At 33.5% G+C, this 57671-nt stretch carries 60 protein-coding genes (2 of these 60 cut by a window edge); 24 read left to right on the top strand and 36 right to left on the bottom strand.

Annotated elements, in window-relative coordinates:
* Positions 1-315, top strand: the 3' portion of a protein-coding gene (locus D1867_RS08225; protein ID WP_155863715.1) for a 2-keto-4-pentenoate hydratase. The gene continues 282 nt to the left of window position 1, outside the view; only the last 315 of its 597 coding nucleotides appear in the window; its start codon lies beyond the left edge, outside the window; its stop codon occupies positions 313-315.
* On the opposite strand, the gene D1867_RS08220 is transcribed toward D1867_RS08225, so the two are convergent.
* Positions 312-785, bottom strand: a complete 474-nt coding sequence (locus D1867_RS08220; RefSeq protein WP_013774886.1) for a DUF2299 domain-containing protein — start codon at positions 783-785, stop codon at positions 312-314. The genes D1867_RS08225 and D1867_RS08220 overlap by 4 nt on opposite strands.
* Before the next feature lie 91 nt (positions 786-876).
* Positions 877-1467 (bottom strand): methyltransferase domain-containing protein, encoded by a 591-nt coding sequence (locus D1867_RS08215; RefSeq protein WP_373468796.1) that lies wholly within the window; start codon positions 1465-1467, stop codon positions 877-879.
* 89 nt (positions 1468-1556) lie between these two features.
* On the opposite strand from D1867_RS08215, the gene D1867_RS08210 reads away from it, so the two are divergent.
* Genes D1867_RS08210 through D1867_RS08200 form a run of 3 tightly spaced genes read left to right on the top strand, consistent with a single transcriptional unit; the run spans position 1557 to position 4707 of the window.
* Positions 1557-2924 carry an MFS transporter gene (locus tag D1867_RS08210; RefSeq protein ID WP_155863714.1) on the top strand — a complete coding sequence of 456 codons (1368 nt, stop codon included), beginning with the start codon at positions 1557-1559 and terminating at the stop codon, positions 2922-2924.
* A 26-nt stretch (positions 2925-2950) separates the two neighbouring features.
* Positions 2951-3259, top strand: a complete 309-nt coding sequence (locus D1867_RS08205; RefSeq protein WP_155863713.1) for a hypothetical protein — start codon at positions 2951-2953, stop codon at positions 3257-3259.
* Positions 3256-4707 (top strand): tRNA uridine(34) 5-carboxymethylaminomethyl modification radical SAM/GNAT enzyme Elp3, encoded by a 1452-nt coding sequence (locus D1867_RS08200; RefSeq protein WP_155863712.1) that lies wholly within the window; start codon positions 3256-3258, stop codon positions 4705-4707. Before D1867_RS08205 ends, D1867_RS08200 begins: the two co-directional genes overlap by 4 nt.
* Here D1867_RS08200 and thiI read toward each other — a convergent pair.
* From thiI to D1867_RS08180, 4 genes are read right to left on the bottom strand one after another with little or no spacing between them, the layout of a single operon-like run.
* A complete protein-coding gene (thiI, locus tag D1867_RS08195) occupies positions 4691-6094 on the bottom strand; it encodes a tRNA uracil 4-sulfurtransferase ThiI (RefSeq protein ID WP_205737145.1) in 1404 nt (467 codons plus the stop codon). The genes D1867_RS08200 and thiI overlap by 17 nt on opposite strands.
* Positions 6095-6139: 45 nt before the next feature.
* Positions 6140-6502, bottom strand: a complete 363-nt coding sequence (locus D1867_RS08190) for a hypothetical protein (RefSeq protein WP_155863711.1) — start codon at positions 6500-6502, stop codon at positions 6140-6142.
* A 46-nt stretch (positions 6503-6548) separates the two neighbouring features.
* Positions 6549-6776, bottom strand: a complete 228-nt coding sequence (locus tag D1867_RS08185) for a hypothetical protein (RefSeq protein WP_155864438.1) — start codon at positions 6774-6776, stop codon at positions 6549-6551.
* A gap of 19 nt (positions 6777-6795) precedes the next feature.
* Positions 6796-7137 (bottom strand): hypothetical protein, encoded by a 342-nt coding sequence (locus D1867_RS08180; protein ID WP_155863710.1) that lies wholly within the window; start codon positions 7135-7137, stop codon positions 6796-6798.
* Positions 7138-7282: 145 nt separating this feature from the next.
* Here D1867_RS08180 and D1867_RS08175 point away from each other — a divergent pair, with 145 nt between their 5' ends.
* Together D1867_RS08175 and D1867_RS08170 are read left to right on the top strand one after the other, a co-directional pair.
* The gene (locus D1867_RS08175) at positions 7283-7573 is read left to right on the top strand and encodes a hypothetical protein (RefSeq protein ID WP_155863709.1); all 291 of its coding nucleotides are present in this window, start codon (positions 7283-7285) and stop codon (positions 7571-7573) included.
* A gap of 127 nt (positions 7574-7700) precedes the next feature.
* Entirely contained in the window at positions 7701-8570 is an 870-nt protein-coding gene (locus D1867_RS08170) for a hypothetical protein (RefSeq protein ID WP_155863708.1), read from the top strand.
* On the opposite strand, the gene D1867_RS08165 is transcribed toward D1867_RS08170, so the two are convergent.
* Positions 8567-10189: an AAA family ATPase gene (locus tag D1867_RS08165; RefSeq protein WP_155864437.1), complete on the bottom strand. Its 1623-nt coding sequence runs from the start codon at positions 10187-10189 to the stop codon at positions 8567-8569. The two genes, D1867_RS08170 and D1867_RS08165, sit on opposite strands and share 4 nt — an antisense overlap.
* Before the next feature lie 195 nt (positions 10190-10384).
* Here D1867_RS08165 and D1867_RS08160 point away from each other — a divergent pair, with 195 nt between their 5' ends.
* Entirely contained in the window at positions 10385-11749 is a 1365-nt protein-coding gene (locus D1867_RS08160; protein WP_155863707.1) for a dihydrolipoyl dehydrogenase, read from the top strand.
* 28 nt (positions 11750-11777) lie between these two features.
* Here D1867_RS08160 and D1867_RS08155 read toward each other — a convergent pair whose 3' ends face one another.
* The 3 genes from D1867_RS08155 to D1867_RS08145 form a co-directional block, all read right to left on the bottom strand.
* Positions 11778-12146 (bottom strand): dehydrogenase, encoded by a 369-nt coding sequence (locus D1867_RS08155; RefSeq protein ID WP_155863706.1) that lies wholly within the window; start codon positions 12144-12146, stop codon positions 11778-11780.
* Positions 12147-12215: 69 nt separating this feature from the next.
* The gene (locus tag D1867_RS08150; RefSeq protein ID WP_338078005.1) at positions 12216-13130 is read right to left on the bottom strand and encodes a 2-oxoacid:ferredoxin oxidoreductase subunit beta; all 915 of its coding nucleotides are present in this window, start codon (positions 13128-13130) and stop codon (positions 12216-12218) included.
* On the bottom strand, positions 13117-14991 hold the full coding sequence (locus D1867_RS08145; RefSeq protein WP_240872201.1) for a 2-oxoacid:ferredoxin oxidoreductase subunit alpha: 1875 nt from the start codon (positions 14989-14991) through the stop codon (positions 13117-13119). Before D1867_RS08145 ends, D1867_RS08150 begins: the two co-directional genes overlap by 14 nt.
* 267 nt (positions 14992-15258) lie before the next feature.
* On the opposite strand from D1867_RS08145, the gene D1867_RS08140 reads away from it, so the two are divergent.
* Positions 15259-15537 (top strand): hypothetical protein, encoded by a 279-nt coding sequence (locus D1867_RS08140; protein ID WP_155863705.1) that lies wholly within the window; start codon positions 15259-15261, stop codon positions 15535-15537.
* Here D1867_RS08140 and D1867_RS08135 read toward each other — a convergent pair whose 3' ends face one another.
* Entirely contained in the window at positions 15538-15942 is a 405-nt protein-coding gene (locus tag D1867_RS08135; RefSeq protein WP_155863704.1) for a DUF3211 domain-containing protein, read from the bottom strand. It abuts the gene before it with no gap.
* A gap of 165 nt (positions 15943-16107) precedes the next feature.
* Between D1867_RS08135 and D1867_RS08130 the strand changes: the two genes are divergently transcribed.
* From D1867_RS08130 to D1867_RS08115, 4 genes are all read left to right on the top strand, one after another.
* Positions 16108-16983, top strand: a complete 876-nt coding sequence (locus D1867_RS08130) for a TFIIB-type zinc ribbon-containing protein (RefSeq protein ID WP_155864435.1) — start codon at positions 16108-16110, stop codon at positions 16981-16983.
* Between the two features lie 60 nt (positions 16984-17043).
* Positions 17044-18708, top strand: coding sequence for a hypothetical protein (locus D1867_RS08125; RefSeq protein WP_155863703.1), 1665 nt, complete (start codon positions 17044-17046; stop codon positions 18706-18708).
* 279 nt (positions 18709-18987) lie between these two features.
* Positions 18988-19230 (top strand): hypothetical protein, encoded by a 243-nt coding sequence (locus D1867_RS08120; RefSeq protein WP_155863701.1) that lies wholly within the window; start codon positions 18988-18990, stop codon positions 19228-19230.
* 77 nt (positions 19231-19307) lie between these two features.
* Complete coding sequence (locus D1867_RS08115; protein WP_155863699.1) at positions 19308-20081, top strand: AAA family ATPase; 774 nt, start codon at positions 19308-19310, stop codon at positions 20079-20081.
* Between the two features lie 57 nt (positions 20082-20138).
* Here D1867_RS08115 and D1867_RS08110 read toward each other — a convergent pair whose 3' ends face one another.
* On the bottom strand, positions 20139-20951 hold the full coding sequence (locus D1867_RS08110; protein ID WP_155863697.1) for an ABC transporter permease: 813 nt from the start codon (positions 20949-20951) through the stop codon (positions 20139-20141).
* On the bottom strand, positions 20933-21859 hold the full coding sequence (locus D1867_RS08105; protein ID WP_155863695.1) for an ABC transporter ATP-binding protein: 927 nt from the start codon (positions 21857-21859) through the stop codon (positions 20933-20935). The genes D1867_RS08110 and D1867_RS08105 overlap by 19 nt, the downstream gene beginning before the upstream one ends.
* A gap of 55 nt (positions 21860-21914) precedes the next feature.
* Between D1867_RS08105 and D1867_RS08100 the strand changes: the two genes are divergently transcribed.
* Complete coding sequence (locus tag D1867_RS08100) at positions 21915-22304, top strand: transferase (RefSeq protein ID WP_155863691.1); 390 nt, start codon at positions 21915-21917, stop codon at positions 22302-22304.
* A 197-nt stretch (positions 22305-22501) separates the two neighbouring features.
* Positions 22502-24091: an APC family permease gene (locus D1867_RS08095; protein ID WP_155863689.1), complete on the top strand. Its 1590-nt coding sequence runs from the start codon at positions 22502-22504 to the stop codon at positions 24089-24091.
* On the opposite strand, the gene D1867_RS08090 is transcribed toward D1867_RS08095, so the two are convergent.
* The 7 genes from D1867_RS08090 to D1867_RS08060 form a co-directional block, all read right to left on the bottom strand.
* Positions 24070-25236 carry a glycosyltransferase family 39 protein gene (locus D1867_RS08090; RefSeq protein ID WP_155863688.1) on the bottom strand — a complete coding sequence of 389 codons (1167 nt, stop codon included), beginning with the start codon at positions 25234-25236 and terminating at the stop codon, positions 24070-24072. The genes D1867_RS08095 and D1867_RS08090 overlap by 22 nt on opposite strands.
* Before the next feature lie 224 nt (positions 25237-25460).
* The gene (locus D1867_RS08085) at positions 25461-26225 is read right to left on the bottom strand and encodes a nucleotide-binding protein (protein WP_155863686.1); all 765 of its coding nucleotides are present in this window, start codon (positions 26223-26225) and stop codon (positions 25461-25463) included.
* Between the two features lie 67 nt (positions 26226-26292).
* Positions 26293-29703 (bottom strand): MMPL family transporter, encoded by a 3411-nt coding sequence (locus tag D1867_RS08080; RefSeq protein WP_155863683.1) that lies wholly within the window; start codon positions 29701-29703, stop codon positions 26293-26295.
* Between the two features lie 43 nt (positions 29704-29746).
* Positions 29747-30583: an ABC transporter permease gene (locus D1867_RS08075; protein WP_338078114.1), complete on the bottom strand. Its 837-nt coding sequence runs from the start codon at positions 30581-30583 to the stop codon at positions 29747-29749.
* Positions 30579-31484, bottom strand: a complete 906-nt coding sequence (locus tag D1867_RS08070; protein ID WP_155863679.1) for an ABC transporter ATP-binding protein — start codon at positions 31482-31484, stop codon at positions 30579-30581. The genes D1867_RS08075 and D1867_RS08070 overlap by 5 nt, the downstream gene beginning before the upstream one ends.
* Before the next feature lie 38 nt (positions 31485-31522).
* Complete coding sequence (locus D1867_RS08065) at positions 31523-32245, bottom strand: ABC transporter permease (RefSeq protein ID WP_155863677.1); 723 nt, start codon at positions 32243-32245, stop codon at positions 31523-31525.
* A complete protein-coding gene (locus tag D1867_RS08060; RefSeq protein ID WP_155863675.1) occupies positions 32232-33062 on the bottom strand; it encodes an ABC transporter ATP-binding protein in 831 nt (276 codons plus the stop codon). The genes D1867_RS08065 and D1867_RS08060 overlap by 14 nt, the downstream gene beginning before the upstream one ends.
* 114 nt (positions 33063-33176) lie before the next feature.
* On the opposite strand from D1867_RS08060, the gene D1867_RS08055 reads away from it, so the two are divergent.
* Positions 33177-33779, top strand: coding sequence for a sulfite oxidase-like oxidoreductase (locus D1867_RS08055; protein WP_155863673.1), 603 nt, complete (start codon positions 33177-33179; stop codon positions 33777-33779).
* Here D1867_RS08055 and D1867_RS08050 read toward each other — a convergent pair.
* Positions 33771-34022, bottom strand: a complete 252-nt coding sequence (locus D1867_RS08050) for a hypothetical protein (protein ID WP_155863670.1) — start codon at positions 34020-34022, stop codon at positions 33771-33773. The genes D1867_RS08055 and D1867_RS08050 overlap by 9 nt on opposite strands.
* 78 nt (positions 34023-34100) lie before the next feature.
* On the opposite strand from D1867_RS08050, the gene D1867_RS08045 reads away from it, so the two are divergent.
* The gene (locus D1867_RS08045) at positions 34101-34730 is read left to right on the top strand and encodes a hypothetical protein (RefSeq protein WP_155863668.1); all 630 of its coding nucleotides are present in this window, start codon (positions 34101-34103) and stop codon (positions 34728-34730) included.
* On the opposite strand, the gene D1867_RS08040 is transcribed toward D1867_RS08045, so the two are convergent.
* From D1867_RS08040 to D1867_RS08025, 4 genes are all read right to left on the bottom strand, one after another.
* The gene (locus D1867_RS08040; RefSeq protein WP_155863666.1) at positions 34725-35048 is read right to left on the bottom strand and encodes a hypothetical protein; all 324 of its coding nucleotides are present in this window, start codon (positions 35046-35048) and stop codon (positions 34725-34727) included. The genes D1867_RS08045 and D1867_RS08040 overlap by 6 nt on opposite strands.
* A gap of 94 nt (positions 35049-35142) precedes the next feature.
* Positions 35143-35649 carry a thiosulfate:quinone oxidoreductase small subunit gene (gene doxA, locus D1867_RS08035; RefSeq protein WP_155863663.1) on the bottom strand — a complete coding sequence of 169 codons (507 nt, stop codon included), beginning with the start codon at positions 35647-35649 and terminating at the stop codon, positions 35143-35145.
* A 5-nt stretch (positions 35650-35654) separates the two neighbouring features.
* On the bottom strand, positions 35655-36209 hold the full coding sequence (doxD, locus tag D1867_RS08030) for a thiosulfate:quinone oxidoreductase large subunit (RefSeq protein WP_155863661.1): 555 nt from the start codon (positions 36207-36209) through the stop codon (positions 35655-35657).
* A gap of 149 nt (positions 36210-36358) precedes the next feature.
* Positions 36359-37558, bottom strand: a complete 1200-nt coding sequence (locus tag D1867_RS08025; protein WP_155863659.1) for an MFS transporter — start codon at positions 37556-37558, stop codon at positions 36359-36361.
* Positions 37559-37775: 217 nt separating this feature from the next.
* Between D1867_RS08025 and D1867_RS08020 the strand changes: the two genes are divergently transcribed.
* Both D1867_RS08020 and D1867_RS08015 read left to right on the top strand, forming a co-directional pair.
* On the top strand, positions 37776-38825 hold the full coding sequence (locus D1867_RS08020) for an MFS transporter (RefSeq protein ID WP_155863657.1): 1050 nt from the start codon (positions 37776-37778) through the stop codon (positions 38823-38825).
* 92 nt (positions 38826-38917) lie between these two features.
* Positions 38918-40396: a M61 family metallopeptidase gene (locus D1867_RS08015; RefSeq protein ID WP_155863655.1), complete on the top strand. Its 1479-nt coding sequence runs from the start codon at positions 38918-38920 to the stop codon at positions 40394-40396.
* Here the strand turns inward: D1867_RS08015 and D1867_RS08010 are convergent.
* Genes D1867_RS08010 through D1867_RS07990 form a run of 5 tightly spaced genes read right to left on the bottom strand, consistent with a single transcriptional unit; the run spans position 40393 to position 46501 of the window.
* Positions 40393-40998 carry a stage II sporulation protein M gene (locus tag D1867_RS08010; RefSeq protein WP_155863652.1) on the bottom strand — a complete coding sequence of 202 codons (606 nt, stop codon included), beginning with the start codon at positions 40996-40998 and terminating at the stop codon, positions 40393-40395. The genes D1867_RS08015 and D1867_RS08010 overlap by 4 nt on opposite strands.
* Before the next feature lie 41 nt (positions 40999-41039).
* On the bottom strand, positions 41040-42002 hold the full coding sequence (locus tag D1867_RS08005; protein ID WP_155863650.1) for an NAD-dependent epimerase/dehydratase family protein: 963 nt from the start codon (positions 42000-42002) through the stop codon (positions 41040-41042).
* A 5-nt stretch (positions 42003-42007) separates the two neighbouring features.
* Positions 42008-43024: a potassium channel family protein gene (locus D1867_RS08000; RefSeq protein WP_338078004.1), complete on the bottom strand. Its 1017-nt coding sequence runs from the start codon at positions 43022-43024 to the stop codon at positions 42008-42010.
* Positions 43025-43045: 21 nt separating this feature from the next.
* Complete coding sequence (locus D1867_RS07995) at positions 43046-44569, bottom strand: hydantoinase B/oxoprolinase family protein (RefSeq protein WP_155863647.1); 1524 nt, start codon at positions 44567-44569, stop codon at positions 43046-43048.
* 3 nt (positions 44570-44572) lie between these two features.
* Positions 44573-46501 carry a hydantoinase/oxoprolinase family protein gene (locus tag D1867_RS07990; RefSeq protein WP_155863645.1) on the bottom strand — a complete coding sequence of 643 codons (1929 nt, stop codon included), beginning with the start codon at positions 46499-46501 and terminating at the stop codon, positions 44573-44575.
* A gap of 58 nt (positions 46502-46559) precedes the next feature.
* Here D1867_RS07990 and D1867_RS07985 point away from each other — a divergent pair, with 58 nt between their 5' ends.
* On the top strand, positions 46560-47264 hold the full coding sequence (locus D1867_RS07985; protein ID WP_155863642.1) for a 5-formyltetrahydrofolate cyclo-ligase: 705 nt from the start codon (positions 46560-46562) through the stop codon (positions 47262-47264).
* Positions 47265-47572: 308 nt separating this feature from the next.
* Here D1867_RS07985 and D1867_RS07980 read toward each other — a convergent pair whose 3' ends face one another.
* The 3 genes from D1867_RS07980 to D1867_RS07970 form a co-directional block, all read right to left on the bottom strand.
* Positions 47573-47872, bottom strand: coding sequence for a hypothetical protein (locus D1867_RS07980; protein WP_155863640.1), 300 nt, complete (start codon positions 47870-47872; stop codon positions 47573-47575).
* Positions 47844-48026 (bottom strand): glycosyltransferase family 2 protein, encoded by a 183-nt coding sequence (locus tag D1867_RS07975; RefSeq protein WP_155863638.1) that lies wholly within the window; start codon positions 48024-48026, stop codon positions 47844-47846. Before D1867_RS07975 ends, D1867_RS07980 begins: the two co-directional genes overlap by 29 nt.
* Positions 48027-48177: 151 nt before the next feature.
* A complete protein-coding gene (locus tag D1867_RS07970) occupies positions 48178-49272 on the bottom strand; it encodes a hypothetical protein (RefSeq protein WP_155863636.1) in 1095 nt (364 codons plus the stop codon).
* Positions 49273-50016: 744 nt separating this feature from the next.
* Here D1867_RS07970 and D1867_RS07965 point away from each other — a divergent pair.
* Positions 50017-51825, top strand: a complete 1809-nt coding sequence (locus D1867_RS07965; protein ID WP_155863633.1) for a DEAD/DEAH box helicase — start codon at positions 50017-50019, stop codon at positions 51823-51825.
* A 25-nt stretch (positions 51826-51850) separates the two neighbouring features.
* Positions 51851-53614 (top strand): alpha/beta hydrolase family protein, encoded by a 1764-nt coding sequence (locus tag D1867_RS07960; protein WP_155863631.1) that lies wholly within the window; start codon positions 51851-51853, stop codon positions 53612-53614.
* A gap of 4 nt (positions 53615-53618) precedes the next feature.
* Here D1867_RS07960 and D1867_RS07955 read toward each other — a convergent pair whose 3' ends face one another.
* Positions 53619-54116: a hypothetical protein gene (locus tag D1867_RS07955; protein WP_155863629.1), complete on the bottom strand. Its 498-nt coding sequence runs from the start codon at positions 54114-54116 to the stop codon at positions 53619-53621.
* 46 nt (positions 54117-54162) lie between these two features.
* Here D1867_RS07955 and D1867_RS07950 point away from each other — a divergent pair, with 46 nt between their 5' ends.
* A complete protein-coding gene (locus D1867_RS07950) occupies positions 54163-54807 on the top strand; it encodes a uracil-DNA glycosylase (RefSeq protein WP_155863627.1) in 645 nt (214 codons plus the stop codon).
* 17 nt (positions 54808-54824) lie between these two features.
* On the opposite strand, the gene D1867_RS07945 is transcribed toward D1867_RS07950, so the two are convergent.
* Both D1867_RS07945 and D1867_RS07940 read right to left on the bottom strand, forming a co-directional pair.
* The gene (locus tag D1867_RS07945; RefSeq protein WP_155863625.1) at positions 54825-55523 is read right to left on the bottom strand and encodes a sugar nucleotide-binding protein; all 699 of its coding nucleotides are present in this window, start codon (positions 55521-55523) and stop codon (positions 54825-54827) included.
* Between the two features lie 17 nt (positions 55524-55540).
* On the bottom strand, positions 55541-56227 hold the full coding sequence (locus D1867_RS07940; protein WP_155863623.1) for a hypothetical protein: 687 nt from the start codon (positions 56225-56227) through the stop codon (positions 55541-55543).
* 181 nt (positions 56228-56408) lie between these two features.
* On the opposite strand from D1867_RS07940, the gene sor reads away from it, so the two are divergent.
* Both sor and D1867_RS12695 read left to right on the top strand, forming a co-directional pair.
* Positions 56409-57338 (top strand): sulfur oxygenase/reductase, encoded by a 930-nt coding sequence (gene sor / locus D1867_RS07935; protein ID WP_155863621.1) that lies wholly within the window; start codon positions 56409-56411, stop codon positions 57336-57338.
* Between the two features lie 253 nt (positions 57339-57591).
* Positions 57592-57671 carry the beginning of a DMT family transporter gene (locus D1867_RS12695; protein WP_338078003.1) on the top strand. Its footprint extends 772 nt past the window's final position, so the window shows 80 of its 852 coding nt (coding positions 1-80); it begins with the start codon at positions 57592-57594; the stop codon falls past the right edge of the window.

The following is a 57671-nucleotide window of genomic DNA, read 5'->3' as shown; positions in this document are numbered from 1 at the left end:
TATTTAGGTTTAGAAATTCCTGCTACAAGATTCAAAACATGGGATTTGCCTGCACAATATATTATAGCAGACGATGCTTTTGCCGGAAGGCTCTTTGTTGGTAAAGAAATCGAGCCTCCTTATGGTTCTTTCAAGTTATTCATAAACGATAAATATATAGCTACTGGATCTCCTACATATTCTCCGCAAAGTTTAATTAAGGATTTTATGGAAGGATACGTAGCGTTAGGGGCTTTTCTCGGGCCTTATAAAATATCTAAAGGAGACAAAATAAGAGTAGAAGGAAAGAAAACTATAAGTGTAAAAATGGTTTAGATATATCTAATATTTCCTCCTTTACCCTGAGGTGTACCGAAAGTATCAGAGAATTTGAATATAATATAGAGGCCCGCATTCCTTACTATGTATACAGCATTTACGAACTCGTTTGCAGTAAGGTTATCTGGCAATAGAACTCTCGATACTTGAATTGCGCTTGGTATCTCTTGTCCAACTGGCATGAAAATTATATCTACGCCCATTTTTAATAAATCGTATTTTAGTTCGTTAAGGAACTTTCTTCTTTCATCTTCTTTCATCTCCTTTAAGGCATTTTGATGTATTTCATGTATTCCTACTCCCATAATCACTATGTATAGGTTTTGATTAGGTGGTCTTACTACTTCTAATGTAGGTCCTCCACCTTGAGGAGGATACATTACAACGTGGAATGGTTCCTTTGCTTGTGGTGGGACATTTATCATTAAGCCTAACTCTTGGATCCATTTTTTTATTTCATTATCCATAGGTGAATAAAGGATATCAGTCTATTATTTTTAATGAAAAGAAATAGAGCTATATAAATGTACAAAAGATTGAAAGCCTTAACCTTGGGAGTCAAGTATTTTTATACCCTATATAAATTGCATTATTAGGCAATATAGCTCTATTTCTGTAAACCTTGTAGTCTAAAGTTACGAATCCCCTTTTCTCGCATATCTTTTTTAGCTCCCAAGGCCAGTATAGTCTATAATACCTCATTACGACTACACCGTTTATATTAGATTTTACAATTACTTCCTTTCTGAATAAAAATCTAATTTGTCTTAGCCAAACTGTAATAATTATCTTTCCACCTTTTTTAAGCACTCTCATTGCTTCAGCTAATGCGTTATTTGGAGATGGTAATTGATGTATTGAAGCAATGTACATTAAAAGTTTAAATGAAGAATCTCTAAAAGGAAGGAACTCCATATCAGCTTGAATTAAATTTTCACAGCCTCTTTTCTTAGCTTCCTTAAGCTGTTTCTCCGCTATATCAAGGCATATGACAAATCCTTTTAATAGTTTACAATTTTGTCCAGATCCACAACCAATATCTCCTGCTGGGCTTTCATTCATTTTAATCTCTATCGGTTTTCTCCTATGTACTATGTACTCGTAAGCATTCATGTTCATTAGCTTTATTTCATCCTCTTTCATTCCCATCTGAATTTCTTTACAATTAAAATATATTTGACTTATGTCATGAATTGTTAAACACTCAGATTTATAAATATTGAGTATATACTTATTTTATGAGACTTGAATGGAGGAATGTTCTAGTCTCAGGGATGGGAGTTTTTACTGATGGTTATAATCTTTATTCAATCTCTCTTGCATATTACTTTATTTCCTCTTCTTTTCATTTTGTTAATCTTACTTTAGGTCTCATAATTGCTTCATCTTATTATGGTGCAGCATTATCGGCATTACTCTTTGGAATAATAGCAGATAAACAAGGCAGGAAAATAATGTATGGCATAGATACAGCGTTAATGACCATAGGTGCTTTATTACAAGCATTCTCGGAAAATATTCCAGAATTATTCGTATCAAGATTAATACTTGGAATGGGAATAGGCGCAGATTACGTTCTTTCACCGATAATAGTTGCAGAAAATGCTAGAGCAGAAAATAGAGGCAAACTTATGGTTATAACGTTTGCCTTCATGTGGGGATTAGGTGCAGTAGCTGCAGCGTTTGTAGAACAAATGTTAATTCTTTTACATTTGCCATCTTACATAATTTGGAGGGTTGTACTAGGATTCGGTGCTGTTCCTGCTTTTTCCGTAATTTTCCTAAGGAGAAGAATATACGAGACTATATTATTCGTAAGTAGAGTAAAGCCGTTGGAAAAAGATATTAAAGGAATAGAAAAAGAGATTGGTAAGAAACTTACAATAGTCAAAGATACAACTCCCTTCATAAAAAGGCTAAAATCTTCTACTTTGCTTATAATTGCTTCTTCTATTCTATGGATGCTCTACGACATGTATTCCTCGACTTTTTCGGTTTATGGGCCTATAGTTATAGCAGGTAATCTAGGTATTTCTGCTATAGAATTTACTTACATTGCACAATTTGCAGCAGGAATTCCTGGTCAATTAATATGTATGAGCACTATAGATAAGGTAGGAAGGAAACCTTTAATAGTAATTGGATATGCTGGAGTATCTTTCTGGTTAATGATGTATTTTCTCTTACTTTATGATCCTTCCCTTTTTGGTTTACATATAGCAGTTCCGCCTAATCCCTTATGTGCAGCAAAGTCGTTAGTAGGAGAGGCGGCCTTACTAGGTTTTACTTTCTATCTTTTAAACTATTTATTCTCAGCCATAGGTCCAGCCTCAATAATAGGCTCTGCTATGGTAACCCCAGAGATAGTTCCTACAAAAATTAGAGGTACCAGTCAGGCCATTAGCGTTAGTGCAGATAGATTATCAGCAGCATTAGTTTCTACGGCATTTCCTTTATTATTAGCTAAATATGGATTAGCTACAATGATTGGAATATATTCGTTAATAGCTTTAATTTCAAGCTTAATCACTCTGTTCTTTATTCCAGAAACTAAGAAGAAGGAATTGGAAGTATTTGAAAACGTAACAATTAACCAAGAGACTTAAAAATTTTTTAGAAAAACCAGTTATACATGGAACCTTTCTACTTTAAATCATATGATAAGGTAATAGGCATAGCCCATAACGTAGAAGAACTAGAAAAGGAAATGGAAAGGCTGACTAAAGATGACCCCGCAGCTTTAGAGTACCATCTAAAGGAGGGGCATATAGTGGCCTGGTTGAATTATATAGGTGAAAAAGGGCTAGCAGAAATACTGAAAGGCGTTTCTAAACCAGAAGAAGCATTAGCTAGGATAAAGGAATATAAGTTTTTAAAGAACTCAACGAGAATGCTTCCTAAAACAACGAGTAGAAAAGAAAAGAAATTGCACGTAAGATGATAAGGTATTTTTATTATTTTTTAAACACACATTTTTTTGTGCTTAAAAAACCAGTTAGGACAATTTCTGGAGTAGCCCCAGTTTCTATAATGACTCATCCTCATAGATGTCCTCATGGTAAGTGCATTTTCTGTCCAGGAGGGGTTGAGTATAATACTCCACAAAGTTATTATGGCAGAGAACCCACTTTGATGAGAGCTATAGAGAATAATTTTGATCCCTACTGTCAAGTAAGATCTAGGCTAGCACAGTACTTTGAGAATGGTCACTTTCCTAATAAGGTGGAATTAATTATAATGGGTGGGACGTTTCTTTCTTTGCCTTTAGATTATCAAGACTGGTTTGTTACTAACGCATTAGAGGCAATGAATAATTTTCCTAAAAAGAAAGAGAAAGGCAAATTTGTGTATCTGGAAGATGCGCAATTAAGAAATGAGACCGCTCAAATTAGATGTGTTGGAATGACTATAGAAACTAAACCCGATTGGGGCAAGGAGTGGCATGCTAACCAAATGCTTAGGCTTGGAGCAACTAAAGTTGAATTGGGGGTTCAAACAATCTATGACGATATCCTAAAGAGGGTTAATAGGGGACACACAGTTAAGGATAGTATCGAATCCACTAGGATACTAAAGGACTCTGGGTTTAAGATAGTGTATCATATAATGTTAGGCTTACCTGGGGCTGATCCAGATAAGGATTTAGAGACAATAAAAGAAATTTTTGCTAATCCAGATTTTATGCCTGATATGCTAAAAATTTACCCTACTCTCGTAGTTGAAACTGCTCCCTTAGCAGAGTTATGGAAAAGAGGATTGTATACTCCTTATGATACTGATACTTTAGTTGAAATAATTTCTGAGGCGTACCGTTACATACCAAAGTGGGTAAGGATTATGAGAATACAGAGAGATATTCCAGCAAATATTATATTAGCAGGAAATAAGAAGGGAAATTTAAGAGAACTAGTTGAGAAAAGAGCTGAAGAAAAGGGAATAGAAATTAAAGAAATAAGGTATAGGGAAGTTGGAGTTGCTTGGCTACATAGGAAGATAAAACCCGATAGAATATCCCTACATAAAGAAATTTACGAGGCAAGTGGAGGTACAGAAGTTTTCTTATCGTTCGAGAGCGATAACGGACTTATAATAGGTTATCTGAGGTTAAGGAAACCAGGGAATTCGCATAGGAAAGAAATTGATGAGAAGACAACAATTGTTAGAGAATTACATGTATATGGAGAAGAAGTACCTATAGGCGAAAAGAAAGATGAAGCTTACCAACATAAGGGTTACGGTTCTGCTTTACTCAAAGAAGCTGAAAGAATTTCACTAGAGGAATTTGACGCTAAAAAGATTCTCGTTCTTTCTGGCATTGGAGTAAGAGAATACTATAGGCAAAAGGGGTACATAAGGTATGGGCCATACATGGCTAAGCAGCTAGCGTAGGATTCTTTAATGCGAATGCATTATATCCCATTTTCTTAAGTCTATATGCAAGGTCTCCGCTAACTACTCCTTTCTCGCAATATAAGATGTATGTCTTATCTTTACCCGTCTTTAGAACGAAATCCATAACTTCCCAAGGATCAAGTCTTATAGCATTGGGTAGATGACTTTTCTTATATTCCTCTTCTTTTCTAAGGTCAATGATAACTGTATTTTGCAACGATGTAGGTAATTTGTCAAGATATATCTGAACGTTATAATTCTCAGTCTGCATTTGTTCGCTTTCTTTAAGAGTCTCCTCAATGGCTTCTTTTAGTGCTTCATCTATTTTTTCTATTTCTTCAATTGTTACTTTAGTTCTAGGCTTATGAGAGAATAAAGCACAATATTCTGGAACCTTTGTTGAAAGCTCGAATGTCCCTATTTCTCTGGCTAATTTTATTATCTCATCCTTATCAAAGCCTATTAGAGGTCTAAGAAAGAGTAGATCTATTTTGTGCTGAAGCCCACTGAGAACAGAAAGTGTTTGAGAAGAGACTTGACCTAAAGATTCCCCTGTAACTATTGCTTTAGCTCCTATCTTGCTTGCATAATTAATTGCTATTAAATATAGTGCTCTCTTAAATGCCACCGACCAGAGTCTAATGTCTACTTTCTTCATTATAGCTTCCATTATTTTTCCACAATCTACTATGAAAACTCTAGGAGTGTAACCTTGTGACCATTCTTTTATCTTATCTATTACTTTCATGATCGAGGATAGATTATTAGGTCCTGAGATATTACAATGCAAAATATCTAATGCTACACCTCTTTTCATTATCATCCATGAAGCTACTGGAGAATCTATTCCTCCGGACACTAAAGCTAAGGCTTTTCCTTCAGATCCTAGGGGTAATCCTCCTGGTCCTTTAATAATCTCGTCGTAAAAATAAGCCTCATTTTGTCTTATCTCTACGAATACCTCTGCTTCTGGATTTTCTAAGTCTACTTTGCCATGGAATCTATCAGCAATTCTTGCTGCAGCCTCTATTGAAGTAAAATCATGTTTTCCTACTCTTCTAACCCTTATTGCAAATCTTTTTCCTTCAATTTTATTCTTCCATAATTTTTCAGCAAAATCTACAATCTCATTTAAGTTTTGGAAAGTTATTTTCTCGGCAGGGCTTACAGATTTTACCCCGAATACTTTAGATGACGAAATTTTTAGACAATCTATATTACCGTAAAGGTAAATTCTGCCCTGACCTTTTTCAGCTTTTACCTCGCCACAACTGAAATAACTTGCAGAAGCTTTTAAATTATCAATTAGTAATTTCTCTAATTTTTTCCTTACTACGTCACTCTTTACCCCTATTTCATCATATCTTACTATTAGAAGTTTCACTTGTTAAACTTCGTATTGAACTTAAAACGATTTTCTCAAATATTTTTATGTTACTAAGTCCGCTACCTTAATCATATTAAAATACTCATCCCATAATTTTTCGTCTTTTCCGTTCTTTAATTTCTTAACTACTACTACATTACATGAATTGGACAAAAAGCATATACCAGTAATATAACCCTTGTTTAATATTTCTTGGTTTCTTTTCTTTATTTTTTCTCTTATTAGATGGAGATTTTTACAATCTACTTTCCTTACATAATATAAAATCCACTCATTATTTTCTTCCATTATATCAATATAAAAATTCTCTTTTATAAAAATTCTTATCCCTCTCTCTATATTTTCTATTCTCCCTATATGAAAGCCTAAATCCTCTATGATTCTAGTTAAATCATTAATTTTCATCTGATATGATTTATGAATAGAGAAATTTAAATGTTATTATCCAAAATCATCTTTTTATAGAATTCTCGTTTCTTTTTACATGAGCCATATAAAATAAATATAACTTTACTGCATGAGGGCAAAGAGTACTTCCACAACTGCATTCGCTCTCAACCATTTTGCTATTTATGACTTTTATCCTCACTTTATGGAATCCTACAATACATTTAGCTGGTACTAGGCCCTCTATTATCCTACCTCCTGGTGTATCTTTTATGTTGAGTATTCTAGTCATAACACTATATGTTATAATACTATACATTCATATGCTTTTTCTCTTCCTCTAATATTTTCTTTAACTCTCCTTCAATTACAAAATTTTTCTCATAAAATCTAATTGCATTAGTTTCCACGAATCGTACTACCCTTTTAACGGCATTATATCCAAGTAATGAAATTAAAATCCCAAATATGAAAAGTGCATAATAAGTTGGCTTTTCTAGGATAGATCTTCTATATTTTCTAAAATAACTCCAATGGGATTGCTCGTCTTCAAACGCTTCTTTAAAATACGTTGTCTTATATCTAACATAAAACGCTTTAGCTAATCCAGAAGCTCCTGCTTCGCCAAGTAACGCTAATAGATACTTATCCATAGGTAAATCATTTTTCTAGATAAAAAATACTTTTAGTAAATATCATTTTTCACTCGTGAATATCTAAGATGCTTGGGATGTACTTTTGTTAAAATATATTTAGAAAAGAGTTATAACATCCGATGCAAAAATATATGTGGTATAAATGGAGATTACAGTTTTTAATAAAGACTTGCAAAAGAGGATTAATGACGCTATTTACAATATTAGTGCTTTAGCAGTTTCAAATAGAAGTGCTAGAAAGGACTTATTAAGATTAAGAAAAGAACTTAAAATTCTTAGGAAAATTATTCAAAAAGATTATATTTCTTATGAGGATATTATCACTATAAAAGGCGAATTTGGAGTAATATTAATTTCTCTCTATATCCTTTCTCAAAAATACAAGAGAATTAAAAATCAACTTGAACATATTCAAGATTTACTCCTATCTTAGCTTTACATTTTTAATTTTATTTTCGTTAAATTATTAAATATTTAAAAACGTATGACCTCATATTTTTATATTTTTAGTCTATGATTTATGAAAAGCTTATAGGATAATGTTTATAAATATATTATTTGTGTTTGTGTATTACCTTATAGAAGCAATATTATCTATTCTAGGCTTTTACATAGGGAGCGAGCTAATTGTAAAAGGAGGTAAAGAAATAATACAACAAGGTTTCATGCTTGGCGCTCTTTCAGTGCTACCAGAATTGATAATTTTAAGTAACTTACTATTTCATAAGAATTTTTATTTGGCCTTATCCTCATTTTTTATAACTGCTCTTACAATTTATACTCTAGGTATTGCTATAGTAAATGTCTCAGTTTTCCTAAAATGGAGGAAGAGAAGGATTAGTATAGTTAATTTTAAAGAAAGAAGAATTATTCTAATAATAATGAGTATTTTATTATCAATTTTTATTCTACAAAAAATAAACCTAGAAATAGGTATTGTATCACTTTTTATACTGAGTTATTATTTAATGCTTAGACTTAATGAGGTCAAGTTCTCAGTAAGATCTTTGCTTTTCATGCTTTCTGGAATCACGATTCTTTGGATCGCTTCGAATAATTTAGTTTTCATGTCCTCAAAATTCTTGCCTTCTTGGGCATTCACGATCTTCTTATTTCCTATTGTACTTAATATACAAGATATAATAGTTGCAATAAAGGGAAGCTTATCAAGTCCAGAATTAGGATCTCAAATGACTTTGAGTTTTATAGTAGAAACAATAATTCTGAGCGCATTCACATTAAGTTTAGCTGGACTTCTAGGAGGACCCGAAGGAGTATTTATAGGTATTAATTACTCTCTTCTAGCTTTAATACTAGTTAGTACGCTGATGTTCGTACTATTCAATAATAATAATCTTTCCATAAAAGAAAGTATAATACTACTATCCATGTATTCCCTAGTGCCAATGTCTATTTTATTACACGCTTAAAATCTAGCTTTAAAACTTTCATACATTCTTAGTTCTTCTTTTGTTATGCTGGGTTTAACCTTGTCTAGAACATTTTTAAAATCATCAATATTAACTTTAATTCTAAGCGTATTTGTAATTGAAGCTTCCTTAAGTAGATTTCTTCTTATCTCATCTACAACCAGTTTCAAGTCTGCTGGTGTATAGTTTTCTGTAATTTTAGCAACTTCATCTATTGTCTTTTCATCAACTTCTAAGCCTTTAGTTAATACTTTAAGAACTTTAATTCTTCCTTCGTAATCTGGAGGTGGTACGTAAATTAATTTGTCAATTCTCCCTGGTCTTAAAATTGCTGGATCTAAATCCCACGGTCTATTAGTTGCTCCAACTAGTATAATGTCGTCAGTTTCCCTTATTCCATCTATTTGAGTTAAAAGTTCAGTCAACGCATTTCTCCATTCATTAAACATTCTATTCTTTGCTATCATATCTATTTCGTCAATGAATATTACTGCAGGAGAATTGTCTCTAGCAATGTTAAACTTTTCTGCTATTACTTCTGGTGCTCTCATTTGTGCTGATGCGATTTCTTCTCCGGATAAAATTATGAAAGATGCTTTTAATTCATTAGCCATAGCTTTTGCAATGCTTGTTTTTCCTGTTCCGGGAGGTCCATAAAGTAAGATTCCTTTTACTGGTTTTATTCCCAATTTTTCAGCAAATTCTCTATTTTTTATTGGTAATTCAACAGATTCTCTTATTATTTCCTTGACTTTTTCTAAGTCTCCTAAATCGTCCCAAGTAATATCTGGTACTCCAAATGGTTTATCGATCATTTTCTCCCTAGAGTATTTCTTGGCTAAATTCTCGAATTTTATTAATGTAGAAATTTTTACCGATGGTTTAAAATTCTCAATGAATTTTAGGTAATCTTCAGTTGTAGGATTTTGAATTTTTGATTTAACTTCATCTACTATTAATTTAATATCTGCTGGAGAAAATCTTTCCGATCTCTTAGCTAAGAGTTTGTAATTTATATTAGGATCTTTGATGTATCCTTTCCATATTTCTTCTCTTCCTTCTTCATCGGGTAAAGGAACATAAATTATTTCATCAAATCTTCCCGGTCTAAGGAATGCCTCGTCTATCTCTTGAGGCAAGTTAGTAGTACCTATTATGAGTATTTTATCTCCTTTATCATGGAATTCTTGGATTCTATTTAATAGAATATTTATCAGCCTATGAGTTACCTCATGTACATCGTCCTCTCTGCTCATTGTAAAACTATCTATTTCGTCAATGAAAAGTACTGCAGGCTGATTTGATTCAACTTTATCAAGGAAGGAAGTTAGTAAAATTTCACTTTCTCCGTACCATTTACTCAATATATCTGATGCGTTCAACTGAAAGAAATTCCAGCCTAGTTTATTTGCGATGGCCTTCGATAGGCTTGTTTTACCCGTTCCTGGAGGCCCAAAAAGTATTACACCGTAGGTTTTACCTTTTTTAACCTCTTCAGCAATTTCTTCAAGCCTCTTCTTTACGTCTTTTAAATCGTATAGGTCTTCTAACCTTGTACTTGGTATGTAGCTAACAACTTTCTTATGCCTATTAGCTATTCTATTAGCCCTCATCATCATTAGGAAGAATAGAAAAGGCACTATGAAGAATAATATCTGAAGGATTTCTATTGCTAATTGAAGGGTCTCAGAGACACTCACAAATTCTATATGCTTTTCAAAGGCGATAAACCTTGCGTATTATTTTTAAATATAGAGTCATCTAAATTCTTAATGCATAAAAATTCTTTTTAATCTTAACTTTATAATTGACATATGATAGTAGATGTTTTGATAGCAGGAGCGGGTGGTGCAGGCTATCCAGCAGCATTTAGATTAGATAAAGCCGGATTAAAGGTAGTAATGGCTGATCCCAAAGGAGAACTAGGAGGTAACTGTTTATATCAAGGTTGTGTGCCTTCTAAGACGCTGAGAGAATTAGCACATCTGTACGTAAGAGCCAAGAAATTACTAGGATTTAATGAGACAATATCCTTTGAGAAAGCCCAAGATCATAAAGACTTTGTTCAAGAAACTAGGTTTAAGCAACATAAACAAGAATTGGCAGAATCTTCTATAGAATTTTATAAAGGAGAAGTAGAGATTATAGATAATCATCACGCAATAATCAAAGATGAGAAAGGAGATGTGCAGGTAGAGTACAAATACCTCATTTTAGCTACTGGAAGTGAGCCTTTTAAACCAAAATTCCCAGGTTCAGAATATTGTATAACCAGTGACGATCTTTATAAATATAAGACTTCGATAAGAAAATTACCTAAAGAAATGATAATAATTGGAGGAGGTTATATTGCTCTAGAAACTGCCTCTATTATGAATGCCTTAGGTACTAAAGTTCATGTATTAGTTAGGTCAGATAGAGTACTTAGAGGACTGGATAGTAGACTTGTGTCCTCGTTACTTTCAATGTTGGATAAGAACATTGATATAAGGTTTAACTCCCCAGTTATAGAAGTTCAGAAGATTGGAGATAAAGACGAGTATAAAGTAATATATTCCGAAAAATCAGAGAAAAAGGAAATTTCCGCAAATTTAGTTATGTTAGCTACAGGTAGAAGGCCAGCATATCCTAAGGGGACTGAAAAATTGGGTTTGGCAATAGGTAAAACAGGGATAATGGTTGATGAGACAATAGCAACTAATGTTAAAAACGTTTATGCACCGGGCGACGTGAATGGCAGATCAATGTTCTTCCATTCAGCAGTTAGGCAATCTTTAGTTTCTGCTCATAATATACTTGCAGGTACACCAATAGATTACATGGACTTTCAAAGCGTTCCAATTTCCGTTTTTACAATTCCTTCTATAGCTTATGTGGGAATATTACCAGAGGAGGCAAAAAGGAGAGGAATTGACATAATAGAAGCATCATATCCCTTGAGTAAAGATTCAAGAGCGCAAATGTATGATGAAGCCGAAGGAGAAGTTAGACTATTCTTTGAGAGAGGATCTTTAAGAATAATTGGAGGTTGGATAATAGGGATAGATGCGCCAACGATGATAAATGAAATAGGCATTGCAGTAGCTAATGGATTAACAGCTAGACAAATGGCTAATTATGCAGATCAACATCCTATGTCAAATGAAAGCATAAGTTATGCAGCAAGGAGCATATTTTGAAATAAAAAGAAGAAAAATTTTCATTTATTTATTTTGGCATATTTCTAATTATTTTTTCTCTTATTTGTGTATCTATTTCTCCTAAGGCTTTAGTTAACAATTTCATGTCTCTATCGTGTAAGTCTTTGGGTAATTGGGAAGAAGCTTGCATTCTTAACTGTATAAAAGCTTTTAGAAGGTCATCAGGTAATGTTGAAGCTAACTTAAGGTTGGTTTTGCATAAATTTAAATATTCTTCATCAGTAGCTTTTTCTGCCATTTCTCTTATTAGATCTTTTAGAGTCTTTATCTTATCCTCATCTTTCATCCCAAGGAGTTGTTGGAATAGTTTACTCATTGTTTCTTCTCTTTCTTTTTCCTGCATTTTAGCTATTTGGAGAATAGAAAGCTGGGACATAATATTACCTTGTTTTAAAAAGTTATAAAAGTTTAAACGGAAAAAATATGCTAAACTCGAAAAACTCCGTTAAACTCTTTTTGCTTTTATAAGCTCATCGATTCTAGTGGTAGATTCACCGTTTTTCTCTATTTCTTGTTTTGCAGGATAATAATCTAAGTAGTTAGGTATATTTTGCATTATTCTTTCTTCAAATGTTGGAACTAGCTCGTTCTCATAAAATACTCCAATAGGTATTTTGTCTCCCCATTCTAGCGCTTTTAACATAGCCCTCTCAAACTTTGTTTGCTGGTCAGCTTCACTCTTTACTTTAGGATCCCAAGTGGGGTCGTTGTCTAATTTGTAAATTCTCTTATCATACCATTCCTTAGTATTTATATCATTATATGTTGGACAAGGTTGTAAAACATCTATAAATGCTAACCCTTTATGCTTAATTGCTTTAACTATTAGATCTTTAAGGTGCATTACATCGTAGGCATATCCTCTTGCAACGAAGGTATATCCTGCAGATAATGCTACTGAAATTGGATTTACAGCGTCGTTTATATTTGGTCTAGGTAACGACTTAGTTTTTAAACCTCTATGAAGAGTAGGTGACGCTTGACCTTTCGTTAATCCGTAAACTCCATTGTCGTGAACTATTACTGTCATATCAATATTTCTTCTACCTGCATGAATAAAATGTCCCATTCCTATACCTAGTCCGTCACCGTCTCCTATATTTACAATTACTTCCAATGATGGATTAGATAATTTTATTCCGGTAGCATAAGCTATAGACCTTCCGTGTAAAGTATGTACTCCTCCTATAGGTAATTGTATAAAGTGAGGTATCTTACCCGAGCAACCTATTCCTGATACTACTATAACTTTTTTAGGATCTATCCCTAGTTCCTTTATTGCCATTTCTTCTGCTCTTAATATTCCAAAGTTTCCACAGCCTGGGCACCAATCTACGAATACCGGTTTATGCTCCTGCACTTAACACCACCCTCTTTTCTCCTTTTTCAACAATTTGTTTTACGCCTTCAATTATTTCTTCCCTAGTTATAGCTCTTCCTGTCCATTTTAATATGTAATTGGTTGGGAAGATTCCAGTATTTTCTGTAAGTATTTGAGCTCCTTGTGCCTCATAATTGTTCTCAACAGCTATTATCTTACTCTTTCCTTGAAGTAACTTTCTCATCAAGTTCTTTGGGTAGGGATTAAACATTTTCACTTGAATCATCATTACATCTTTTAATTCGTCCATAGCATCTATTATTGCTCCCTTAGGAGAACCCCAAGTTAATAGCACGATGTTGCCGTCGCCTACAATGTTGACTCTTAGTTCCTCTGGGATTTCTTTATCCGCAGTTTCTAGTTTCTTCATTCTCTTTTCATACATTTTTATTCTATTTTCTGTTCCTTCAGTTATATGCCCTTCCTCATTGTGTTCGTCTCCTGCATAAAACATGCTTGCCTCTCCTAAGAAAGCTCTAGGAGAAATTCCATCTTCTGTTATTTCAAACCTTCTGAAAAAGTCTTCGCTAGGTTTCACTATTTTTCCTCTTTCTATAGGAATTTTCTTACCTAATATGCGATCTTCATCAAATACTGAATATGCATTAGCTAATGTTTTCTCAATAATATGAATTACCGGCGTTTGATACTTCTCAGCTAAATTGAAAGCCCAAATTGCGTCCCAGAAAATTTCCTCATGGTCTCCAGAAGCTATAACTATCCTAGGAAATTCTCCATGGCCAACGTTAAGTGCAAATTTTAAATCTCCTTGGCCAGATCTTGTTGGTAAGCCTGTTGATGGAGCACCTCTCATATAATATGTTATAACTACTGGTGCCTCGTTCATTCCAGCCCAGCTTATTCCTTCAGCCATTAAAGCAAAGCCCGGACCAGAAGTTGCGGTAGCCGCTCTAGCTCCAGTTAATGTTGCACCTATAGCCATATTTATTGCTGCTAATTCATCTTCGGCTTGAACAACAACTGCGCCTCCTTTTCTTAATTCGCCCGCCTCAACTATCATATCGAGATTTTGATTAGCCTCGATATATGTACTTTCGTCGCTTGCTGGAGTAATAGGATAATAAGATTGGAATCTAAGACCCGCAGCTAGTTTTCCTATTGCAGATATTGTATTTCCATCAACTTGTATTCTGGGTTTTGAAACAGGAATTTCTTGCAATTTATAATGGTTCTCCGTTAAGCTATATCCCAATTCGGCTGCCATTGTATTGAATTTAATAAAAAGATCGTTCTTAAATAGAGAAGATATTGCTTGTTTTAAGTAATCTAATTTAAAACCAAAGAGAGACATAGAGGCAGCTACAGCTATGATATTCTTTGCTCTCTCAACTACAGACAAAGGTAATTTATATGCGTCGGCTACTTTCTTTAATAACTCTAGATAATTGATTGGTATGGCTTTTACTCCCTTTTTTTCAAGGTAAGATATGACGTCTTTTACTGTATCTCCTAATCCGTTTTTAGATAATAATTCCCTTATTCGTTCAGCTATTTCTGGTTCCATAGATCTGACCATGTCTACATTTGTTCCTTCCACTCCTTTATCATAAATAATAAAATCAGTAACTTCTGTGAAATGTTGGAAGATAGTCTCTGCATCGAATGTCGCTAACACGTTTACAGTAGAGGAAATACTATGTATAGGCTTTTCACTAAATACTACTTGAAAATACGAATGTCTACCTTTAATGTTGGAATAGTACTCTCTATTACCATAAAGATAGTAACCAGCTCTTGCTACTGCATTTCCAAAAATTGTTGCTGAAGTATCTACTCCTAAACCTTGTGCCCCTCCTATCATCCAAGAATATCGTGACATATTATAAATTCTCGAAGGTAGAATATAAAATGCTCTCACGTAATTTTATAAATGAGTATTTTAACAAAGTTAATTGGCGCCTTTAATACAAGGTTAAAATAATATTAAGTGCGTAATATTTAATTCGTATCATAAACATTGTAAAAACTTAAGACGGTATTATATGGAAATTTCTGAAAAATTTCTATCATAAATCTTAGGAAACTTTATCACTTTCAAGCCCCACTCTGGGAAAAATAAATATACCCGTGAAAGTAGTTAGCACTCATGAAGTACCACGAATTAATTTCAATAAAAAATGATATGTTTATTTCAAAGAATGCAGCAGATATAATAATGTATATGAAACCAGGAGAGAAAATAGTCTTTAAGAAAAACCAAGAGTTATCTTTAATAGTACACAAGGGCGAAGGAGAGCTAAGTATAGGGAAGAGGCGTGTAAAACTGAAGGAGAAAAGCACTATAATTAGCAAAGAAGCCACAGAGAAAATTATAGTAGCTATAACATCAATGCTGCTCTTTATTCATATAGAGGCTATCGTTTGATTAAATTTTACTTTCAATTCTTTTTAACCTAACTTTTTCCTCAAAATTCTTCTTAAACTCATTGATCCACCTAGATATAAATAATCTAGAGATTTTTTCAAACCATCCATCATAGTCGAATATCAATGTAACCTTGCCTTGCTCAATCAAAAACTCCAAATTTCCATTTCCGCCTTTATTTATTGTAAAGACATATTTTATTCTTCCCTCAGTTGAGAAATAATAATTGCCGACTATTTCGAAAGGCGTTCCTAGGAATTTTCCTTTACAAGTGTATTTTCCTTCACTTATTTTAACTTCCTTAATTGGAGGGAATAAATTGGGTAATACAAATGAAGGATCAGACAGAACTACTAACAACGCATTACTTTCATGCTTGGTTTCTATTTCAACGCTAATTCTCATGTTTCATCATTATAGAATTTAAGCCTAAAGATTATAAATGTATGCCATTTATCATTAAATAAAATATATCAAATATTATCTTTTTCCAACATTAAATTCATGATTACATTTTATAAAGAAAACTTTATTAACTAGAAAGACAATATATGTAAATCTGTGACCAGTATGAGTAGTGAAGTAATATGTCCAAAGGACAAAATAGTCTTTGACGCTAGTAGAGGAGAGTACATCTGTACAGAGACCGGAGAAGTACTAGAGGATAAAGTTGTAGACGAAGGACCTGAGTGGAGAGCATATACTGAAGAAGAGAATAGAGAAAGAAGCAGAGCCGGTACAATTAACATAGCAGTCCACGATATGGGTCTTTCAACCTATATGGATACAAGGGCAAAGGATAGAATAAAAGCTATGAGATTGAGGAAATTACAAATAAGATCTAGGGTAGGCACTTCAGAACAGAGGAACTTAGTTAAGGCTATGACAATACTCGAGAGGATAATAGACAATCTAGGATTACCAAAGTCGGTGAAAGAAGAAGCTGCAATAATTTATAGAAAAGCGCTAGAGAAAAAGCTAATAAAAGGTAGAAGCATAGAAGAAGTAGTTGCGGCATCAGTCTATGCTGCATGTAGAAAGATGAATATTCCGACAACTTTAGAGGAAATAAGTAAAGCTACCTCTGCTAATAAGAAAGAGATAGGAAAGGCTTATAGATTATTACTAAGGGAAGACGTTACAGAAGTTCCTGCTAGTGACCCTAAGTACTATGTAATGAAGATAGCATCATTATTAGGACTTAGTGGTAAAGTAATGACTGCAGCTATGGAGATTGTAGAGAGAGCTAAGAAAGCTGGAATAACTTCTGGTAAAGATCCTGCAAGTATTGCAGCAGCGGCAGTATATATAGCTGCAAATATTAACGGAGAAAGGAGATCTCAAAGAGAGATCTCAGAAGTGTCTGGAGTAACACAAGTAACTATAAGGAATAGATATAGGGAAATTGCTAGAGAACTAGGAATAGATATAGAAGGTATAAATTGAACATTTTTATGTAACCAAGTATTTCCTTAAGATTTATAACATGACGCTCTATTTTCTCATATGCGAAGGTTTTATTTATTCTTTATAGTTACGTTAGTGTTTTATGTAATAGTATTTAGGACTGTATTTGAGGTTAATGCTTTTTCCTTGATAGATACTGAACCGAGTTATCTATTCTATAGGCAATATCTGTTTTCCATCACCACACCTTTCTCGTATTTTTATAACTTTCTTAATTCAATTTGGTGGAATTCGCCAGAGAAAATATTTACAGTATTGCCTTTTATTTTAGGCACGACTTTATTTTATGTAATGTCATCATATTTTAATTTGATAGAATGGAAAAAGTGGATTTTATCATTTCTTTTTATGCTCAACCCAGGCACAGCACTTATTCTTTATATAGGCGATGCACCGGGTATATTAATGTCTTATGCCTTCGCCCCTTTAGTATTCCTATTGGGTTATAGACTAGCAAAAAATATTAATTTGAAAAATTTTCTGATTTTATCTTTAGTATTAATAGTTGCAAATTGGATATATTTTGAGTCTTTCATTCTAGATTTTATATTTCTATTGCCTATATTATTTTTTGCTAGTAATAAGATAAAATTTCTTTTAGCCTCCCTGGCATCTTCGGCGTTATCCTTTTTATCTCTGGTAAATTATGAAGTTTTAGTTTACGAAATAGTTGTCCCTTCGTTAAATGTAACGAACGCTCATTATATACCATTATATGTTAAAGAAATATATTATATTTCTTTTTATTTAGGAATATTTTCAATCTATCTTTTCATTAAAAAATATAAGATACCCTCAGCTGTAGTTTCAGTAGCTCTAATACTTTTGTTGACTTGGCTTGCGGTCTTTGTAAAAATTCCTAATATACCTCTTATAAATGCAATATATTTAATATTTGAATCGTTTCAACAGAAATTTATTCTTTTTATTTCAGGATTAGTTGTGATTTCCTTTGTATTTTTAAAATCATGGAAATATATTTTCTTTATTCTATTTTTAATGAGCTTGGCAAATATGCCTTGCATTAACTTGTATACGCAAGAGCATGTAACCGCTTACGCTATACTAACATTTAATGCAAATAATTATGCAGTGTGTGAGGAGTTTTTTAAATTGCAAAAATTTATTTACGAACATCCAGGATTTTATTATATAGGAATAAATAAAACGTTTTTATTAGAATGTAATTTATACTCTATTTATAAATATGAGAGTCTTATTCCGAATTTGTTGCCAGTATCTTTTTCAATATTTGGCGTTAATGCAAAGCAGCTAGCTTATGAAGGTATAAAATATTATCTAGTAGTTAGTAATGAAACTCCAAATTACTCTAATTTTAAGCTAGTATTCTCATGCGGTAAGTTTCACTTATATGAAAATGAGTGTTTTAAATCTATAGCCTTTTCAGCTAGTGGAGAACCACTTAATGTTACAGTTACTCCTTGTAAGGTGATAGTTATAGGTAACTCCACGTTTGCTAAAGTATTAGTACCTTATTATGGTTTATGGAAAGGTGCTAGAGATTGTAACGGATATCTAGGAATACCTATGAATAAAGGGTATGGAGAGGCTATAAATGAAGCTTATTATATCAACCAATATTTAATCATAGTAGATTTTATAGTATTACTAATAATATCTGGGTTATTAGTCAAACTGTGCTGGAGTAAATTAAGGTCAGTAATATGGCTAAAAAGAACGTAAAAAATTATATATATTCATTTATTTTGTCTATATTTCCATCTTTTTCAGTTTATCTTAGTTCTTATGATCAAATAATGTTCTTTTTAATTACTCTAATTTTATTTATAATTTTAAGATTTGATTTTAGGTTTCTTATAATATTAGGCATAATAAATTTAATATTTTCAGCCTTATTTTTCTCTATACCTTTAGGTAACATTGCATATTTTTATCTTCTTTTTGGAATCATTGGCATAATAATACAAGATTTTTTAGGTAGTAAGTTATTTAATAAAGCGAATGAAAAAGCAAGAAAAAAGAAGACAAACAAGGCGAAACAAAAAAGCAACAAAAAGAGATAAAAGTATTAAATCAATGATTAATAAAATATCAGTAGTGCTTATGATAATATCTTTCCCATTTTTATTGGATATATGGCTTTCCGCATTTATTAAAGGTTATTATTCTGTAAATTATGTAGCTATTGCATTAGGTTTATTCACTTTATCGTTTATTTTGAGAACAATAACTATGAGGAGTTAGAAATATTGTAATTAAAACAATGATTTAGTTAAATTTTATGATGAAAATTTAAATTCCTTCTTGAAGTATGCTAATCTGTGATAATAACTTTTGCACCATTACCCAGTTACGGTAAGTCGCATGTTATATCATTCCTAGCCATTGGTCTGTCTAAAAGAGGAAAGAAAGTATTAATAATAGACCTTGATCCAAAACTTTTTATAACTAGCTTCTTCGTCAAGCAAAGAAATATTTATTCTGGTATTAATTCTTTTCAAGATATAGATATAGTATCTTTGCCGTTCTTTGAATACTCATTCTCTACATTAAATTATAACATTCTAAGTAAGATGATGCAGGATACTAAAATAAATACTTCTAATTACGACTTCGTATTTATTGATTTTAAGCCTGGCGTTTCAATAGTCTCTATGAATGCCGCTAGTTTTTCAAATTTTATTCTTTCAACAATATCTACTGCTAAAATAAAGGAATTTAGAGAAGGAGTTCAGTCTATATTCCAATGGATGTCGTATTTTAACTTGGACTTAAAGTACTTAGGAAATATCATAATAGCTGAAACTAAACCAGAAGAGCTTGCTCAACAAGCATATCTTGGTATAATTGATGCTTTGAAGCTCTTACCCGACGAAAAGATTAATGAAGTTAAAAAGAGGATATATCCATTTGACGGAACGTTAGATTTCGTTAATTTTAATACAATAATTCCAGTTAGAAGAGATCTAAATGATCTAAAATTTACTGATAAAAGGAAATATCCTCCAGTATATAGATTACTTAACTATGAAAGAACTAGAAGCATAATCAATAATCTTGTTGATGAGTTTCTAAATAGAATTAATATGGCCTAATCTCTTCATTTTAATTTACATATTTGTCATTATTTCTACAAAAACAAAATTATGCTATTAGTACTCACCTAGAGTTCCTTTTTCTCTCGCCTTTTTGAATGAAAAAGAATACATCAATAATCCTAAGGGAATTAGAATAATGTTAAACAGTAAAAGAATCTCTATACATTTTAAAACTTGAAATATACCATATCCATAAAGCATAGTATTTCTTAATCCGTTTAAAGCCCACGTTAGCGGTAGTGCGTAGCTTATATATGTTACTTCTGATGGCATTATCGTCACTGGAAACACTACCCCGCCTAAAAGAGTTGTAAAAGTGGAGAAGAAGAAGGATATGGGATTTCCTTGCTTTATTATCATTGTAAATGCTGCAGACATAAAAGCTATACCTAAAGTAGAGGAGATTAAAAGTAAAGTTAATAATAATGTGCTTAATATGTTAATTTCGTATCTTACTCCTAGCAGATCGCCTATTGTTAGAATAATTACTGCATTGATAGTATTTATCGTAAATCCCCATATTGCGGAATAAATTAAAAATGATAGGACCCCAGATTTTGAAAGAACATAATATTCTATTGTGCCATAAAGCTGTTCATTCCTTATTCTTTGGCTTATTGTAGTTATGACAGAAGATACGTATCCTTGAAACGCTAAGCCTATTACAAAGAAGCTCGTATAATTTGTTACGTGAATATCTTGTACTAATTTATTCCCAAGCGAGGTCCCAATGAAATAGTAAGTAAATACTGGTAAAGTCCATGAAAGAATAGTGAGTATAACTTGAGTTCTATATGAAGACCATACTTTAAATCCTCTAATATAGAGGAAAGCGTAGAGTTTGCTTATTATTCCCTTAATCTCCATGGTCTACTTCTCCCTCTGCCTATATCCTCTTCTACTTCTCCTACGAAATGAATATAAATATCATCTAGTGTTGGATCTTTTTCTTCCACTTCTTTATAATGTACTGTAACTTTATCAATTTCTGTCTCTGGTATTCGTAAAATGTAGTCTTTATCAGTGGAATAAATAACAAATTTCCTAATCTCGTCATTTATTTCATGAGTTATAATTTCCAAGACTTTTCCGGTCATTCTTTTTAACTCGTCTAAAGTGCCACTAGCAACTATTTTACCTCTTTTTATTAGGAATATGATATCAGCCAACTCTTCTATCTCTCTTAAATAATGGGAAGATAATAGGATTGTCTTGTTTTTTTCCTTTAATTTCCTTATAGTGGCTCTAAATTCCCTTGCTGAAACTAGATCTAACCCTAACGTAGGCTCATCCATTAAAAGTACTGGAGGGTCAGTCATTAATGCTCTAGCTAAAGCCAATTTTTTCTGCATTCCTGTACTAAATTTCATGTAAGGTACATTTTTCCATTCAGACAAGCCTACAAAATCTAGTAGTTGGTTTGCTCTCTTTCTAGCGTCACCTAAAGATAATCCTTGCAAACTTGCAAAGAAGATTAAATTATCTAATGCTGTTAGTCTATAATAGAAAGCTCTCTCGCTTACTGTTACTAACCCTATGTTTTCTCTAACTTTCTTTTCTTCTCTAGTTACACTATAACCATTGATAAACGCGTCGCCAGAAGTGGGTAATACTAATGTTGATAAAATCTTAAGTAAAGTAGTTTTTCCTGCACCATTATGACCTACAAGTGCTCCAATTTTGCCCTTTTCAACATTTATACTAATAGAATCAAGGGCTTTTATTTCTTTTCTCTTTATTTTAAAAATCTTTGTTAAGTCTACAGTCTCAATCAAAAAAATCTACCCGATATCGAATCTACTTTTTTACTTTTTAAGCTTTAATTAGATTATGCCAGACGGCAAGATACCTTTACAGGCCGAAGTTTATCTAGATGGAGAGAAAGTCGAAGCTAGGGTTTTCCTCCACGTTAAAGGATATAAGAGAGCTAGAGTTACTCATATAGACGTTGAAGGAGATAAAATCAAGGGTTTATTAAGACCTAGGCATTCAGTGTATCCTCTTGTTGAATGGAAAGGAAATGAAGTGACATTCCCGATAAATGAACACAAAATAAGGATGATAATACCAGAGATTACATTAAATTTTAATGGGAATCTTTACGTCGGTGGAAAGGGTAAGGGAATTTTTCTCGGCTTTCATAGAAATGAAATTAGACAGCTAGAAGAAATAGCTAAACAAAAAGGTGTAGAGCCAAGTGGTAGAGGCTCTAAAGCTTAAAAACATTTTAGTATTATGTACTTAAAATTCTCATAGTTTAAAGTAGAATCCTTATTAGTTTTCAAGCTTATATTACCAACCTTCTACAATTCGAATATTTTTGAAGGCGAGTATTTATTCATTTTCTTGAATTAGCCTTGTTTATTACCCATTTGAGTAGGTTAAATTTAAATTGTAGGGGCTAAGTTTTACCCGAAATGGCCCAAAGAAAAGATTTATTCATTAGGGAATCCTCTGGATTAGTGAGAGAAGTAAGTCCTTGGGCTTCATTATCGGCAACCTTTGGATTAGTTACCGGAGGAGTTCCGATTTTAATATTAAGTTGGCTTTTTACAGCTCCTGGAGCAAATTGGGTTTTATCATTCCTCTTAATGTTACCACCAACACTAGGAACGGCTTTCTTATTTTACGTAGCAGGCATATCAATGCCTAGAGCCGGAGGAGATTATGTATTTAATAGTAGAGCTGTTCATCCTGCTATTGGTTTTATCAATTATTTTGGACTTTTTGTAGCTTTTGCGCTGTCCTTAGGATATTATAGCTACTTGGCGGCACAGTGGTTTGGTTATTTATTTTCCTCTATAGGTTTAGCTTACTCTAATCAATTTTTCCTTAGCTTAGGTTGTTGGTTTTCTAGCACTACTGGAAGTGTGATCGTAGGAATATTAGTAGTTTTTCTCTCAATTATATTATCTATAATTCCTAGAGTTCAATGGCGTTTTGTATTTTGGGGAGGAATAATAACCCTTGTCTCATCAATAATAATGTTTATATTCCTCCTTCAAATAACGCCGACATCTTTCTCTATAGCATTATCTTCTTCAACTGGCATTCCTAACGCATATAATGAAGTAATAAATGACGCAATGAGTAATGGACTAAAATTCTATCCTCCATTATATGCTACCTTTCTTGCGGGTCCAGTAATATGGTACTACTATACATGGTATAATTTACCTGCGTCTTGGTCCGGAGAAATGAAACAAGTAAGGAAAAACGTTTTATACTCAATTATAGTTGCCATTTTAATAATATCTGCTTACTATATAGTATTTACTTACATAAATTTAAGGGCATTTGGCTGTAGATTCTTAACGTCGTGGAGCTACATTAGTAATTGTGAAATCAATGATCCTGTCTATAAATCACTATCATCCATAGGAGACTTCACTCCATATTTCGCATTAATAGTAGATCACAATTTACTCATCTTTATGATAATGTTCATAGCTTTATGGCTTCCTAACTTCTATAGTAATCCCCCTTTAGTGACCTCCTTAGTAAGATACTTATTCTCATGGTCATTTGATAGATTAATGCCATCTTGGTTAGCTGACGTTAATGACAATCTAAAGGCTCCAGTTAAAGCTACATTACTTGTAGGTGCTATGGGAATAATTGGAGTTCTACTTTATGCATTTAATACAGTTGTGGCATTAGTAGACGTTACTGTAATTTTTGAAATAGGTTACGCAATATTCGCTTTATCAGTAGCACTAATGCCTTATGTAAGGAAACAAGTTTATGAAAGATCAGTTCCAATAAAGAGAAAAATCTTAGGAATTCCTTTAGTTAGTTTAATTGGCTTTTCGGTATTCGCTTTCTTAATGTTTATCTTAGCTATAACTTGGGGAAATCCAATTCTTTTGCCAATCAACATTGAAACATTAGCTAGCTTAGGAATAATATATGTTACTGGTAGCATAATATACTTCATAGCAACACAGTTAAATAAAAGGAAGGGAATAGAAATGTCTTTACTGTTTCAGGAAATACCCCCAGAGTAGTTTTGTTTATTTTCTTCAATATTTTTCTCTTCTCCTTTTTTAACATAGAACCTTCTTGCTATCATGAATAACACTATTACAATATATGAGTCTACAAATGGAGCAAAGTCTGTAACATAAAAGCTAAATTGAGTGTGATTGCCTAATACGTAAACTAAGACAAAACCAAGCCATTCCGACCATGCGAACATTGTAGTCATTATCATCTTTAGGTTCTTCATTACAAAAGCCAAAGGAGTTGTTACAACCCATAGAATCATTATAATTGGGTTCACATTAGCATAAAGTCCATGACCCATGTTGAAAGGGTGTATGTTTAAAAACCAATCCCATGGCTCTGAGATTTGAGTAACTGCATCTAAAGATATGTGTCCGTTGCTTATATCCCAGACTACCGTATTTGCAATCTTCGCGTGAAGCCAAGCTAAAGGCCCACCTTCATAGATTATGATTGGCAAGGAAATAACTAAGTAGACAAGTGCCGGAATTCCTAGACCTAAGTAAGCCCTCTTAATTGGTTTTCTCTCTATTTCGCCAATGTAATATAACGCAGGAAAAATTAACATTACTGCTGGTTCTTTTGAAGCTATAGCTAAGCCTAAAAATATGGCTGAGAATAATAACTTGTTCTTTAACAGAAAATAAAGACTAAGAAAACTGAAGAATGCTACATATATATCAAGCATTGCTATTCCGTGAAGTACCCATAAATTAGGGCAGGAAGCTAATATTATTGAAGTAAAAATTCCTCCAAGATTTCCTATTAGATCTTTACCTAAGATTTCCCTAGTAAAGAAGAATCCAGTTATTAAAATGAGATCGCCTATTATCCAACTTGGTAGTCTCCAAGATAATGGAGAATAGCCCATGAATATGATAAACATGCCCATAATATATTTTGCTAGAGGCGGATGACAAATATTAATAAAAGTCTCAATGTCAGGTTTATCCGGATAAGGAAAATACATTGGTGGACTTATGTGAAAAATAAGTTTAAGAATATTATATGCTGCAGTAGGATACCAAACTTCGTCACCTATATAAGCGTTAATAGGAAGAAATGTTTTTATCGTAAAATATGTGTATGTAGCAACTATTACGGCAAGTAACGAGTAGAAGACAATGTCAACATATTTTCTGCTCATAAAATGATTTTTACTTAGTTATAATTAAGTCTATTCAAAACTGCTATTAGATGATTTTAATGAAGAATAACTGTAACAAATCTCAAAATTATATCCTATTTTCTTGCATGCAACCTCGTTTTTATTCTCTATAATACTAAGCATGATATATAGGTTATATATTAGCTTTATAATCTTTATTGCATATAAAGTTGTTAAACACAATAATACTTTTCGTGGTTCGATTAAACTTTATTATTTAACTTTAAAATTTCCTTTCCAAGGTATTTTACTTGTTCAGGGATTTCTACATTAATGTCATTGAGCATGAAAAGGCTTTCAATGAACGGAATAATTACTTTTATTCCTTCAAACTTATTGGCCAATCTCATTGCTTTATCTAAATCCTCTGGAAAAGGAGGAACAAGATTTATTACAATTCCTAAATATTGGCCAATTTTATGAGGGTTTTGCTCTATTTCTTTTATGTATTTAAGGGTAGACTCTATAGAAATTTCGCTTGAATCTGATATATATAGCCTGAATATTTTTTCATCTGGAAAATTTTCCCTAAATATTCTTAATTCGTATTGTACTTCATCTTCATTCCATTGTACCATTGAAGGATTATCTACTATAAACGCTTGAAATCTGTTTCTAAGTATTTCTTGATATTTTTCCCTTAATTTTTTGTACAATTTTTCGTCTCTTTTAATAATATCTAAATCTACGTATAACCTAGCTCCATCTCCATATAGCTTAAGAATGTAAAAATCTCCTCCATCTTTTGTTTTAACTTCTTTAAAATAGGTTTGCTTATCTTCTTCTTTGTCTACTATTGAGGCCAGTAATCCTTTTCCTTTTATTTTAGCTAAATTAGATGCCCAACCTAATGGATCTCTATCAATTAGTAAAGTCTTTACTCCATTCTGTGAAAAATATTTTGATAAAAGTAGTGCTATAGTTGATTTACCGACTCCGCCTTTAGTACTTAGCACTGAAATTCTCATTGTCTAATCAAATTATTTAAAAGATTTAAAGTTTTGTATAGTTCACTCTAACATTTTTAAGTAAAAATCAGATTAGCATTTTAGGTCTTATTTTGAACTTTCTATATAATAATACGAGTAATGATGGCCCTAGATAATACCATAAAAGCGAGGTCTCCAGAATTGCTGCTACAGATAAAGCAAATCCAATTTCCTGTAATATTGCGGCTTTTACTAGCATTAAAGATCCCATAGTTCCAGCAAATATTAAACCCAAGAATATGATAGTTTTTCCAATAGCTTTAACGCTCTTTCCCACAGCAGTTTCCATATCTTCTCCCTTCTCTATTTCTTCATGAATCCTCGCTACTAGGAATATGTTATAATCCATCCCAATTCCAATTATTATTGCTACTAGGAAAAGCGGTACTACTGCAAAAATTCCATAGCCTAAGATATTCACGAATATTAACCTCTCTAAGCCTAGTGTTATTCCTACTGCAGACATTATAGTAAATATTACAACTCCTGAAACTGAGAATGACCTAGTCATAATTACTAACAACACGTACATAGTAATAGTAATTAACAAGAATATTTCCAGAAAGTCTGTCTCTATAAAGTGCAATATATTATAAAGGTCTACGGGTCCTCCTCCTACGTAACCTACATGCAGGCTCTCTATATTTTCTACAACCCCGAACGCTTGAGTAGAGAAAGGTGGGTATTTTTGGTTTACTACAAATAACATATATCCATGTGATATGTACTCGCTATAGTTATACTCAGATAATTTACAATAAGGAATTAGTCCACCGTAAGGCGATACTGGAGACTCTACAGCAGTAACTCCGGGTATAGATGAAAGTTCTTTGTATATGTGAACTGCATAGTCGTAGGTAGTTTGATTGAAGGTTGAAATAGGTACTACTACATATATTGGAAATACGTTAGATGTAGTAAACTCTTGGCTTAATAGGTTAACCCCTTCACTTGCTTGAGAAGGCGGCATTAAACCTAGGATATCAGTACTTAATGGCATAGATAATGCTATTATCGAGAAAATTACTACTAGAGCAACAAATATTCCTACCTTAGTAACAGGTCTAGAGACCGAATAACTTTTGTTATTATTATTTCTGTTAAACTTTGCTGGAAAGAATAACTTATCTCCTGCTGCCTTTAATATTGACGTGAAAAGGGTAGTTGCAGAAAGCCATACTACAAATACTGCTAACATTTCAGAAATTGAAGTATCCGAAACTAATGGTACATTATAGACGTAAAGGAACAAGAAAGACAACATTACTACAAGTGCAGTTAAAGTTACTGCCCTTCCTCCCCATCTTACTGCTTCTTTTACGGCATCATCTTTTGTTAAGCCTTTTCTCCTTTCTTCTATATATCTACTTGAGATGAAAACTACGTAATCTGTGCCAAGTCCTAAAGCTAATAATAGCACTTGACTAGGAGTTAGGAAATCAACTGTTATGCCTAGGAGTTTTATTACTATAAGCCATATTAATACAGAAGATACTAAGAATGCTGATAAGTATATTCCTAGAGGTACAAAAGCCGCTACAAATGACCTGAAATATATTCCAGTAATTACTATAGCTAGAGCTATTCCAACTGGTATTGCTATTGCAAACGCGCTATTAGCTAATCCTCTAAGCTGTTGATCTATAGGTTTAGGTCCAGTTAAGTAAGAGGTTAAAGGAATTATACTTTTAACATAATTTTGAAAGTCCTTTGCCTCGTTTATTGTGAAATTTCCTTTCATTATAATCAAATAGTAATTCTTATAGTACAAAGCGTCCGTAATATTTGGAATTGGCGTCACTGGGAATTCATTGTCTCTAATCAGTTCTGAAACTAATGAAGATACACTTTCGTTCCTAGAAAGAACTTCTTGTAATAGACTTCTATTTACACATATTATTGGAGTAAAATTAACATAATTGCTTATTAATTTTGCAGTTAAATTATATATGCTATCGTTAGTGGCAGTTTGTAAATATATTAAGAATTCTTTAGGAGTTATGTTTGAAGCATTTAGTATTGGTTGAAGTTTACTTAACTTAGGTAAGATAAGATATGCTGTTAAGTTACTTATATTATGATAATAGAGTAACTGTTGGAAGAACCATTGTGGCAATTTACTTTCATTAGAAGCTTGGAGGGAAACGAAGTTAACATATTGTGAATATTCAGTAAAATTACTTATTTCGTTAACTAAAGTAGGGGAAACGTTATACTGAGAGCTTACGTAATCTACTGCAAATTCATAAGGGGATTTACTTAAATTATAATAAACTGCAGAAATGAATTGTCTCTCAGTTACATTAGCCTTAGAAAGTATAAGATCATAAGCAAGTTCCTTGAAGTTTGTTTGGTTTAAAACCTTTTGTAAGAATGTTTCGTTAAGTCCGGTCTTTTCTGAATAGATGGTTAATAGTACATCTTTAGGCTGATTATAGTACAACTCCTCAGCAAGTTCTAGAGGTACGTGTATTGTCTCATTAATATAATTTACTGTGAACTCATAGTAAGGAAGATTCTCTTCAAAATTGCTTATATTTATATAGTTTTCTAAAGATAGAATAAATGAATTATTGGGAATAAGCAACGATGCATTTTTTATGCTTATCTGTGCTCTTTCTACGAAATTGGTGTAATTATTTTCTAGCCAGAATTTATAAAATGCATAGAAGAATTTACTCTCATTCTCATTATTTATTAATTTGCTTACTTCTTCGAAGGCTTTTTCACTAGAATATGTAAAGTTATGCGTTTCATTGTATATTTCTAGAAATTCCTTTAAAAATAGGGAAGTATAGCCGTAAAGGAAAAGTGAGACATTATATGCTGTAGAGTTTATTTCTATTTCTCCTTCTTTTATTTTACAGAATGTTGATAGGTTATTTAGCATTCCTTGATGAAGCTGATAAAGCCTAATTGCAGTTTCATTAATTTCATTACTGACGTTAATAAATGCTACCTCGATCTTTTTTGTTCCACAATTTAGTTCCTCTAATTTTACGATGGTGTTATTTAGCTCTATATATTTGCAGCTAAGATTATTTTCAGCTTCGATTTCTCCACTCTTTATCTCCAAGATTTTTATGTAAAGAGAGTTTGTTGAATTTTGTAATTTTGATAATGTAGTATTTAGCAAACTCTTTTCCAGAGAGTAATAACTTATAATTGTTATATTTCCATATGAAGTTAAATTTGCTAAAAATAGTGAATACGGAGTTACATTTCCTTCTATTATAAGAATAGCGTTAGCTCCAGACGCTCCTTGTAGATGAAAATATTTTGAAACTATGTTCTCAGCCTGAGCAGAAGTACTACCTGGCGTCGATATGTTTATCTGATAACTAACGCTCTTGAAGAAAAGGCTTGAAAAAGGTGCAGATATTGCGAGCACAACGATCCATATAATGAGCACAATGTACCATTTTTTTGAAATAAACTCTGAAAACCTTGAATTCATACGTGAAATAGATATATCTAAAATATAAGCTTTTCTAGGTAGTTTAGCTAACCTTCTTTGGAATGTCTCTATGTAAAAAGCTAATGAATGCAATTATTATTGCAAAGCTCGAATATCCTAGTATGTACGCAATAGCCGCAATTGTAGTCCCAGGTACTACAGGAAAGATTTCTAGGGCTTCCACTATTATTGTAGCATGTGGAATTCCTTGAGCTATTATATAAGGCAACTCAGTAGACCCCCATGCAGGTAAGGAAATAGCTATGCTTATTAAGAAATACAAGCTAGTTAACTTAGCTACGAAAAGTAGTACTGCACCAATTATTATTGAGCCTATTAGAATAGTACTAGAGACAAGAAATGCTAAACTACTTCTCCTAAAAATTTCACCGAACATAAACCCTATTGAGAAGAAAGTTAAAGTTGAAAATAAAATTGATAGTACTACTACTGGCAAGTATTGGAGTTCCACTTGATTTCCAAAGAAAGAGAATGAGAAAATTAATGCTAATGCTACCATAAGTAAATAAATTAGTGTCACCAGTAAATATCCTCCTAAGAATTTGCCTATTAAAAATGATAATCTAGTAATAGGTTTAGTCATAAAGAAATCTACTGTTCCTTGCTCGTATTCCTCAGACATTGCCCCAGAGGAAATGGAGATGGAAATAAAGTGAATTAGCAAACTTTGCGGTAAAAGTACTCCTGCTAGCCATAGTAAATCTTCTATAGGCGATAATAATTTTTCTATCCTAGGCGTTCTAAACTCAGCTAGGGAAAGGTAGACTCCTATTTCAAATAGAAAAGTGATTGCAATTAAAGTTATTACCTTCTTTCTTGCAATTGCTCTCTTAATTTCGTAAACTATGATCTTCTCAATCATTGGACATTGCCTCTTTAACTATGTTCAAGTATGCCTCCTCTAGTTCATTATCTAGGTAAAAAGACCTAATTCTTACTCCGGCTAAAATTAACCTTTTAATTAGTTCCTCCCTCCTATCTTCAGTAAGAGTCAAGATAACCTTATTTTTCTCTCCATCTTCTACTCCCTTGATAAAATCTATCTTGGTAGCTTCAGCCTTTAGGTTTTCTATATCGTCAGTTTCTACTATCACCCTTATACCTAAAAATCTCTTTATTAAATCCTCTACAGTACCTTCAAAATACACAGAACCTTTAAAGATAAAATAAACTTTGTCCGCAATTTTCTTTACGTCTTCCATTTCATGTGAAGTCATTAGAACTGTCCTACCGTCTTTTGCAATATTCTTTATCATATTTCTAAAGTTTGTTATTAATACTGGGTCAGTACCCATATTAGGTTCATCCATTATTAAAACCTCTGGGTCTCCAAGCATTGCTTCTGCTATAGCTATTCTTTGTATCATTCCTTTGCTATATTTTGCAATTTTCTTGTCAGCGTTTTCTGTCATCCCTACCATTTCAAGAAGTTTAGGAATTTCTGATTTATCAACTCCCTTTATTTTTGCAGAGAATTCAAGTACTTCCCTTCCAGTGAGGAAAGGGGGAAGGTTAGGCAATTCCTGGATATAACCTATCTTTTTGAATATCGACTTATCCTTAAAAGGATCTTTATCTAAAATTCTAACTTCTCCATCATCTGGGAAAATCAAGCCTAAAATAATTCTAATTAACGTAGTCTTACCGGCTCCGTTAGGACCCAGTATGGCAGTTATTTTACCTTTTTCTGCTTTTAAGCTAACACCGTTTAATGCTGATTTATTTCCGTATTTCTTTCTTATGCCTTCCGCAATTATCATGTAAAATAACATTGCATTTAGGAATTTTTATTCTTGTGTTATTCCCTCCATTTCATAGCATATCTAGGTAATGATATAAAGACTATGCTCTCTAAGATAAATACTGCTACTGCCAGCAAGTTCATCTTCTGTAGGTTTAACAACCCTTGAATTATCATAGACGCTGGTGTTGAAGGAGATAACATCAAGGCATATAGTATATCTCTTGGAAGTATTGAATACGGATAATAAAGAGGAGGAAGTATTGTAAAGATTAACGAGAGGAAAGTTGATAATCCCCAAGAATGTCTAGTATGTTTTATTAAGCTAGCCAGAGTTATTGAGAGCGACGTAGTTGATATAAGCAGTATGCCAGATATTCCTAGAATAGCAAGTAATTGAAGAGCAGAGAAGACATGAAAGATTAAACCCATGATGATGTAAACCAGTAATCCGGGTAAAGTGAATATGAAATTTCCTAAAGTCAGCCCTAGTATATAATCCATTGGGCCTATTTCAGTTGCTACTAATAGGTCTTGTAACCTCAACTGCAACCTTAGGAAGGCAAAATCTCCTATTAATGAGATTGAGTTAGATACTATTACAGAAATTAACCCACCCAGTATACCGTAAGCAAGGAGCTCGCCTTTAGATATCATGTAAATGAAGAAAAGCAAGGATAAAGGCAGAGAAAGGTAGGCTAAAATGTAAATTGGCGCTCTTCTTATGTTAGAGTAACCGTAAAACCAGGCAAACGCTAGAATAAAGTCACTCTTCCTCATAATATAACCCCTTTATTATCATAATATCTTCTAGGCTTATCGGTTTTATTATTACTCCTTTTCCCACAAGTTTCTTCGCTTCTTCTTCATCGACGTAAGAAATACTTAGATTGCCAACTCTTATGTCTCCTTTTCCTTCTACCCTTACCTTACCCCTTAATGGAGATAATAAATCCTCAACAGTTCCATATTCTACCAGCTTTCCTTTGTTTATAATTGCTATTTTCTCGCAAAGCTCTTCCGCTTCTTCCATATAGTGAGTTGTTAAAATTATCTTTGACTTCATTTGCTTAATAGCTGACCAGACTTCTAATCTAGAAATTGGATCTAAACCCGTAGTAGGCTCATCTAAAAATACGACATCCGCATTGGAGGCTATTGCCATAGCCACGAAAACTTTTCTTTTCATACCTCCCGACAACTCATCAGTAGGTTTATCCATTACATCTCCTAATCCAACTTCTTTAAGTACGTATTTAGCAGTTCTTAACGCTTCAGAGATTGAAAATCCTCTCGCTGTCAAATACATGGTTACATGCTCTAAAGGTGAAGCTATTCCCATGGGTGAAGCTTCTTGCGGAATGCTCGCTATTATTTTCCTTACTTTCTTTACATCTTTAACTACGTCAAACCCTTCTATTAATGCCTTGCCGGAAGTAGGCAAAAGCTGAGTAGAAAGAATTCTGATCAAAGTAGTTTTTCCAGCTCCATTTCTACCTAATATGCACGAAATTTTTCCATCCAGAGTAATGCTAAGTTCGTCTAAAGCTCTCGTTCCGTCCTTATAAATCTTGGTTAGTCTGTCAGTAAAAATCATAAGGAAATAATTCTATTTGAGGTAAAAAGATTGACACGGCTATGCTAAAATAAACGGCAATGTATAATAATTATTCTAACATATTCTTAAATGCCGTTAAAGGATATAGTATTTATGCAAACTCAAATACCGCCTGGACAAAGATACATCAAGAAGTTTATATATTATGCGGCATTAGGAGTTCCAGAAGTTAACATCCAGCAATATAGACTAAAAATTTCTGGTCTAGTTGAAAACCCTATAGAATATACTTACGATCAACTCTTAACAATGATAGATACTAGATATACAAGAGATTTCCATTGCGTAACTGGATGGAGCGTAAAGGACGTTTACTGGGAAGGAGTTAAAATAAAAACTTTAGTCGAGAAGGCAAAAGTAAAAGAGGAAGCAAAATGGGTAATATTTTACTCTCTAGATGGATATACTTCAGTAGTTCCTAAGGAAGATGCGCTAGCCGAGGATTCAATAATAGCTTTGAAAATTAATGGCAAACCATTAAGTATAGAACAAGGATTCCCTGCAAGGCCTTTTATGCCTCACCTTTACGGTTGGAAGAGCGCAAAATGGTTAACTGAAATAGAGTTTACTTCCAGATACGTGGATGGTTATTGGGAAGAAAGAGGCTATAATGAGAGAGGAAATGTGTGGGAAGAAGAGAGGTTTAAAGGACAAGGAGGTAAACATCATTTGCCTAGAAGACCAATTTTAACCTAAGCATTCCTTTACTTTTTGAACAACTGCCTCAATTTCTTCTAATGAAGGAGAAGGTACGAAAACTCTCCAGCTTTCGTCATTTATTGATGGAGTAGCTAAAATTGCTGAGATTAAGTCTTTACAAATTTTATCCATTTTATTAATATCTTTTCCTTCATCAATCTTTTCCTGAACGTAAGATTTTATTAAAAGCATTGCAGTTAAAGGTTTACCAATTTTTGCAAGGCCTATTGCTTCCTCCATAATATATGATATTTAAAAGAGAGTTATATTCGTTCATGTTTTGAAGAGTTTTATAATTTATGATTCTAGATCAGTATTATGAAATACAGAACTGTAAAGCTTAGAATGATAATAAGCCTTATACTAGTTGTTATAGCATTTACTTTAGCATTCATGTTACTACCTTACCTTAATATGACAAATAACACCTCTATAAATAGTGTTATAGTAGTTAATTCTCAAATAGTAGATAAATATTTTGGAGGAAAGTGGAATGAGAATAATAGTCTTTCAGGCTATGTAGAACCAGAAAAGTCATATTATATAATTCATTTTTATAACGGCACTACGGATAATGTTAGTTCTGGAAACTTCACGCTCATTAATCCCACAATAAGTAAATACCTTGGAATAATAGAGGTTGAGCTTAGAAATATTAATTTTACAACATTTTATAATGGAAATCAGACACTCTCAATTATCATATTAAATTACACGTCGACCATGGAACCTAAAAATATTTATAATACAATATATACTGCATTTAAGGACAATAGTAAGGTAATAGCACTAAGCTTTCATAATATAAGCAGCAATGCGTTTATAGCTTCTATAAACTGTTATCAATTTTCTATAGGATATTCTGGTAACGAGATCGTTATAGTATTCTACAAGGGATACGAAGACGAGTCATTAGCAATAACAGATCTAACTAATTATATACTATAATGCTGTTGAAGTAGGAATAAACCTATAAAATTTGTCATAAAGAGCTTTATGTTTCTCTTTTATCTCTTCCAGTACTGCTCTTATTCCCTTAAAAATATTTTCTGGAGCAGAAATCTCGTTTAACCCAAAGGGCGATTGCAAGTATGCTTTACCGTCCTTAATTACAATTTGGATTTTAGATAAAACTTCTCCAGTACTAACTTCATAAGTTACTTCCTCAGCTATGTGAAGTTCATTTCCTACAAGAAACATTTTTATTGTAGATCCTTCAAAGCACATCTCTAATGAGTCCTTTTCTGGATAAATCGAAACTTTCATAAAAAGAAATTTGTCGTAAATAATTTAACATTTTCTACAGTTTAAAACTTTAATCTATAGAAAAACGAATAAAAAGAAAAGAAGAAAAAATAGCTTAACTTATTGTGAATGTAGCAGTCTGTTTTGCTAAAACCTTTGATGACACTGCAGGGGTGAATAGCTTTATGTGGTATGTTCCAGGAGACAAATGGAATGGCAATTGTAACTGGAACTGTGCTTCGCTACCTAATATTACTACGAAGCCACTGTACCAATTTGTGTAATCTTTCTTATTCTCATTCCAAGGTGCTTGTATTACCTTGACCGTATCGTTAGATATATTGTAGGAGTATAAGAATACGTGCCACGTTGAGTTGCAAATTTCCATTATTGGTGCTGATGCAGGATATGCATCTGGTCCGCAGCAGTCAGTGATATTCAATATCAAATATGTTCCTTTTGAATTCTCATAAGCCGAAACATAAGTAATTTTCAATAGAGGTATCTTTGAGTGGTTAACTAAAGGTCCTACAACATTACCGTAAGCCCACTGACCCGTAGCTAATATCCAGCCAACTACTAAAATTGAGAATATTATACCAATTATTGTTACTCTCTCCATTTTAATCACCACAATTTAATCCACTTGAGTATAGGCACGTTAGCAATAGGCCTATCCCCTAGTTTCTTATATAGGAAGTAATCCAATCCCCAAACTCTTCCCGCAGCAGTTAACATTAGTGTTATTGAACCTGCAGTTAATAGTGCTCCTATCTGCCATTCGTCTTCGCAAGTTGAACCTAACCAGTAAGCTGGTGCAAAACCTACAGACATTGCTAGTGCTCCAAGTGCTGCTAACCTAGTTAAAAGACCTATGATAATAAATAATCCGGCTATTATTTCGATATAGCTAAAGACCGTTAGGAAAGTTACGTCAAGTGATCTGTTTTCTAAGGTCATTAATAAGAATCCTTTAAAAGGTCCTGCATGTGGCAAGAAGTTTACTAATTTCCCTCCTACGAAAGATGCAGAATTTGGATCCAACTTTGCAGGCTTTAATACGGCCTTTCTTAATCCTCCATCTAAGAACATCCAGCCTACTGCAAATCTTACTGGGAATAAGTACTCCATCCTTGTCATTTTCTCAGTTCTTTTGAACTCCTCTGATTGTTTTCCAGACATCTTACCACCAAAATGTATATTTGTTTACTAATATTAAAAAGGTTATCTTTTTATAACTTTAAAACGTTTAAAGTCATGGAACTTTATTTATATATTCTAAAAAAATCAAGAAAATCTAGTGCAAAAATGTATACATTTATACATTAATGTTAATACATTGTTAATTCGTTATTCTTTAACGTTTCTGGCCCTAAGGCTAATCCCAAAATTGCAATAATTGAACCAAGAGTTAAAATACTGAAAGCTGAAGCATTTAATGGAAGTCTAGCAGAAACTAAAGATATAAACAATTGACTAAAACCTGCAGCTATGAAAGCTCCATTATAGGAAAATCCTACTCCAGTAGCTCTACTAAAAGTCTTGAACCTTTCTGCTAAATACGCTGGAGTTAACGCTGAAGGGAAATTTATTAAGAATCCGAAGAGTATGACTGTAAATAGCGAGAAACCACTAAAATAGAAAATTCCTGCACCTATTGTTGCTAACAAGACATATCCGATTCCCGTAAATTTTCTCCCTAAAAAGTCGGAAATTCCTCCCGCTATTATCATTGCGGGTATTCCTGCTAAATTCATATAAAATGCATACTTGCCAATTTCTGCTTGGGTTAAGTGAATGTATTCTCCAAAGAATACTGGAGCGAATTGTGGTCCTGCATAAATCATTATCCAGAATCCTATCATAACAAGTATAGTCTGCCGTAATGGTTTCAAACCCTTAATTGGGTCATCTTTCTTGCTCTCAACGTATATTTTAGGTTCTGTCATCCTAGATCTTATGAATACTGCAAGTGCCGCAGGCAAAACACCGATAGCGAAAATATATCTCCAACTATCAGCTGCAAGGTTAGGTATACTAGCAAAATAAGCGAAAAGGAGGTCTACTACGACAAATCCAACTAAAGTTCCAGATTGCATTATTCCACCAAATAATCCCCTCATTTTCCTAACGCTTTCCATTGCAGTAGTGAAGCTTGAGGATACGTCTCCTCCTATAAATATTCCTTGTAAGATTCTAAGTAATGATAGGAGAATTGAAGCTAAAATTCCTATTTGATAATAAGTAGGTAAAATTGAAGTTATTCCTATAGACAACGAATATCCTAAAACTGTAAATATTAATGTTCTTTTCCTTCCATATTTATCAGCTATATAGCCAAAAATAAAACCGCCTAAAGGTCTAAATAATACTGTGAAAACTATTGGTAATACTGCACCTAATGTTCCCAAAGTCGGGTAGAACAACTTTTCTAGTAGAGTTGAAGTTATAACTACTGCCCCTAGGTCATAAGAATCCATAATCCACGATATATAAGAACCAACATAGTTGGAGACCGGTCTTTCACTCATATTAAAAGGCTTCGGCATATATTTAAAAAATTATCTTTCAATCTGTTGAAAATAGATTAACAGTTTTTAATCTAATTGTAGAAAAATAACTTAAAATACGACATAGTGGGATAAGATGATAATAATGATAATTATTAATCTAAGTTATCTATTTTTGTTTATACATTACGTAGGTAATGCTTATATTTAATTACTAGAATACTATATATCGACCCGTATGAGTATAAGCAAGACGTTTAACGGTGTTACTTCATTTATAGCTTATACTTTAGCCACTTACGTAATGATAGCTCCAGCATTTACTGTGAAACAATTTGAATTACCAGCATGGTTAGGATTTTTAATAGTGTCTATACCTTTTGGAGGAAGAGTTATCGGATCTTTGCTTTACCAAAGAATTGTTGCAATCCTAGGATCTAGGTTAACTTTCCTATCTTCAATGATAGCTTTAGGAATATTATCAATAGGAAGTAGTACTTTAAGCGTTCCCGTATTGATACTTTTAAGGTTATTAGTTGGCGTTGCGTTTGGGATTGCTACTTCTTTAGCAGTTGAACAAGCAGTAAGATCTGGAAATAGGTTAATAATTGCTTTGACAATGAGTGGTTGGGCTTTCGGATGGATAGGCGGGGCTTTCTCTTACTTAGCTTTAGGAGAATGGCAATTGATTGCATTAAGCGGAGCAATAACTTTACCTTTCTCTATGTTATACAAGAGGGTAAGTATATTCTCAGTTGAAGTAGGAAGGCTCGGAATACCTTCAATATCTTCAATTTTAATATTCTTCTTCTCCTTTGAGCCAGCGTTTGCATTGCAGTTAGCCCCTGCGATTGTTGAAAATCAAGGAGGAATAATTTGGCTAATAATAGGTTATATAGCAGCAATACCAATGTACATTTTCGTCCCAGTAATATCTTCACTATTAGGTGAAACTAGAACCGCGTTACTTTATACAATGACTTCAGCAATAAGCGGAGTCACATTTTTCCTCACCGGTTCCCCTTACGTTCTAGTAGTTTTCACTGCCTTTGGTTTAGGAATTAATTCCATAGCGCCAAGATTAGCAGCCTCTTATGGAGCATCTGCAAGAAATATGGGAATAGCTTTGAATACTGCAGCATTAGGAGGAGTTGCAGTTCCTGTAATAAGTTCCTTCGATATTAAGTTCTTGGCGTCACTATTTACTGCCTTATCAATGGTTATCCTTTTAGTAATGAGCGTTAAGAGACCAAATGCACTACTGGTTAGGCGTTTATCCGTGGCGTAACAGGCTTAAGGAATCATATACCCTTCAAGGGAAACACTACTACCCTCTCTAGTCTGCATAAAGTTATTTTCTTCTATTCTTCTTCATTTCTAATGATATTTGAAGTAAAACCTAGGAATCGTTATTTTGAAATTTTAGCCAAAGGAAGAGAAGGAGTCGTAGTTTTTCCTACTTATGTTCCTGGGTCTTATGTAATAAGAGAGCTAGAAAGAAATATTGTAGAAATTGAAGGAATTAGAATATCAAAGAATAGATTTTATGTAAAGGACAATTTTAGGTATTTGATTTATGCAGTAAGCAAAGATCAAAGGGAAGCTATTTCTACACTCGACTATATTTTTATTAATCCGCCAGCAGTTTTCCCTTTTCAGGAAATTAATGAAGAGTATTGTGTAAAGCTAGATTTGCCTCCTAACTGGAAAATATCCACTTCTCTCGAGAAGAAAGATGGAATGTACTGTGCTGATAATTATGATGAGTTTGCTGATTCTCCAATAGAGGCTTCCCCTTATTTAAAGGTACTAAAAATAGACGATAAGCACGTTGTTTCTACAATAGACGACTTAGACGTTGAGATGATAAGGAGGATCGTTAGTGAGGCGGATAAAATTCTAGGAGATGAAGATAATTATATTTTTCACTTTAGGAGGTCCGATAAGGAATTGGGAGGGATAGAGCACTCAAACTCCTCAGCAATAGTAGTTAGCTGGGATAGAGAAAAGCTCGCAACTTTATTTGCTCACGAATATTTCCATCGTTGGAATGTTAAGAGACTCATTCCAGCAGATCTTAAGCATAATTACGAGAAAGAGGTTTATACATCGCTTTTGTGGTTTGCTGAAGGTTTTACTGACTACATGGCGGTAATAATTTCATTAAGGGCAGGAGTTATCGATAGGAAAGATGCATTAAAGTATGTGGCAAACTCTTTATCTAAGTTAACTTTCCCTGGAGCTAAAAGGACAAGCTTAGCAGAATCTTCATTTACTACATGGATAAAATATTATAGGCAAGACGAGAATTTCTTAAACTCCTCAATTTCATATTATGATGGAGGTTTAGCCTTAGCCTTATACGTTGATTTAGAAATGTCAAAGAAGGGGAAAAGAATAGATGACTTGTTTAAGGAAATTTATCAGGAAAAAAGAATTTATTCCTTCGACGATTTAAACAGAGTTTTAAAGGGAAAATATGAGATCGATATAGAAGACCTTGTATACGGCCCTGCAGTGAAAATTCTTGAGCAATTAAAAGACGATGCGTACATAGAATTTATAGATAGAGGGAAGCCTTATTATGGCATAATGCTAAAGGACAAGACTATAACATATGTGGAGGATAATTCTCCTGCGGATTTAGCTGGATTGATTCCTGGAGATCAGATAATAGGATTTAACGGCAAGTCCAAATTAGAAGTTAAAGATTCTACTAAGCTTACTATAGTGAGAGAAGGTAGGATAAAAGAGGTTATTGTAGGTACTTCTCCAAACCCTGGACATAAAATAAAGGTAAAAATAGGAAGACTAGAATTCGAAAAAGAAGAAGGAATTTCGGATATAGAGATCATTTAATATTGAACCTTGGGTTTTTCAGTTATATCCATTATATATTCATAGACCTCGTAAAGGACATATAATAACAAGGCTGCAGGAATCCAAAATAGATAAGAGTATATAGCATTCACGTTCTCTAATACTATTTCTCCAGCTTCTACTGATGCTGCAAAGAATAATTCTAGTCCAACAAAACCTATCATGTATAAGAATCTCTTCCAATTTCTATCAATTAAAAGGAATAATCCAGCAGTAGCTGCAAAGGCATATGAAGGCAACTCTAACCAAGAGTGAGGTAAAGTAAGTAGGAAAATTGCTGGAATCCAGCCAGGTACTCCTTGCGCATTTGAAACTGCAGATAGAACGTAACCTGTAGAGCCTATTGAAAATCCCATAATTCCTACTCCTAAAGCTGGAATAAATTCTGCCAATGCTATCTCATAATTATGAGTAAATATTGATAAGGCCTCTAATGGATAAGGCAAAGATACGATAGATGATCTCTCAGACTGGAATTGACTAGCTAGTTGTGGTTGATTAACTGGTAGCGCTGATGTTCCTATAAATATTATTAGTTCTATTATAAAAAGTATAAAGAATACTAAGGTCTGTCTCCTCATTAATAAGAACTTTGGCTTTATGAGTTAAAAATCTTCTCCAATTATGTTGGAATAAGCGATTTTTCCTTTTCTAATCTTCTTAAGAATATTGCATTTTTTATAACTTCATTTTCATCAAAAGTTAAGTTATTAACAAGATTTTTAGACTCTGTGCAATCATACGTTGATTTAGTGTACTTTAGCAGACTTTTAATGTAACTTGGCAACACGAGTTTAGCAAGGAATTCTGGAACATAAAGATGAATTTGTCTATTTATTCCTAGCCCTTTTGCCATTAATTCAAAGAATCTAGTTACGTTTACTGGACTACACTCGGTGGCGTAAAAATATTTTCTTCCCTTAAAATCAGATAAATTCTTTATCATTTCTGCAATGTAATATGCGCTTATCGTATTAAATTGGAAACTTAATCTAGGTATTATTCCTTTTTTTGCAAAATTATACATTGTTATAAATTGAATGTGAGCGGAATATCTACCATAAACTAGTGTAGGCCTAAGAATTACTAGGGGAAAGTCGTATTTTTGAGAAATTTGATAAACTTCCTTTTCTCCCTCATATTTAGTTTTTTCGAAAGGAGTTGAAGGATTTATTCCTTGTAAATGAGGCTCCTCAGGTTTTACGTTATTTCCAGTTTTACCTAGAAGTCCGCTAAAATGAATTAGAATTTTCTTTTTTCCTTCATTGCTTTGTGTTTCACCTACTGTCTGCGCTATTAACTTTGGTATCTCCATGTTAGCTACTCTTAGGCTTTCTTCACTACCTTGAATTTCTCCAATAAAATTTACTATAACGTCAGAGGAGGAGATTTCTTCCTTTAATTTTTCCTTATCTTGTAAAGGATCTAACTTTACTACTTCTGCTTTACCTTTTAGTACATCCTCAGCGTATATTCTCTTTACAGGATTTAAGCTCTTGTAAGTTACCTTAACTTCTCCAAATTTAGATAAATATTCGGCAACATGTGTAGAAACAAATCCTAAGCCTAAAAGTAAATATTTCATAAATATTACTCTCCTAAGACTTCTTTAACTTTCTTAAATAAGTTTGGATCGCCAAGGACAACTAATTTTTCTCCTTTCTTTAGCAATGTATCCTTTTCAAAATAAGGATTAAGCTTTCCATCTTCTTCTATTATTGCCAAAGGAAGAATACCAGAAGGTAGGTCTTTTATTTTAATCTCTTTTTTAATTTCAAATAATCCTATTATTAAATTTTCACTTCTGTCATGGAATATAACTCCAGCAACATTATTAGATATTGCTGCAGCAGCGGTTATCCTACCTACTATATCATCGTTAGGAATTACTATATCTGCACCTGCAGTTTTAAAAACGTCGACCATATTAGAGTCTTTTACTACACTAATAACTTGTAACGGAGGATTTATCTTCTGTATCTTTAATGTTATAAGCAAAGTATCCATATCATTTTGCATTGAGACTATTGCGTTTTTTGCCTCTAGGATTCCTGCAGTCAATAAGTTCTTATCATCCTTTGGATCTCCTATTATTACTCTATCATTTCTTATTTTACTTGCTATATCCTTAGAAGGAGTTAAAACTATGTAATCGACGCCAAGCCTTTCAAGCCTTCTAACAGCACTGGCTACTATTTCACCTTCTCCTACAATTACAGTATGTCCTTTCATATGACTTCCCCTCCATCTAGCTTTAGCGTCCTGCCATGTACTCCTATTTATTACAGTACTAACTATTGATTGAATTATGCTAGTATAAAGTCCTACTGCAAAAATTATTGTAATTATAAGAACTATTTTTTCAGTGTCAGTCATTTGCGAAATGTTTGGAGCGTATAAACCTACAGTAGTAACTACATTAACACCAGCATAAATTGCGGATATAAAATCCAGATGCTGGTAAACCATAAAAACCCAAGCATTTATATAAACTGCTAAACCTAACAGTAATATTTGAGGTAGAATTTTCCTTAAGACGGAGTATGGAGCAACGAAGTTCTCAATTAAAGGTATTAAATATCTATTCCAAATCCTTATCCTATCCACGTTAAGCCCTTAATCTTACTATTAATAAGCTTTACCATATCCTCCACCACCTGGAGTTTCCACTATTATTACGTCTCCTTCATTAACTTCTTCAGTGAATTTACTAGGATATTCCTTACCGTTTATTGTAACTCTACCAGGTTTTCCTCTTTCTCCTCCTTCTAACCCCCAAGGTCCTATCTTAAACCTATCAGCCAGTATCGATATCTTGGCTTTAGAGAGTAGTTTAAATCCTCTAATTATTCCATCTCCTCCTTTGTGAAGCCCATTACCTCCACTACCTTCCCTTATTCTATATTCTATAAAGAGAATAGGATATTGCCTTTCGGCTATTTCTATTGGCGTATTTAAAGTGTTTGTCATATTATTTTGCACCGCAGATACACCTTCCTTACACGGTCTTCCACCGCTACCACCGCCTACAGTTTCATAATAAGACCAATATTTTCCTTTGTAGATACCGCCCATCATTATATTCATCATGGTTCCAGAGGCTGCTGCAGGAACTTTAAGGAACTTACTCATAGCCAGGAAAGTTACGTCTGCTATTCTTTGTGAAGTCTCTACGTTACCTCCACCAACAGCGGCGGGTTTTAAAGGATTAACGAGACTGCCTTCCTCAGCTTTAACTGTAATTAAAGAATAGAATCCATCGTTTGTAGGAACTTCTCCTACCATAGACCTAATCGCAAAGGATACTGCAGAATAAGTTACTCCAAGAACCGCATTAAGTGGTCCTTCAATTTGCTTGTGAGTTCCTTCAAAGTCTGCGGTTATTCCTTTTTCTTCTACCCTAAGTTTAATTTTTATAGGTAGTAGTGAAGATCCCCATTCTAAATAGTCTTCCGCTTCATATTCTCCTTTTTTCCATGTATTTATTACATTTAGTGCAAGTCTTCTAGAGTAATCAATAGATTCCTCCCATGATTGTCTTATGTCTCCATATTTTACGAACAATTGTCTCACTCTTTCTTCTCCTAGCTTATTTGCAGATATCTGAGCCTTTATATCTCCTAGTGAGAAATCTGGAACTTTGAAATTTTCCTTTATTATTTTAATTATTTCGTCATTTAAGCTACCTTTTCTAGTTAACTTTACTGGTGGAATTACTACGCCTTCTTCATAAATAGTTTTGGCCATAGGATTTATTGAACCCGGTAATGGACCTCCAACGTCTACGTGATGAGCCTTATTTACTGCATAGCCTACCAATTTTCCATTATAAAATATAGGAGATAATACTCCAACGTCGTTTAAGTGCGTTCCAGAAATATATGGATCATTAAATATAATGGAATCTCCTTCCTCAAGATCTATTCCTTCTTTCTCCAAGTAATTTAATACGTTAAGAACGCCTATCTTAAATGACCCTAGGTGTACTGGTATATGTTCAGCTTGTGCAACTATTTTTCCTTCTTCGTTAACTATTGCACAACTGTGATCCATTCTCTCCCTAATGTTTGGCGAAAGCGCAGATTTCTTTAATGAAACTCCCATTTCTTCAGCTATGAAGGACGTAGCCTTGTGAACGATCTCCCACTTCATGGCTTACACCTTTGAAATCTTTATAAATCCGTTATCATCTACTATCGCTTTCCAATTCGGCTTTATTACGATTGTTGAGCTATATTCTTCAATAATTGCTGGACCTTCTATTTCGTAATTGCTAGGAAGCTCTTCTCTATTATATATAGGAGTTTCAATCCATTCTTCAAAGTAAACCTTCCTAAATTTTACGCTAGGTTTGCCTTCTGTTTTAGGTTTAGGTAATGTTACCTTATAAGAAGGAATTATTCCAAATACTCTAATCGTCGTAATTTCTATATCTCTATCTAAAGTGAAGCCATAAATTTTCTTATGTATACTTTCAAAATCTTCCTTAATCTTTTTTACATCACTTACTGGGATCGTAATTTCCCATCCTTGTCCTTCATACCTTACGTCAGCATATCTTAAGTAATATTTTCCTTTCACCTTAGCTTCCAACTCTTCGAAATCTTTCTCGAGATCCTTAGGATACGACTTTCTCGCTTCATATTTTTTATCAGCAAATAACATTCCTAAAGCAGAAAAAAGTCCAGGATATGGAGGAATCACTACTGTAGAAATTCCCATCTCTTCTGCGAGGTCAATAGCGTATTGAGGTCCTGCTCCCCCATATGCAAATAGAGTAAAATCTTCGGGATCAAGACCTCTCTCAACTGTAACAAGTCTTATAGCCCTTCCCATTTCCATATTTGCTAGCTTTATTGCTTCGTTAGCTATTTCAACATAATCTCCTAATCTATTTAATCCCTTTATCGCTCCCTCTTTATCTAGTTTCATTTCACCTGAGAGTAAAGATTCTACTCTTCCTAGGGCTACATTAGCGTCAGTCAATGTAGGATCTTTTCCACCCCTTGCATAACTTATTGGTCCAGGATCTGCGCCAGCACTTAAAGGCCCAACTCTTAAACCTCCTGCACTATCTTTCCAGATTATAGTTCCTCCACCTGCGGAAACTTCACTTAAGTCTACAAATGGAAATCTAACAGGATATCCAGAACCCTTAATCACTCTACCATGATGAGCTTTTCCTCCTACCTCGTATTCTGTAGTTATCTCTATTTTATGGTCAACAACTGTTCCTGCCTTTGCAGTAGTTCCGCCCATGTCAAAGCTTATTGCATTTTTAATGTTAAGTAATTCAGAAAAGTAAGCAACACCTACTACTCCTGCTGCAGGTCCAGATTCTATTATTTGCACTGGTCTTCTTGATGCCTCTTCTTTATCTATTAAGCCTCCAGAACTTGCCATAATAAAAATAGGTGGCGAACTAAAATCCATAAGTAAAGATTCTAAAGCCTCCAAGTATCTGCTTACTATTGGCATTAATTTTGCGTTTAATACAGTTGTCGATGTTCTTTCGTATTCCCTAGGTTCAGGAGCTATCTCATGAGATACTGAAACGTATTTGAAGTATTTCCTAGCTATCTGTGCAACTATCTTTTCGTTATCTGGATTTATATAAGAATGTAAAAAAGAGATAGCGATTGCGTCTGCCTTGATAGATTTTATTAGGTTATCTACTTCTTCTTCATTAACTCTTTGAATTATTTTTCCTTCAGCGTTAACTCTCTCATTTATTTCGTATCTTTTATCCCTTGGCACTAAGGGAGCAGGTTTATCAAAAAATGGATTATAGAGCTCTGGCCTATTTTGCCTTCCAATCTCTATAACGTCCTTAAATCCCTTAGTAGTAAGTAAAGCAACTTCTGGAAGCTCCAAGTTAATTTGTCCTAAAATTGCATTTGTTGCTATAGTTGTTGCATGTATTATCTCTTTCACGTCGTGAAAATTTCCCTTTTTTAATCCTTCGTATACGCCTATCTCTGGGGATTTAGGAGTAGTTAATCCTTTATAAATAGTAATTTTACCATTTTCATCTATTCCAACTATATCAGTAAATGTACCTCCCACATCTACAGCTACTATCATAAAATGGGGAAAACTTACAAGAATAAAAGGATTTTATTCCTAAGATTAATCAGTTTTTATGGATAAGGAAGAAATTAGACAAAAGATTTGGAAACTAATGGAAGAAACTAACATAGCATCTTTTCCTAGGCCAGTTTTCGGTAGGATTCCTAACTTTAAAGGTTCAGAAAAAGCGGCTGAGCTTCTTTCTACGCTTCCAGAATTTAAAAAAGCTGAAGTAATTAAAGTGAATCCAGACTCTCCGCAAAGAAAAGTAAGGGAGTTAGTTCTATCAGCCGGTAAAAAGTTATTAGTTCCGACGCCTAGGCTTAAAGGAGAATTTTTCTTACTTTATAATGTTAATCCTAAGCTAGCGTCCACTATTTCAGGATTTACCAAATTGGGCAAAAGAATTAGTTATAAGGAAATTCCTACAGTAGATTTTATAGTAGTAGGTTCGGTTGCCGTAACTAGATCAGGAGATAGGGTAGGAAAAGGAGAAGGTTATAGCGAATTGGAATACGCGATATTAAGGGAACTTGGTAAGGTTAATGAAAAAACACCAGTAGCTACAACAGTTCACTCTATACAAATAGTTGATGAAATACCTTCACAACCTTTTGATGTTCCCGTTGATATAATTGTGACTGAAAAGGAAATTATAAGGACTAAGCCTAATAGAGAGAAACCAAAGGGAATTTACATGGAGTATTTAACCAAGGAGAAAATAGAAGAAACTCCATACTTAAAATATTATTTAATGGAGACAGGTAGATTAAAATGACTCAATTCCTGTTAAGAGCTACCACATAATTTTCTCTCCTTGACATTATTTTAGTCAATATAGTTCCACCAATTAAAAACGGTATTTGGTAAGCTGCCCAAAATGTATTTATTATAGCTGAATAATATAAGGGTAAACTAGAGCTCGCTTTAGTTAACCAAAGAAATCCTTTTATAATTAATAAAATAAGTAAAATGATAATTATTATATGAGGAATTCGTTTTTTGCATCAAACTTTAGGAGTAACATCGAAAGGTCTCTTTTTGCCTATTATTCAAGAAAAGAAAGCTAAAGTTATTGATAAAAACTCAAGATATTCTACCGATTGATGGTAATAAAACCCTTTTTATCCCATATTCTCCCTTTCCTTTTATCGCGTAAATAAACAGTGCTATTGAAAAAAGAAGATAAGGGGTGTAAGCAAGGATATAGGTTAAAGGATTTAAAATTATTATTGGCAACTTGAACAAGAGGAAAAATACTGGAGCTAAAAATTCGGCTATTGCGAGCGGACCTTCCTTAACCCAATATAAACCCCCTGAAAAATAGCCAACAAATTGAGAGAAATTTAAGTTACTCTTAGTATCTTTCAAGTTGAAAATATCCAAAAGCCCACTTTGATTGTCGTGTTAAATAAGCGTTTATATCCTCAGGAGGTTCTCCGTACCAAATTAGCTGTGAAACAACGTAAACTGAAGTGTAACCTTCTTCGTGTAGTCTTATTGAAGTCGCAACGTCCTCTGTTATGGTTAATTCATCCAACCTCTTTCAGTGCACTTATTCTAAATACAGAACCTAAAGAAAAGGCGGAAGATAAAGCAGGTCCAGAATGAAGAGGAAATAAGAAAAGGAGGATATTATGGCGTACCAGTCTCTACAAATATTGTGAGGGAAAAGGTCTTGTCCAATAGAGTTAACTATTCACTTTATAATACAATAACCTATTTTCAAGGACATTGTTGATGATATTCAACGATTCGCCGGGTGGAAGGTCAAATATTTTATCATATTGGTAAGCAATATACTCTCTTTTTTCCTGAGGCAAATTTCTCCATGTAGAGTACCATTTAATAATCTCCCCTATGAAGCTTTTCTTACCCGGATTATTAGAGAGAAGCGTTAGGACTACCCCTATAATTACTGCTCCTACAATTAAAAGAAGTAGAAACATGAAACCGTTCAGGTAGTTAAGAATTACACTCCCTAGACCTATACCTATTAAGAGTAAAAATCTGGGGATAAATTTACCTAAGAACTTAATTATGCTCTTAATTACGTTTTTAGTCATTTGTTCAAAAATTATTTTACGTGATGAAGTTACAATTGATGCAGAAAAACCTAATTCCGCTAATTCCTTTTCAAATTTCTCTATTCTGTTGGTCGTACTATCTCCTATTTCGTCCATCTTCCTAACCCCTTCTATAATGAGGCTTGGGAAATAGTAACCTCGATATGGACCATGGTTAATCCTAGCATATCTTAATATCCTGTTCTTGAGGTCATCCGATAAGGAAGCCCCACCTAGGGTATTGAGTATGATATTTGCTTCTTCCTTATCACATACGACCTTTATTTCTTTAGGAGCTTTTAATTTCTGTTTTTTCCTAGACCCAAAGACATAATCATAAACATAGTCCCTAGCTACGATTATGACTTTACTATCCTTTTTTATTTCCTCGATTACTTCGCGTAGTTCCTTAGACTGTTCTTGTCCTAAGATTTTTGGGAAAAGGATAATGACTGTTTTTCCTTTAATCTTATCCTTAATTTTATCAAAGTTTTGTTTGTCAAAAGCCTCAAGCTCATAAGAGTCTACACCTTTTTGTATATTTTTTAAATCCTTCCACTGGTTTTCATTTGAAATAGAAAGTCTATGATACACTATGCAAAAAGACATGTTACGTAATTTTTCAATTGACCTATACAGTTTGTATTTCTTCCCAGAAAAGGGATATCCTGTTATAGCAACGTAACCATTTTTACTGATAATTTCCTCTAGATTTGGCATATCTTGAAAAAATTAGCTCAATCCGTTATTTATTTTTTTATATTGCTTTCAGTGATCTTTTAGGAAATCATGAAGTTTAATGTCAAACATACGACAAAAAAGTGTTTACTTTAATAAGAATATATCATTTTTTTTAAAAAATCTCTTTTTAGTTAAAAGAATGGACGAAGAATTTCACCTTTTACACCTTCCAAAATCCTGCCGTCAGTCGTCATTAACACATCACAATCAGTAGACTTAATGCCCTTCTCAATTACAAAAGGTGAAACGCTTGCCATTCACGGTATACCAAAAATCACCTTCCTGAAAATAAATCTATAGAGTAAATATAAGAGTTTCTATTAACTTAAATGGGAAATTCTCTGTGAACAAATCAACTAAGAACTATTATTCTATCAGGCTATTATTTCTGACTTCCTTCCTGCTTTGGAAGGGCGGTTCATCGTTCCCACTATCGATTCGGGTAGCTCAGAGAATAGAAGTTGTACGGAACTTTCATCTATAAATGCTGGTTGCTCCTTCCTCGATTCGGGAGGAGCGTCATTAACGCCTTGGGCTATCCATCCTCTTTCTGCTCCTTAACCCACATTTTTGTATTTTTTGTTTTATATTTTGCTAAAAAATGAGGTTTTGTTATAAATATTTTATAAAAAGGAAGAAACCAACAGTTTGTTTATAATTTTTGGTTATGCTCCAAAAATGAGGAAATAGTAATTAAAGTTTGAATATCTAGTAATAAGGGTAATGAGCAATTTTGTTAAGCTTGATATTAAGGCTTTAGACTCTTACCAGCCATTAATGGTTATATCCCCTACTGGTTCAGGTAAAACTTTCTCTGTAATAAAGTACGCGTTAAAACAAAATGTTTATAATAAGGTAGTATTTGCAATGCCTACAAAGGCGGCTATTAGAGAAGTTTACACTAAACTTTCACTTTTTACTAATTACGTAGGAAGAGACGATAGTGATGCCAGACTCGAAGATAGTTTTAATGCGGAAGAAGTCTGGAGAAAGAAAATTATTGTAACTAGTTATGAAAGGCTTTTACAACAAATGATCTCTTATCCTTCTCTCTTTTCTAATTCGCTTTTAGTTATTGATGAAGCGCATTTGCTCCTCTCAGAAGGAAGAAATTGCACCCTTCAAGAGCTTTTAGCATATTATAAGTTCTTTAGGGAGAAATTTGGTGGTAAAATTAATATTATATTACTTAGCGCAACAATGCCAGATGTAGATTCGCTTTCCGAATATCTAGAGGCAAAGGTTATTTGTAACGATAAAAGGCCCGTAAATATAGACGTAAAAATAGTAAGAGTTTCTCAGAAGAGGAGTGAAAATTACTATTTAAATAAGGCAATAGAATTCATAAATTACGTTAAGAAAGGGGAACTTAAATTAGAAAATTATAAGCAAATACTAGTTTACACTAATACTAGGAGATCCGCAGAGGAAATATCTAAATTAATAGAGAAGGAACTTCATGTATCTGCAGTTTTTCATCATGCAGGTTTGCCGATAGAAGTTAGAAAAAAGATAGAGGACGACATGAGGAGTGAAAATAACCAGTACAAGGTAATAGTTTCAACCGACACTTTAGCTCTTAGTATAAATACTAACGTAGATGTAGTAGTAGTTTTAGCGTTAAAGAGATTCGCGGCTTTGAGAACTTACGTAGAACCGTCAACAGTTGCCCAAGTTATTGGAAGAGCCGGAAGGCCAGGTTATTCAGAAAAAGGTTTGGCTTTAATCTTTGCAGAACCTGATGAAGTAAAAATAGTTAATAAAGCGTTAAAAAAGGACTTTGGAAGGGTTCCAGAGCCCTTAGATTATCCACAAACAGTATTAAGGTGGATTTACAGCGGTTTAGATCCTTTGCTCTTGGCAAGATATGGATATAGGTATTCTCCTTCAAAGATAAAAGATTCCTTATCATTCCTTGAAAATATAGGTGCTATCCAGAAAGGTAAAGTAACTCCCCTAGGTAAAGTATTTGCTTATGAAATGGTTCCGAAGAAAGGTATGAATTTGCTTAAGCTAATAATAAAATTTGATAAAAAAGGAAATCCTCTAGCAAGGGCATTATACTACTCTTTTATATATTCCTTCTTCGTAGACGAATACTTTAGCAGAAAAGTTAATGAAGGAGAAATATTAAGAAAAGGTAATTCCATTTTCCTAGATTTAGTAAAATCCTTGAGGGGAAGTTTCGGTAAATATACATATTTTACTGTTGGAGAAAGCCTAGAGCCTTCAACTTGGTTTTATTATTCTTTAACTGTGCCACAAGTTATTTCAACCGACGATATTGCAGAAAGTATTAGGAAATCGTCTGAAATAATTTATAATCTTTCTACTTATTCTCTAATTAGCGAAGATTTGAGTAAGCCTTCATATTTTATTATGAGGCTTATGAGGTCTTATAGGAGAGTTATAAGAGGAGGAAAAAAGGGAGAAGAAATTGTCGATTTTATAAGATTCTGTTTTTCAAATTACCAAGAGCTCTCGAAATCTAAAGATGAATTCTTTGATACGCAATGGATTAGAAATGCTTAATGCCTTCCTTTTATCTATTTTTATAATGACACCAGAGGAAGCCTATTCAATAAAACTCATATCTGATGTAAAATTAAATAATGAAGGAGATTTACTTCATGTAGAAACTTGGATAGAAAAGTATGAGTATAGATCGGCAATTTTACTAAATAAAAGAAAAATAATTGAAGGAAAAGTAAGCTTACCTAGATTTAATGGCGAATATTTATATTATGTTAAAGAAATTAAAGGACATAAGAACAAAAAAGAAGTTTGTTTATTCAGGAAATCTCCTTATGGAGAAGAAGAAAAACTTCTTTGCTTAGGTAAAATCTCAGATTATGCATTCCATAATAAAGGAATACTTATCCTAGGAGAGGATAAAGTAGACAAGAGCGCACCATTTGAGGCCACGAAACTTAAGTACAGATTTGACAGTAGAGGGCTTTTAAGGACTAGGCAAGCTCTTTACTTGTTTTCGACAAAATTAGAGAAAATAATTAGTGGGGACTTTGACGTTACTGGAGTAGCTACGAACGGTAAAAGAGTTGTAATTTCTGCAACAAAGGAGAATGATGATATAGGTCTTTCAGACGTTTACGAAATCGATTTATCTAATGGGGAAATGAGGAGAATAACTCAAGGAGAAGGAATAGTAAACGCCGTGGCTATGAACGAAAAAGGTCAAATAGCTTACTTAGGCCATAGAAAAGGTAGGGCGCCTTGGGCAGTAGAGGAAATAATACTTCCAGAGGAGGACAAGAGTTTTCTCTGCGGCAATACTTGCGGAGGTGACGTATTAACAGACTTGTTTGACGGAGCAAAAACTAGAATTTACTTTGTGAACGATGTTATTTATTCTCTTGGTCAAGTTAAAGGAGAAGTTCAGATTTATAAAATAAGTGATAAGGCAGAGCAAATAACTGAAGGTAAAATAGTAGTTAGAGGTTTTGATGTTAATACCAAGGAAGATATAGCGTATTTTTACACGACTCCCACTAAACCTTCGATTCTTCATTATAAGGAGGATTATGACCCTAATCCTGGAGTAGAAGGAATAGAACCGCAGGAGATTAATGACGAAATACAAGGTTGGGCTATAATTACTAATCCAGATAATCCAACGATTTTGTTTATCCATGGTGGGCCTCACGCTGCTTACGGCTATGGATATTTTATAGAGTTTCAATTCTTTGCATCTAATGGATTTAACATAGTATATTGCAATCCTAGGGGAAGTCAAGGCTATGGAGAAGATTTTGCGAAGGCGTGTGTAGGAGACTGGGGTGGGAAAGATATGCAGGATATAATCAATTTTACTAAAAAAGTAATTGAAAAATATAACCTTAAAGGAAAATTGGGCGTTACTGGAGGTTCTTATGGCGGATATATGACAAACTGGATAGTTACTCAGACAGATATGTTTTCTGCAGCAATTGCTGAAAGGAGTATATCCAACTTAGTTAGCATGTGTGGGACTAGTGATATAGGCTTTTGGTTTAATGCAATAGAGGCAGGAATTGATGATCCTTGGAAGCAGGAAAATATTGAGAAATTAATGAGAATGTCTCCAATTTATTATGTTAAGAACGTAAAGACGCCAACCATGTTAATCCACGGTGAAGAAGACTATAGATGTCCAATAGAGCAAGCAGAACAGTTCTTTATGGCATTGAAAATGAACGGAGTCCCTACAGTATTAGAAAGGTATCCTGGTGATTCTCATGAGCACGCTAGGAGAGGAAAACCTAAAAATATGATTGATAGGCTTTATAAGAAAATATGGTGGTTTACTAAATATTTAAAATGAAAATTTAGGTTCTCTTTCTTCTCCCTAATATTAACCCTATTATAGCAATAATAATTCCTACAATAAATAATAATGCTCCTAAGAGGACAAATACTAAAGAATAGACGTCTATACTAGAAACTTCAATATACTTTAGAACGTAATATACTATTATTGATGAATTTGAAGGGTTTTGAAATTCAATAACCCCTGATACATCACCAGTAGGAGACAAATATACTCTCTCTGCTGTAGAAATTGGAGTAGAGTTAGTAAAGCTGGAAGGTAGAGTTACATATATGGGTGAGGTAGAATTATAAGCAAACGCGATAATTTTCCCTGGAGAAGGTGAAACAGGAATTGTATAGTTTTGGTACGGTCCAAGGATAATTCTTTGTGCTCCGTGAAGTTCTATTACCGGCTCCATTTCATTAATCAGCGAAGAAAACTCATAAAAGCCTACTCCCGCCAATATTATCCCTATAACGAGCACTATCAATCCTATCTTACTCAAAATATGCATGATAAAATATTCTTAATAATAACTAATAAGTATATTCGTATGAGCAATGTTTGACGAGGAGATCATATCTTGCTATAAATGTCCTAGACTTAGGCAATATTCTGAAATGATAGGTAAAATAAAGGTGAAAAGATTTAGAGACTGGGAATATTGGGGAAAACCTCTACCAGGATACGGCGATGAAAATGCAAGCTTACTTATTGTAGGATTAGCCCCTGCAGCACATGGCGGAAATAGAACTGGCAGAGTATTTACTGGCGATGAATCCGGTAAATGGGTAATTAAGGCCCTTTATGAACTAGGATTATCAAATCTAGAGTTCTCCTTAAGGAGAGAAGATAACTTGATCCTTAGAGGAGTTTATTTAACTAATGCAGTAAAATGTGCTCCTCCTAAGAATAAGCCTTTAAGGGAAGAGATTCTAAACTGTAATTATTTCCTAAGAAAGGAGATAATGTCCTTAAGAAATCTTAAAGTGATATTAGCTCTAGGTAAAATAGCTTTTGATTCAGTTTGCATGGTTTTTAATGAAAAATGTAAATTTTCTCACGGCGTAATTTATGACATTGAAGGAAAGAAAATCGTTGGAAGTTACCATCCTAGCGCGCAGAATACCAAGACTGGAAGACTTACCTGGGAGTCTTTCATGCAAGTTGTGAGGAAAGCTTACGAATTATCTAAGGCATCATAGCTATCTGATGACCCTAATTAAATTCCATCTATTTTTAAGCCGAAACTTCTCAATAGCCAATTATCTAAGGAAAAATCGAAATATTTTCCTTCTACTGGTATAATTAATCCGCCGTAATCGTCTGAAAACTTTCTGCAAATATCGTACTCAGAAAACCTTTTTCCTGCTAAGTTTATGACTCCCCTTGCGTCCTTCTTTAAAAGGTATTTTACAGCGTAAGCTACGTCCTTTACTGAAATTGGTGATAAATAAAGGTTAGTATTGCATTTGGCTATTCCCTTCTTTATTAATGCTTTAATGATATGAAATAAAATGCCCCTATAAGATGGAGAATAAACTGCACCAAGTCTTAAAATGAGATAGTTGCCGAGTGAAGCTATGGCAGTTTCTCCTACTAACTTAGTCATTCCATAATAATTTAAAGGACTTGGCGTTGAAGTTTCTGAATAATATCCCCTTTTTCCATCATATATCATGAACGTTGAGAAGTAAACGTTTAAAGAGCCTATTTTATTCGCAGCTTTGGCTATATTTATTGCGAACCACGTATTTAAATTCCACATTGAAGCATTATTTGAATTATCCTCCAGAGTATGTATAACTATTTCAGGCTTAGTTTCATAAACTTTCTTTGGAGAGTCTATAAATATGAATTCATCGTCAATTGTATTAGTTAACGCTCTAGCTAATTCTCCTTCATCTGTTATTCCAATCATAAAATAAATGGAAGCGACTAGGAATTAAAAAAATGAATTCCTATACTTTCTAGTTCTCTCGTGTCTTTTTCGTAAATTTTCACAAATTGGCTAAAGTCCTTGTCCTTTACTATTTCTTCGATCTTTTCCTCATAAGGTTCGAGTTCTTTAGGTGAGAGAACTCCTTTACTTACTAATTCAGCAATCAAGAATAGTAAATTAAACCTTATGTCGTAAGCTGGAAAATTAAATAGTTCTAATAAATATTTCTTATTATTTTCAACGTCATTCTTATCAATTATTCCTAGGTTAAGTATGTCTAGAATTAGGGACCAGCTGGCTATTCTATCTAATTCATTACCTTTAAGTAAAGCTATATATTTCTCTTTTTCTTTTTTCACACTTTCTATATCTATTGCTCCAGAATTTACTAGGTCTTTTACAAGTAACCAAGCCTCAGAATCGTAAAGGAGAGACAAAAAATCGTACTTTTTAACATCGTTAATAGTTATGATTCCTTTATTAATCAATTGTGGTACCATTCTCCAAGCGTGTAGCTTTACTGTATCATCGTTGTAATTTAGCAAATCGAGGAATTTATCCTTCATTTTAATTAGTTTTTCTTTAGTTACAATACCGTTCTGAATTAACCAATCTATTTTGAACCAGCCATCTAATCTATCGTAAGGATTTTGAGAAGATAATAGCGATAAATAATCTACCATAATCTAATCTACTTTATTCAGGAAATAAATCTATTCTTCTTTTTTGTAGAGAAAAAATATCAAAATATTTATATTCTATTTTACATATAGGTTAATGTAATGTTAAAGCTAAGTTATACTTTATCTAGTTTTTATGAAAGAAAGAATATAAAAGTAGACGAAAATGTATTTTTGACCAAAAATGCCAAAACCATACGTTGCTATAAACATGGCAGAATTAAAGAATGAACCTAAAACGTTTGAAATGTTTGCCTCAGTAGGACCGAAGGTCTGCATGGTAACAGCAAGGCATCCGGGATTTGTTGGCTTTCAAAACCATATACAAATAGGAGTTTTGCCATTTGGAAACAGATATGGTGGAGCTAAAATGGACATGACTAAGGAAAGTAGCAGTGTTAGAGTTTTACAATATACTTTCTGGAAAGATTGGAAAGACCATGAAGAAATGCACAGGCAAAACTGGAGTTACTTATTCAGACTATGCTATTCATGCGCTTCGCAAATGATATGGGGACCCTGGGAACCAATTTATGAAATAATCTACGCAAACATGCCTATAAACACCGAAATGACTGACTTCACTGCAGTTGTAGGAAAGAAGTTTGCAGAAGGAAAGCCTTTAGACATTCCAGTTATTTCACAACCATATGGAAAGAGAGTTGTTGCCTTTGCAGAACACTCAGTAATTCCTGGCAAAGAGAAGCAATTTGAAGACGCAATAGTTAGGACTTTAGAAATGTTAAAGAAGGCTCCTGGCTTCCTTGGCGCGATGGTATTAAAGGAGATAGGAGTTTCTGGAATAGGAAGCATGCAATTTGGCGCCAAAGGATTCCATCAAGTCTTAGAGAACCCTGGATCACTTGAGCCAGATCCAAATAATGTAATGTACTCAGTCCCAGAAGCAAAGAATACCCCACAACAATACATAGTACATGTAGAATGGGCTAACACTGATGCTTTAATGTTTGGAATGGGTAGAGTATTACTATATCCTGAGCTAAGACAAGTACATGATGAAGTTTTAGACACTCTAGTATATGGTCCTTATATTAGAATATTAAATCCAGTGATGGAAGGAACATTCTGGAGAGAATACTTAAACGAACAATAATTTTTTCTTTCTTTCTTTTGTACTTCTTTCACATCATATTATCTGACTTCCTCCTGAAGGGTTACCTCCCAAGGGGCTCATCAATTCGAGTGGCTCAGAGAACCATCCCAGAGGAATGCTGGCGAGGAGCGTCATTAACGCCTTGGGCTATCCCTCCCCTTTCTGCTCCTTAACCCCCATTTTATGTAAACGAATTTTTGGAAGAGTGCTCATTATGAGATAAATATATAATTGAACAGTATAGCTTTAGGTTGTGGTAAAGTTATATTATATTATACCTTATGTGTTAATTAATTCACTTATTTATACATTTGTTAAGGATGGGTTATATTA

The sequence above is a fragment of the Acidianus infernus genome, from assembly GCF_009729545.1.
Classification (GTDB): Archaea; Thermoproteota; Thermoprotei_A; order Sulfolobales; family Sulfolobaceae; genus Acidianus; species Acidianus infernus.
This window is presented reverse-complemented; position numbering and strand designations above follow the sequence as displayed.

Coding starts and splice junctions, on each gene's coding strand:
- D1867_RS08220 (WP_013774886.1), bottom strand. CDS start 785: ATGGATAATGAAATAAAAAAATGGATCCAAGAGTTAGGCTTAATGATA.
- D1867_RS08215 (WP_373468796.1), bottom strand. CDS start 1,467: ATGGGAATGAAAGAGGATGAAATAAAGCTAATGAACATGAATGCTTAC.
- D1867_RS08210 (WP_155863714.1), top strand. CDS start 1,557: ATGAGACTTGAATGGAGGAATGTTCTAGTCTCAGGGATGGGAGTTTTT.
- D1867_RS08205 (WP_155863713.1), top strand. CDS start 2,951: ATGGAACCTTTCTACTTTAAATCATATGATAAGGTAATAGGCATAGCC.
- D1867_RS08200 (WP_155863712.1), top strand. CDS start 3,256: ATGATAAGGTATTTTTATTATTTTTTAAACACACATTTTTTTGTGCTT.
- D1867_RS08190 (WP_155863711.1), bottom strand. CDS start 6,502: ATGAAAATTAATGATTTAACTAGAATCATAGAGGATTTAGGCTTTCAT.
- D1867_RS08185 (WP_155864438.1), bottom strand. CDS start 6,776: ATGACTAGAATACTCAACATAAAAGATACACCAGGAGGTAGGATAATA.
- D1867_RS08180 (WP_155863710.1), bottom strand. CDS start 7,137: ATGGATAAGTATCTATTAGCGTTACTTGGCGAAGCAGGAGCTTCTGGA.
- D1867_RS08175 (WP_155863709.1), top strand. CDS start 7,283: ATGGAGATTACAGTTTTTAATAAAGACTTGCAAAAGAGGATTAATGAC.
- D1867_RS08165 (WP_155864437.1), bottom strand. CDS start 10,189: ATGATGATGAGGGCTAATAGAATAGCTAATAGGCATAAGAAAGTTGTT.
- D1867_RS08160 (WP_155863707.1), top strand. CDS start 10,385: ATGATAGTAGATGTTTTGATAGCAGGAGCGGGTGGTGCAGGCTATCCA.
- D1867_RS08155 (WP_155863706.1), bottom strand. CDS start 12,146: ATGTCCCAGCTTTCTATTCTCCAAATAGCTAAAATGCAGGAAAAAGAA.
- D1867_RS08145 (WP_240872201.1), bottom strand. CDS start 14,991: ATGTCACGATATTCTTGGATGATAGGAGGGGCACAAGGTTTAGGAGTA.
- D1867_RS08140 (WP_155863705.1), top strand. CDS start 15,259: ATGAAGTACCACGAATTAATTTCAATAAAAAATGATATGTTTATTTCA.
- D1867_RS08135 (WP_155863704.1), bottom strand. CDS start 15,942: ATGAGAATTAGCGTTGAAATAGAAACCAAGCATGAAAGTAATGCGTTG.
- D1867_RS08130 (WP_155864435.1), top strand. CDS start 16,108: ATGAGTAGTGAAGTAATATGTCCAAAGGACAAAATAGTCTTTGACGCT.
- D1867_RS08125 (WP_155863703.1), top strand. CDS start 17,044: ATGCGAAGGTTTTATTTATTCTTTATAGTTACGTTAGTGTTTTATGTA.
- D1867_RS08120 (WP_155863701.1), top strand. CDS start 18,988: ATGAAAAAGCAAGAAAAAAGAAGACAAACAAGGCGAAACAAAAAAGCA.
- D1867_RS08110 (WP_155863697.1), bottom strand. CDS start 20,951: ATGGAGATTAAGGGAATAATAAGCAAACTCTACGCTTTCCTCTATATT.
- D1867_RS08100 (WP_155863691.1), top strand. CDS start 21,915: ATGCCAGACGGCAAGATACCTTTACAGGCCGAAGTTTATCTAGATGGA.
- D1867_RS08095 (WP_155863689.1), top strand. CDS start 22,502: ATGGCCCAAAGAAAAGATTTATTCATTAGGGAATCCTCTGGATTAGTG.
- D1867_RS08090 (WP_155863688.1), bottom strand. CDS start 25,236: ATGAGCAGAAAATATGTTGACATTGTCTTCTACTCGTTACTTGCCGTA.
- D1867_RS08085 (WP_155863686.1), bottom strand. CDS start 26,225: ATGAGAATTTCAGTGCTAAGTACTAAAGGCGGAGTCGGTAAATCAACT.
- D1867_RS08080 (WP_155863683.1), bottom strand. CDS start 29,703: ATGAATTCAAGGTTTTCAGAGTTTATTTCAAAAAAATGGTACATTGTG.
- D1867_RS08070 (WP_155863679.1), bottom strand. CDS start 31,484: ATGATAATTGCGGAAGGCATAAGAAAGAAATACGGAAATAAATCAGCA.
- D1867_RS08065 (WP_155863677.1), bottom strand. CDS start 32,245: ATGAGGAAGAGTGACTTTATTCTAGCGTTTGCCTGGTTTTACGGTTAC.
- D1867_RS08060 (WP_155863675.1), bottom strand. CDS start 33,062: ATGATTTTTACTGACAGACTAACCAAGATTTATAAGGACGGAACGAGA.
- D1867_RS08055 (WP_155863673.1), top strand. CDS start 33,177: ATGCAAACTCAAATACCGCCTGGACAAAGATACATCAAGAAGTTTATA.
- D1867_RS08050 (WP_155863670.1), bottom strand. CDS start 34,022: ATGGAGGAAGCAATAGGCCTTGCAAAAATTGGTAAACCTTTAACTGCA.
- D1867_RS08045 (WP_155863668.1), top strand. CDS start 34,101: ATGAAATACAGAACTGTAAAGCTTAGAATGATAATAAGCCTTATACTA.
- D1867_RS08040 (WP_155863666.1), bottom strand. CDS start 35,048: ATGAAAGTTTCGATTTATCCAGAAAAGGACTCATTAGAGATGTGCTTT.
- doxA (WP_155863663.1), bottom strand. CDS start 35,649: ATGGAGAGAGTAACAATAATTGGTATAATATTCTCAATTTTAGTAGTT.
- doxD (WP_155863661.1), bottom strand. CDS start 36,209: ATGTCTGGAAAACAATCAGAGGAGTTCAAAAGAACTGAGAAAATGACA.
- D1867_RS08025 (WP_155863659.1), bottom strand. CDS start 37,558: ATGAGTGAAAGACCGGTCTCCAACTATGTTGGTTCTTATATATCGTGG.
- D1867_RS08020 (WP_155863657.1), top strand. CDS start 37,776: ATGAGTATAAGCAAGACGTTTAACGGTGTTACTTCATTTATAGCTTAT.
- D1867_RS08015 (WP_155863655.1), top strand. CDS start 38,918: ATGATATTTGAAGTAAAACCTAGGAATCGTTATTTTGAAATTTTAGCC.
- D1867_RS08010 (WP_155863652.1), bottom strand. CDS start 40,998: ATGAGGAGACAGACCTTAGTATTCTTTATACTTTTTATAATAGAACTA.
- D1867_RS08005 (WP_155863650.1), bottom strand. CDS start 42,002: ATGAAATATTTACTTTTAGGCTTAGGATTTGTTTCTACACATGTTGCC.
- D1867_RS07995 (WP_155863647.1), bottom strand. CDS start 44,569: ATGAAGTGGGAGATCGTTCACAAGGCTACGTCCTTCATAGCTGAAGAA.
- D1867_RS07990 (WP_155863645.1), bottom strand. CDS start 46,501: ATGATAGTAGCTGTAGATGTGGGAGGTACATTTACTGATATAGTTGGA.
- D1867_RS07985 (WP_155863642.1), top strand. CDS start 46,560: ATGGATAAGGAAGAAATTAGACAAAAGATTTGGAAACTAATGGAAGAA.
- D1867_RS07970 (WP_155863636.1), bottom strand. CDS start 49,272: ATGCCAAATCTAGAGGAAATTATCAGTAAAAATGGTTACGTTGCTATA.
- D1867_RS07965 (WP_155863633.1), top strand. CDS start 50,017: ATGAGCAATTTTGTTAAGCTTGATATTAAGGCTTTAGACTCTTACCAG.
- D1867_RS07960 (WP_155863631.1), top strand. CDS start 51,851: ATGACACCAGAGGAAGCCTATTCAATAAAACTCATATCTGATGTAAAA.
- D1867_RS07955 (WP_155863629.1), bottom strand. CDS start 54,116: ATGCATATTTTGAGTAAGATAGGATTGATAGTGCTCGTTATAGGGATA.
- D1867_RS07950 (WP_155863627.1), top strand. CDS start 54,163: ATGTTTGACGAGGAGATCATATCTTGCTATAAATGTCCTAGACTTAGG.
- D1867_RS07945 (WP_155863625.1), bottom strand. CDS start 55,523: ATGATTGGAATAACAGATGAAGGAGAATTAGCTAGAGCGTTAACTAAT.
- D1867_RS07940 (WP_155863623.1), bottom strand. CDS start 56,227: ATGGTAGATTATTTATCGCTATTATCTTCTCAAAATCCTTACGATAGA.
- sor (WP_155863621.1), top strand. CDS start 56,409: ATGCCAAAACCATACGTTGCTATAAACATGGCAGAATTAAAGAATGAA.